This is a genomic window from Litchfieldella anticariensis FP35 = DSM 16096 (genome assembly GCF_000409775.1).
Taxonomy (GTDB): Bacteria; Pseudomonadota; Gammaproteobacteria; order Pseudomonadales; family Halomonadaceae; genus Litchfieldella; species Litchfieldella anticariensis.
On record NZ_KE332377.1, the window covers coordinates 459468 to 517138 of the forward strand.

Annotated in this window: 51 protein-coding genes and 1 pseudogene (2 of these 52 cut by a window edge); 47 read left to right on the plus strand and 5 right to left on the minus strand. The window is 51.7% G+C overall.

Annotation, left to right across the window (positions count from 1 at the left end; all coding sequences use genetic code 11):
• A protein-coding gene (locus L861_RS02155) for a phosphomannomutase/phosphoglucomutase (RefSeq protein WP_016414898.1) crosses the window boundary here: on the plus strand, positions 1–1087 show its 3' portion. Its footprint begins 335 nt before the window's first position; the window shows 1087 of its 1422 coding nt (coding positions 336–1422); its start codon lies beyond the left edge, outside the window; its stop codon occupies positions 1085–1087.
• Positions 1088–1158: 71 nt separating this feature from the next.
• Complete coding sequence (locus tag L861_RS02160) at positions 1159–2040, plus strand: UTP--glucose-1-phosphate uridylyltransferase (RefSeq protein WP_016414899.1); 882 nt, start codon at positions 1159–1161, stop codon at positions 2038–2040.
• Positions 2041–2204: 164 nt separating this feature from the next.
• Here L861_RS02160 and L861_RS02165 read toward each other — a convergent pair whose 3' ends face one another.
• The 3 genes from L861_RS02165 to L861_RS02175 all read right to left on the minus strand — a co-directional run bounded on the left by L861_RS02165 (position 2205) and on the right by L861_RS02175 (position 5236).
• Entirely contained in the window at positions 2205–3623 is a 1419-nt protein-coding gene (locus tag L861_RS02165) for an amidase (RefSeq protein ID WP_016414900.1), read from the minus strand.
• Positions 3624–3710: 87 nt separating this feature from the next.
• Positions 3711–5006, minus strand: a complete 1296-nt coding sequence (locus L861_RS02170) for a type II toxin-antitoxin system HipA family toxin (protein ID WP_016414901.1) — start codon at positions 5004–5006, stop codon at positions 3711–3713.
• Positions 5006–5236: a helix-turn-helix domain-containing protein gene (locus tag L861_RS02175; protein WP_016414902.1), complete on the minus strand. Its 231-nt coding sequence runs from the start codon at positions 5234–5236 to the stop codon at positions 5006–5008. The genes L861_RS02170 and L861_RS02175 overlap by 1 nt, the downstream gene beginning before the upstream one ends.
• Before the next feature lie 432 nt (positions 5237–5668).
• Here L861_RS02175 and L861_RS02180 point away from each other — a divergent pair, with 432 nt between their 5' ends.
• From L861_RS02180 to L861_RS02190, 3 genes are all read left to right on the plus strand, one after another.
• Entirely contained in the window at positions 5669–7360 is a 1692-nt protein-coding gene (locus L861_RS02180) for a C69 family dipeptidase (RefSeq protein ID WP_016414903.1), read from the plus strand.
• Positions 7361–7724: 364 nt separating this feature from the next.
• Positions 7725–8582: a motility protein A gene (locus tag L861_RS02185; protein ID WP_016414904.1), complete on the plus strand. Its 858-nt coding sequence runs from the start codon at positions 7725–7727 to the stop codon at positions 8580–8582.
• A complete protein-coding gene (locus L861_RS02190) occupies positions 8575–9525 on the plus strand; it encodes an OmpA family protein (RefSeq protein ID WP_016414905.1) in 951 nt (316 codons plus the stop codon). The genes L861_RS02185 and L861_RS02190 overlap by 8 nt, the downstream gene beginning before the upstream one ends.
• 1 nt (position 9526) lies before the next feature.
• On the opposite strand, the gene L861_RS02195 is transcribed toward L861_RS02190, so the two are convergent.
• Positions 9527–9964, minus strand: coding sequence for a hypothetical protein (locus tag L861_RS02195; RefSeq protein ID WP_016414906.1), 438 nt, complete (start codon positions 9962–9964; stop codon positions 9527–9529).
• A gap of 455 nt (positions 9965–10419) precedes the next feature.
• Between L861_RS02195 and L861_RS02200 the strand changes: the two genes are divergently transcribed.
• From L861_RS02200 to L861_RS23970, 42 genes are all read left to right on the plus strand, one after another.
• Complete coding sequence (locus L861_RS02200; RefSeq protein ID WP_016414907.1) at positions 10420–10980, plus strand: hypothetical protein; 561 nt, start codon at positions 10420–10422, stop codon at positions 10978–10980.
• Positions 10973–13288, plus strand: a complete 2316-nt coding sequence (locus L861_RS02205) for a polysaccharide biosynthesis tyrosine autokinase (RefSeq protein ID WP_021029085.1) — start codon at positions 10973–10975, stop codon at positions 13286–13288. The genes L861_RS02200 and L861_RS02205 overlap by 8 nt, the downstream gene beginning before the upstream one ends.
• Positions 13289–13403: 115 nt before the next feature.
• Positions 13404–14273 carry a glucose-1-phosphate thymidylyltransferase RfbA gene (gene rfbA / locus L861_RS02210; RefSeq protein ID WP_016414909.1) on the plus strand — a complete coding sequence of 290 codons (870 nt, stop codon included), beginning with the start codon at positions 13404–13406 and terminating at the stop codon, positions 14271–14273.
• Positions 14270–15361 (plus strand): DegT/DnrJ/EryC1/StrS family aminotransferase, encoded by a 1092-nt coding sequence (locus L861_RS02215; protein WP_016414910.1) that lies wholly within the window; start codon positions 14270–14272, stop codon positions 15359–15361. The genes rfbA and L861_RS02215 overlap by 4 nt, the downstream gene beginning before the upstream one ends.
• 11 nt (positions 15362–15372) lie before the next feature.
• Positions 15373–16050, plus strand: a complete 678-nt coding sequence (locus L861_RS02220) for a WbqC family protein (RefSeq protein WP_016414911.1) — start codon at positions 15373–15375, stop codon at positions 16048–16050.
• 43 nt (positions 16051–16093) lie between these two features.
• A complete protein-coding gene (locus L861_RS23465; protein WP_027947901.1) occupies positions 16094–16507 on the plus strand; it encodes a GNAT family N-acetyltransferase in 414 nt (137 codons plus the stop codon).
• A gap of 51 nt (positions 16508–16558) precedes the next feature.
• Positions 16559–17350 carry a phytanoyl-CoA dioxygenase family protein gene (locus L861_RS02230; RefSeq protein WP_016414913.1) on the plus strand — a complete coding sequence of 264 codons (792 nt, stop codon included), beginning with the start codon at positions 16559–16561 and terminating at the stop codon, positions 17348–17350.
• A 10-nt stretch (positions 17351–17360) separates the two neighbouring features.
• Positions 17361–19172, plus strand: coding sequence for an ABC transporter ATP-binding protein (locus L861_RS02235; RefSeq protein WP_016414914.1), 1812 nt, complete (start codon positions 17361–17363; stop codon positions 19170–19172).
• A gap of 169 nt (positions 19173–19341) precedes the next feature.
• Positions 19342–20352 (plus strand): NAD-dependent 4,6-dehydratase LegB, encoded by a 1011-nt coding sequence (locus tag L861_RS02240; protein ID WP_016414915.1) that lies wholly within the window; start codon positions 19342–19344, stop codon positions 20350–20352.
• A gap of 139 nt (positions 20353–20491) precedes the next feature.
• Positions 20492–21439 carry a glycosyltransferase family 2 protein gene (locus L861_RS23470; protein ID WP_016414916.1) on the plus strand — a complete coding sequence of 316 codons (948 nt, stop codon included), beginning with the start codon at positions 20492–20494 and terminating at the stop codon, positions 21437–21439.
• Positions 21440–21685: 246 nt separating this feature from the next.
• Complete coding sequence (locus L861_RS24415; protein ID WP_144062938.1) at positions 21686–22333, plus strand: hypothetical protein; 648 nt, start codon at positions 21686–21688, stop codon at positions 22331–22333.
• A gap of 140 nt (positions 22334–22473) precedes the next feature.
• Positions 22474–23646 (plus strand): ATP-grasp domain-containing protein, encoded by a 1173-nt coding sequence (locus L861_RS02250; RefSeq protein ID WP_016414918.1) that lies wholly within the window; start codon positions 22474–22476, stop codon positions 23644–23646.
• A 167-nt stretch (positions 23647–23813) separates the two neighbouring features.
• Entirely contained in the window at positions 23814–24956 is a 1143-nt protein-coding gene (locus L861_RS02255; RefSeq protein WP_016414919.1) for a hypothetical protein, read from the plus strand.
• Positions 24957–25028: 72 nt separating this feature from the next.
• The gene (locus L861_RS02260; protein WP_021029087.1) at positions 25029–25655 is read left to right on the plus strand and encodes an acetyltransferase; all 627 of its coding nucleotides are present in this window, start codon (positions 25029–25031) and stop codon (positions 25653–25655) included.
• Positions 25652–26671: an N-acetylneuraminate synthase gene (neuB, locus tag L861_RS02265; RefSeq protein ID WP_016414921.1), complete on the plus strand. Its 1020-nt coding sequence runs from the start codon at positions 25652–25654 to the stop codon at positions 26669–26671. Before L861_RS02260 ends, neuB begins: the two co-directional genes overlap by 4 nt.
• On the plus strand, positions 26668–27849 hold the full coding sequence (neuC, locus tag L861_RS02270; protein ID WP_016414922.1) for a UDP-N-acetylglucosamine 2-epimerase: 1182 nt from the start codon (positions 26668–26670) through the stop codon (positions 27847–27849). The genes neuB and neuC overlap by 4 nt, the downstream gene beginning before the upstream one ends.
• Before the next feature lie 25 nt (positions 27850–27874).
• Positions 27875–28945, plus strand: a complete 1071-nt coding sequence (locus L861_RS02275; protein WP_016414923.1) for a nucleotidyltransferase family protein — start codon at positions 27875–27877, stop codon at positions 28943–28945.
• A gap of 50 nt (positions 28946–28995) precedes the next feature.
• Complete coding sequence (locus tag L861_RS02280) at positions 28996–29712, plus strand: acylneuraminate cytidylyltransferase family protein (RefSeq protein WP_016414924.1); 717 nt, start codon at positions 28996–28998, stop codon at positions 29710–29712.
• Positions 29693–30490: an SDR family NAD(P)-dependent oxidoreductase gene (locus L861_RS02285; RefSeq protein ID WP_016414925.1), complete on the plus strand. Its 798-nt coding sequence runs from the start codon at positions 29693–29695 to the stop codon at positions 30488–30490. Before L861_RS02280 ends, L861_RS02285 begins: the two co-directional genes overlap by 20 nt.
• Complete coding sequence (locus L861_RS02290) at positions 30484–31401, plus strand: Gfo/Idh/MocA family oxidoreductase (RefSeq protein ID WP_016414926.1); 918 nt, start codon at positions 30484–30486, stop codon at positions 31399–31401. Before L861_RS02285 ends, L861_RS02290 begins: the two co-directional genes overlap by 7 nt.
• An 82-nt stretch (positions 31402–31483) precedes the next feature.
• A complete protein-coding gene (locus L861_RS02295) occupies positions 31484–32728 on the plus strand; it encodes a polysaccharide pyruvyl transferase family protein (RefSeq protein ID WP_161629068.1) in 1245 nt (414 codons plus the stop codon).
• Complete coding sequence (locus L861_RS02300; RefSeq protein WP_016414928.1) at positions 32725–33549, plus strand: SDR family oxidoreductase; 825 nt, start codon at positions 32725–32727, stop codon at positions 33547–33549. The genes L861_RS02295 and L861_RS02300 overlap by 4 nt, the downstream gene beginning before the upstream one ends.
• Positions 33550–33576: 27 nt before the next feature.
• Complete coding sequence (locus L861_RS02305) at positions 33577–34596, plus strand: polysaccharide deacetylase family protein (RefSeq protein WP_016414929.1); 1020 nt, start codon at positions 33577–33579, stop codon at positions 34594–34596.
• Complete coding sequence (locus L861_RS02310; RefSeq protein ID WP_016414930.1) at positions 34593–35900, plus strand: DUF4910 domain-containing protein; 1308 nt, start codon at positions 34593–34595, stop codon at positions 35898–35900. Before L861_RS02305 ends, L861_RS02310 begins: the two co-directional genes overlap by 4 nt.
• Entirely contained in the window at positions 35897–37093 is a 1197-nt protein-coding gene (locus L861_RS02315) for a hypothetical protein (RefSeq protein ID WP_016414931.1), read from the plus strand. Before L861_RS02310 ends, L861_RS02315 begins: the two co-directional genes overlap by 4 nt.
• Positions 37090–38220 (plus strand): glycosyltransferase family 4 protein, encoded by a 1131-nt coding sequence (locus L861_RS02320; protein WP_016414932.1) that lies wholly within the window; start codon positions 37090–37092, stop codon positions 38218–38220. The genes L861_RS02315 and L861_RS02320 overlap by 4 nt, the downstream gene beginning before the upstream one ends.
• The gene (locus L861_RS24420) at positions 38201–39325 is read left to right on the plus strand and encodes an ATP-grasp domain-containing protein (RefSeq protein ID WP_016414933.1); all 1125 of its coding nucleotides are present in this window, start codon (positions 38201–38203) and stop codon (positions 39323–39325) included. Before L861_RS02320 ends, L861_RS24420 begins: the two co-directional genes overlap by 20 nt.
• Complete coding sequence (locus L861_RS23955; RefSeq protein WP_161629069.1) at positions 39309–40346, plus strand: polysaccharide deacetylase family protein; 1038 nt, start codon at positions 39309–39311, stop codon at positions 40344–40346. The genes L861_RS24420 and L861_RS23955 overlap by 17 nt, the downstream gene beginning before the upstream one ends.
• Positions 40347–40355: 9 nt before the next feature.
• Complete coding sequence (locus L861_RS02335) at positions 40356–41582, plus strand: O-antigen ligase family protein (protein WP_016414935.1); 1227 nt, start codon at positions 40356–40358, stop codon at positions 41580–41582.
• 135 nt (positions 41583–41717) lie between these two features.
• Positions 41718–42956, plus strand: a complete 1239-nt coding sequence (locus L861_RS02340) for a glycosyltransferase family 4 protein (RefSeq protein ID WP_016414936.1) — start codon at positions 41718–41720, stop codon at positions 42954–42956.
• Positions 42919–44043, plus strand: a complete 1125-nt coding sequence (locus L861_RS02345) for a glycosyltransferase family 4 protein (RefSeq protein ID WP_016414937.1) — start codon at positions 42919–42921, stop codon at positions 44041–44043. The genes L861_RS02340 and L861_RS02345 overlap by 38 nt, the downstream gene beginning before the upstream one ends.
• A complete protein-coding gene (locus L861_RS02350) occupies positions 44043–45980 on the plus strand; it encodes an asparagine synthetase B family protein (protein ID WP_016414938.1) in 1938 nt (645 codons plus the stop codon). The genes L861_RS02345 and L861_RS02350 overlap by 1 nt, the downstream gene beginning before the upstream one ends.
• Positions 45981–46010: 30 nt before the next feature.
• Positions 46011–46907, plus strand: coding sequence for a hypothetical protein (locus tag L861_RS02355; protein WP_016414939.1), 897 nt, complete (start codon positions 46011–46013; stop codon positions 46905–46907).
• Positions 46908–46952: 45 nt separating this feature from the next.
• The gene (locus tag L861_RS02360; protein WP_016414940.1) at positions 46953–47558 is read left to right on the plus strand and encodes a sugar transferase; all 606 of its coding nucleotides are present in this window, start codon (positions 46953–46955) and stop codon (positions 47556–47558) included.
• 190 nt (positions 47559–47748) lie between these two features.
• Positions 47749–48963 carry a DegT/DnrJ/EryC1/StrS family aminotransferase gene (locus L861_RS02365; protein ID WP_016414941.1) on the plus strand — a complete coding sequence of 405 codons (1215 nt, stop codon included), beginning with the start codon at positions 47749–47751 and terminating at the stop codon, positions 48961–48963.
• Between the two features lie 532 nt (positions 48964–49495).
• Positions 49496–50626 (plus strand): polysaccharide export protein, encoded by a 1131-nt coding sequence (locus tag L861_RS02370; protein WP_016414942.1) that lies wholly within the window; start codon positions 49496–49498, stop codon positions 50624–50626.
• 6 nt (positions 50627–50632) lie between these two features.
• On the plus strand, positions 50633–51082 hold the full coding sequence (locus tag L861_RS23960; protein ID WP_081645751.1) for a low molecular weight protein-tyrosine-phosphatase: 450 nt from the start codon (positions 50633–50635) through the stop codon (positions 51080–51082).
• 8 nt (positions 51083–51090) lie between these two features.
• Positions 51091–53289: a polysaccharide biosynthesis tyrosine autokinase gene (locus L861_RS02380; protein WP_016414944.1), complete on the plus strand. Its 2199-nt coding sequence runs from the start codon at positions 51091–51093 to the stop codon at positions 53287–53289.
• Positions 53290–53343: 54 nt separating this feature from the next.
• The gene (gene rfbB, locus L861_RS02385) at positions 53344–54444 is read left to right on the plus strand and encodes a dTDP-glucose 4,6-dehydratase (protein ID WP_016414945.1); all 1101 of its coding nucleotides are present in this window, start codon (positions 53344–53346) and stop codon (positions 54442–54444) included.
• Between the two features lie 267 nt (positions 54445–54711).
• Complete coding sequence (locus L861_RS02390) at positions 54712–55350, plus strand: hypothetical protein (RefSeq protein WP_144062941.1); 639 nt, start codon at positions 54712–54714, stop codon at positions 55348–55350.
• Between the two features lie 100 nt (positions 55351–55450).
• On the plus strand, positions 55451–56290 hold the full coding sequence (locus tag L861_RS23965) for a sulfotransferase family protein (RefSeq protein ID WP_161629070.1): 840 nt from the start codon (positions 55451–55453) through the stop codon (positions 56288–56290).
• A 3-nt stretch (positions 56291–56293) separates the two neighbouring features.
• Positions 56294–57109: a glycosyltransferase gene (locus tag L861_RS23970; RefSeq protein WP_081645753.1), complete on the plus strand. Its 816-nt coding sequence runs from the start codon at positions 56294–56296 to the stop codon at positions 57107–57109.
• A 130-nt stretch (positions 57110–57239) separates the two neighbouring features.
• Here the strand turns inward: L861_RS23970 and L861_RS02395 are convergent.
• Positions 57240–57671 (minus strand): annotated as a pseudogene (locus L861_RS02395) (DDE-type integrase/transposase/recombinase) (it continues 564 nt past the right edge of the window).

Sequence of the window (57671 nt, forward strand, 5' to 3'; positions counted from 1 at the left end):
GGGTAGCCATAATCCGTCCGACTACAACGGTTTCAAGATCGTGCTCAAGGGAGAGTCTCTTTCGGGTAGTGCCATTACGGCACTGTATGAACGAATCGTAGATGGCGACTTCACATCGGCGACGGGGCAGGAAAACTACTGTGAGGTCGATATCAGTGATGTCTACTTGAACCGCATTCTCGATGATGTAAAGCCCGCGAAGCCGCTGCGCATCGTGGTGGATTGTGGCAACGGGGTAACGGGCAAACTGGGGCCATTGCTGTTCGAGCGTATGGGCTGTGATGTGGCGCCACTGTTTGCCGAGATAGATGGACACTTTCCGAACCACCATCCCGACCCTGGCAAGCCGGAGAATCTGCGCGAATTGATCCGCTGTGTAAAGGAGAGTGGTGCGGACCTCGGACTGGCGTTCGACGGCGATGGGGACCGTGTGGGCGTCGTGACGCCGAGCGGAGAATTGATTTATCCGGATCGTCTGATGATGGCCTTTGCCGAGGACATGCTATCGCGCAATCCAGGTGCCCGCGTGATCTTTGACGTGAAGTGCACGGGGAACCTGGCCCAAGTGATCGAAAGCGCCGGCGGCGTGCCGGAGATGTATCGCACCGGCCACTCGCTGATCAAGGCGCGTATGAAAGAAACCGGTGCACTGCTGGCCGGTGAGATGAGCGGCCATATCTTTTTTACCGAGAGGTGGCTGGGTTTCGATGATGGCTTGTATGCTGCAGCGCGATTGGTTGAAATCCTGGCTTCTCAGGAGCTCGATGCCGACGAGTTCTTTGCACGCTACCCCCAGGACGTCAGCACCCCCGAAGTCAATGTCTCGGTCAGTGACGAGAACAAGTTCGATATCGTGGCGCATGTCGCGCAACACGGATTCTTCGGTGATGGCGTGAAAAGCACCCTGGACGGGGTCAGAGTGGACTTTGATGACGGCTGGGGCTTGTGTCGTGCTTCCAATACCTCTCCGGTATTGGTGCTGCGTTTCGAAGGCAAGGACGAAGCTGCGATGACACGCATCCGCGAGTGTTTCATTGCCAATTTGACCGAGGCGTTGGGTAAGCCACCGGTTCTGTCGGCCCATTGAGGAAGCACTGAATAACTGGCAGCGCGGCACGATTACTGCGTTGCTGGAAAGCGTTTTAAAAGGAGTAATGAATGATGAAACCTCTTCGTAAGGTGATCATTCCTGTTGCCGGTTTTGGTACCCGGCTATTGCCGATCAGTAAGTCCATACCGAAGGAAATGGTACCGGTGGTCGATCGCCCGGTGATACAGCATGTGGTCGAAGAAGCATTGGCTGCCGGCTTGAACGAGGTGGTGCTGGTCACGCGCAGTGGCAAGTCCGCCGTTGAAGATCATTTCGATGCTCATTTCGAGCTCGAAGCCAGCCTCGAGGCCAAGGGCAAGGAACGTTTGCTGGACACCTTGCGGGCCATTGCGCCACCGGAACTGAAGATGACGGTCATCCGCCAGCCACAGGCGCTTGGGTTGGGGCATGCGGTGCACTGCGCGGCACATCTGCTCGATGAGGATGAGCCGTTTGCGGTCATTCTTCCCGATGTGTTGGTGAAGCCGAAGGTAAGCGAAATCGAGCAGGTCGTCGATCTGCATGAGATGGCAAGCAATTGGGAAGCAACGGAGCGTGCACAAATCATGGTCGAGGCCGTGCCACGCGAAGACGTGCACCGTTACGGCATTGTCGATTGCGGTGGTGATGAACCGCATGCCGGTGAGTCCATGCCGATGACCGGCGTGGTGGAAAAGCCGAAACCGGAAGTGGCGCCGTCACGCTTGTCGGTCATCGGTCGTTATATCCTTCCTTACCGCACCATGGCGTTGTTGGAGGATATGCCGCCGGGAGCGGGGGGCGAGATCCAACTGACCGATGCCATTGAGCAGCTGATTCAGGAAGAGTGGGGTGTCGACGCCTTCCGGATGCGTGGTCGCTCTTTTGACTGTGGGCATATCGGCGGCTGGCTCCAGGCCAATTATGTCTTGGCGCGTGAAGCCGGTTATGAGGAGTATTTGAGTGCCTGACCTGCAATGAGCGAGACCTTGTTTTTCTGTTCTTGAACTGGGGCGCCTGATGGCGCCCCAGTTCTTTCTATTCTGATTGCTGGCGCCGCGGGTGTCGTGAAAGTCACGTTTCACGACACCCGCGGCGTTTTTGGTTTTGGTCTGGAGACCGTCATTGCTCGAGCTCAGGCGTTGGAGGAGGATTCAGGCGGTGTCAGCCTGGGTAGATGGATTTCCAGCAGCCGGGCGGCATGCATGACCTTGTCGTCCTGGAACTTGGGGCCAACCAGATGCAGGCCAACGGGGAGATCATTGTCATCCAGCCCACAGGGCAATGAGGCGGCGGGTTGTTGGGTCAGGTTGAAGGGGTAGGTAAATGGTGACCAGTCCATCCATTGCTGGTAGTGGCTGTCTGGAGGAACATTGTGCCCTGCGGCGAAGGGGGCAATAGGTATGGTGGGGGTGACCAGCAAGTCGTAGCGTTGATGGAATTCCGCCATTTGGGTGGTGAGCTTCGCCCGTTCGGCACGGGCCACCATATAGTCGGAAAGCGAGATCTCGCATCCACGCTCGGCGATGGCGCGAAAGCCAGGATCGAGCTGTTGGCGTTGACTGGTATCCAGCTTGCGTAAAACCTGTGCGGCACCGGCAAACCACAACGTGTTGAAGCAAGGCTGAGGATCCTCGAAGCCGGGCTCAAGGCGTTCGACACTGGCACCGAGTTCTTGCATCAGGACCACGGCGTCTTCCACTTGGGCCGCGATATCGGGGGACACATCGACATACCCCAGGTTGGCACTGAAGGCGATGCGCCAGCCATGCAGACTGGTGGGAGGAGGGGCCTGCCAGTCGAAACGTCGGGGATTCCCTGCGTAGCCGTCGCGTGGGTCTGGCTGGGACAACACATTCAGCATGAGCGCGCTATCGGTAGCGGTACGAGTGATTGGCCCCAGGTGAGACAGATCGGACATGGTGCTGGGTGGCCATTGGGGTATCCAGCCAAAGGTAGGCTTGATGCCGAAGGTGCCAGTGAAGCTGCAGGGAATGCGGATCGATCCACCAGCATCGCTGCCCTGGTGCAGCATGCCTAGATTGAGAGCGGCTGCCGCAGCGGCACCGCCCGAAGACCCACCCGGAGTCAGCTCCGGGTTCCAGGGGTTGCGCGTGACGCCATGTATCGAGTTGTCGGTGACGCCCTTCCAGCCATATTCCGGTGAGACGGTTTTGGCGAGAATGATGGCACCGGCATTTCGCAAGTGTGAGGTAATAGGGGCGTCCTGATCCCACGGACCTTCGGCCGACGTGGTAGCGGATCCCATGCGAGTGGGCATGCCTCGTGTCAGTACCATGTCCTTGATGGTGACGGGGATACCATCCAGGGGGCCGCAGGGCGCTCCGGCCTGCCAGCGGGCTTCCGACTCGCGAGCGGCTCTGAGCGCGTCTTTGCCGTCCACGTGGGTGAAGGCGTTGATCGTCGGGTTGTAGTGTCCGATACGTTCCAGGCAATCGTTGATCACCTCGACAGGCGACAGGGCGTGGCGCCGGTAGAGCGCTAGGGTTTCACCGGCGGTGAGCGTTGCCAGGGATAACGGTGTGGTCGTCATGCGAAGCTCCTGATGGCGACGGTAATTCTCGACTTCAGTGTGGTCGATGTCGTCCGGTCGGGGGAGTTCGGCTAGCCTATCGTGGAGCTACCAGCGCTCGGCTTTGCGACATTGCTTGTGAATATGACGTCGCTGGTGCTGCAGACGAACCCAATTGCCATCGGTCATGCCTGCCTCTTGCAGTGCATCCTGCATCTGTGCTGAGTCGGCAAGATCGGCCAGGAGCGAGGCCATTTCGAGAATCTGTCGTTTGACGAAGGGGTAGCTGAATCGACACTCCTTGGCAAAGGCCTGCCAGTCGCGAGGCAGTAGCTGCATCGAGTTGAACGACTCGCCTATCGAGAAGGCCAGATCGGGGTGATAGCCAAGCACGATGGTACCCACGAGGTCATAAGCCGGCGCTACTTGCCATCGACCTTGCTCGTCCTGCAGCAGGGAGACGTTCTTGGCATGGCCGTCGCTGTTGCCGACCAGAACATTGAAGATCTGCCAACGCAGTAAATGTTGTATTGAGGCGGCTGAGGGCCTGCATGCTTCGCGTACCGTTTGCACTCCTTGTTCAAAGCGGGGGCCACCAAAGGCTTGGTACTTCTGGTTACGAGCCAATCCCATGGCCTGGCAAAGGTCTTCCTGGTGTATGCGTTCGAGGTGGTATGTGCCGATACCGCAGCGGTCATAACGCTCGACGATCAGATAGGGGTGACGACCAGCGTAATGCATGCTGGTGGGGGGGCAGGCCAATCCGGCCAGTCTTGCCAAGGTGTTCAGATACAACTCGTTGAGAATGACGTGTTCTCGTCCGTCAACGGCGAACTTCAGGATGTGCGATGAGGGAGCGTTACCTGAAGGGAGGTAGAGCATGTCATCCAGCATGAGTACCGGGATCTTGTCTTGGGCACCGGCCAGGGAGAGACGAGGGCGCTTGGAGGGATCCGTACCTGTCATCAAGGCGTAGCGCTCGCGATAGGCGGCCCATTCGTCGAGCCGTCCGGGTTCGAGGGGGCGGTAATGGTTGTCGTCATGGGGTGGTGATGCGGGTGATTGCGGTGCCTGTCCCGGTGGCAGGATCGTGAGGGCCCCGGCGCAGTCTCCGCCAATTGCTGCCAATAGCGAGAAATCGTCGTCGGGAAGGCCCAATCGTTTGAGCAAGGCGTCGCGCGCTTGTTCTTCTGGTAGTAGGTTGCCAAACCAGCGATGAGCACTCAGGTCTTCCGGAGCCCAGGTTTTCTGGCTCAGCGGCAGGCTGTGAGAAATGGCTTGTCCCGAGGTTTGCCATGCCTCCTCGTATTCGAAGCCCATCAAGCGGCCGTCGTCGCCGCGCCACAGGGTGCCGACCCGCTGTTGGTCCCGCCATACGCGTAGCTCATCCTGGCGCGTCACCATTAGCTCTCCCCGAGAGGTTGGGCGATGAGGTCGATCCCTAGGGCATCGAGCACTCTCATGACGCGGCCGAATCCGCAGGTTTCTCGGCCGTTTTCCAGTTCGCTCAGGAAGCGGATGCTCAGGCCGCATAACCCCGCCAGGGTTTCCAGGTTCAACCCTTGCTGCTTGCGCGTATCGCGTATCAGTTGGCCAAGCATCTTGCTATTGCGGATCGTGATGGACGTTTCCATGGCGCTTCCTGAAGAATTTTCCCGATAAGGATAATCCTACCAAGAAAAGGGCTGCACACACGATAAATTTCCCAATAGGGAAAATACCTCTAATGGCGTGCGAGATGCGGCGAATTTTTCCCCAAAGGGAAAATAAGCGTTCGTGACCGCTAATCATACGCTAAGGAAACGCTGAAGAAATCGACGAGCATGCTCAAGCGCAAGGCGCCCGGAGCACAGGAACCGGAGCATATGGGGTATATGTGAGGATTCCGCGCACCGCGCAACGAAGCGATTGAGTAGCGCAGGTATTTATTCAGTGTTTCCCTAATGCCAGTGGCTATCAGCACATCGGGCGCGCTTGTCGTCGGAATTATTGCCGTCGCTAATTTGACAATCCTTCCCCCCTTGCTAAGCGTTTGTATGGCCAAACACCACAAGAAGGAGGCCGTCATGAAGCACAAGCGCAATGCTGAGCGTTCGTGGCTGGTGCCTGTCGTACCGCTGCTGGCGTCGTTGGTGATTGGAGGACAGGCTCATGCCAACCCGCCATCGCCTGAACCGTTGGGTCATCCCAATGAAAAAAGTCTCGGCATCTATATCGGTAGCGACCTGACCGAGGATGGAGCGACATTTCTGGCCGGCTTCGGCCACGAGCCTTCGAGCCACTGGATCGAGATCGTACCGCGGCAGACGCATGCGCAAGGCGCCACCTGGGAGGTGGGAGTCACCGACCAGGCGCGCATTCCCGGTCGACGGATCGAGATTCCGCAGGCTGAAACCACATACAAGTACATCACTTCGAACTATTCGGAGTTCGCTGGTTTTCCCCCGCCCCTGACCAATGGCGGGCTCAACGAACATGGTGTCGCGGCGCGGGATATCTGGTCGCCTTCGCGTCCGGAATTGGTGGAAATGTCGGAAGCGGCTGCCGAGAAGACACCGCAAACCGGCCCTCAATACAGCGATTTGGCGCGGGCAGTGATGGAGCGGGCGACTACGGCGCGTGAGGCGGTGGAGATCATTGGTGGCCTGATCGATGAGCATGGCTTTTCGACTTACGGTGGCAATTCGCACCTGATCGCCGATGCCAACGAGGGCTGGGTGCTCATCAACTATGCCGGTGGCAAGGGACTGTGGGCGGCCGAACGGATTGGATCGAATGAGATTCGCGTGCTCTATCCGGGCTATATCCATGAGTTCCCGGTCGATCATGAAACCCGCGATGATTACATGGCTTCCGATAACTTCGTTGAATTTGCTCGTGAGCAGGGCTGGTGGGACGGCGAGGGAGATTCGTTCAACCCCCAGGAGGTCTATGGTCAGCCATTCCCGGCAGATGACCCGGGAGACACCTATCCGGCTTTCTACACCGAGGGGCGAAACCCGCCGGAGCGGGAAAAAGAACTTCACGAAATGGCGCCCTTGAGCCTGGAAGACATGATGGCCTATGTCCGTGATCCGCGCTGGTCGACTGATTTCTCGGGCTATGGCCAAGTCGCCCATCTGCGTCCCGACGTGCGCCCCGAATTGCAGACATTGTGGGTGGCCGTGACCAGTGCCATCACCACCCCCTTCGTGGGCATTCCCATCGGTGCCGAGGACGTCCCGCCGGAATTCAAGCAACATCGTTACATGACCAAGGATGCTGATTCTCATTTCATCGACCCCGACTATGGGCCGCTGGAAGCCACGCGCTACGCCACGCGAACCTTCAAGCGCCTGCTTTATCACACCTGCGAACACCCGAACGATTTCCTGCATCCAGTGACCGGTGAGATCGAAGCCTTCGAGCAGAAGCTGATCGAGGAACGAGAGAGTGTCGAGCAGTCGACCGTGAAGCATCTCGAAGCGGGAAGGGAAGAACAGGCGTGGACTCATCTGACCGACAATGTGGAGCAGCGCTTGCTGGAAAGCTTGGAGCTTGGCGAAAATCTGGTGCAAGCGGTGGAAGACCATACTCGCAAACAGTACGGCATACGCATGCCTGAAGGTGTAACGGTCGAGGGTCAGACGGCACCGGCCACCAGCCAGCATATGGCACGTGAAGGCTGGGGAGCGATGATCCATTGCTATGACGAGCAGTTGGATGAATACCCGCGCGAGCACGGGATTTACGACGAAGAGCGAGGATTGGTGCGCTGAGCTACTGTTCTATCGCGCAGCAAGCTGCGCTTGTATGTTGGAAGTGACCAGACAAGGGCCGGTGTTCGCACGGACGAGGTGGGAGCGAAGCTCCGCTTCGCGATGATGGTGGCTTGCCACCAATGCCGGCCTGCGGCCGGATCGCGCAGGAAACCTGCGCTCCCACGAGGGCTGCGGTTGGGATGGGTGAGGTGGGAGCGAAGCTGGCTTGCCACCAATGCCGGCCGCGAGGCCGGTATTTGCGAGGCAACATACTGCAGGTAAAGTTACGCCCACTCCCGGCGCCTATTCGTGCCTTTGACTGGCTTGTGCACCGTTATCATGAAGACTCCCGATATTGCCATTTTCCCATGCGGGCGTACTCATGAATCCTTCCACATTGATTGGTATCGTCGCCAGCGTCATGTTGCTGGCCAGCGTATTGCTGCTGAGTGCTGAATCGGCGGCGAGTTTCGTCAACCTGCCGGGCCTTGCCATCGTTCTGACCGGGACATTAGCGGCCACCTTCATCAGTTACCCCTTGAAAGAGGTGGTGCGGGTCGTGCGCCTGGTCGGGATCGTCTTCCGGCGCGAAAATTGTTATGCGCATGACGATATCCAGGAATTGGTTAGCATGGCGCGACTGTGGTTCAAGGGTAACGTGCGCGCCGTAGAGGCTGCATTGACCCAGGCCCGCAATCCTTTCCTGCGTACTGGCATCCAACTGGTGATCGACAATACCCGTGAGGAGGAAATTCTCGATCTGCTGCGTTGGCGCATTGCTCGGATGAAGGCACGCGAGCGGGCCGAAGCGCAGATTTTCCGCACCATGGCCCTCTATGCCCCGGCATTCGGCATGATTGGTACCCTGGTGGGTCTGGTGAACATGCTGGAGGTAATGGATAGCGCCGAGGTTGGCATCATCGGTGAGCGGATGGCGGTGGCGTTGCTGACTACCTTCTATGGCATCGTGCTGGCCAATCTGGTGTTCAAGCCAATTGCCGTGAAGCTGGAGCGACGCACCGAGGAGCGCCTGATTGCCATGAACATGGTGCTCGAAGGGGTGTCGCTGATGTCGAGACGTCGGCTGCCTTCCTTTATTGAGGAGACGCTGAAGTCGTTCATGGCTAATCATCATGATGAGATACGCGAAGCACTTCCTGGGGATGAGGTGCCCGACAAGGCCGGTGGATGGCGTTTTCGACTGCGCCGAAGGGTGACGCCGGGAGTCGCCGATGCTTGATGGCATGCTCCACCCTTCGCGTGGCGACTCTCGCCACGACGCCATTCTGGAGCTTGGGGTCCAGGATGATGGCAGTGGGGTCTGGATGGTCAGCTACATCGACATCATGACGTTGCTGGTAGCGACCTTTGTGCTGATGCTCTCGCTTTCCGCCCGGGTGGGCGGAAATGAAGAAGTGACGCAGCCCAAGCAAGTGACGCCGGCTGAAGCCATTGCCATCGCATCGGAAGTTCGCTTGGGTGTGCCGTTGCCACAGGAGGCCAAAGTGACCTCCGGGGAACCTCCACAATCCGAGCCGGACTTTTCTCGCCAGATTGATCCTCGGGCAGTGGTAGTGGCGCTAGGGGTGGCGCGGCATGCACATGCTGGACCCGTCAAGGTCGTGGCACCGGCAAGCCTAGAGCTCGATACCCCGCTGGACGATGTCGTGGTACTGGTGACTGAACGTGAGCCGTTGCATACGCAGCGGCTGGACCCACAAGCCATCAAGGTGGCCACGACGCTGGCCGAGACATTGGAACAACGACTGGCCGAGGCGCCCCGTTTGCCCAGTCTGGAGGGCGTGGTGGTCTCGCACGTGGCTGAGGGCATCAGCCTGCGTGTCGAAGATCATATGTTGTTCGAGTCGGGGACCGCGGAACTGATCGGTTCCGGTCGTAACGTGATCGACAGCTTGTTGGCTATCATCCAACGCTACGAAGGAGAGGTGTCGGTCGAAGGGCATACCGACAGCCAGCCAATCAATACCGAACGTTTCCCTTCCAATTGGGAGCTTTCCAGTGCCCGTGCCACCGCTGTATTGCGACATCTGCAAGCAGCGGGTATTGATGCTGCGCGCCTGAAGGCAGTGGGGTTTGGAGATACGCGCCCGATTGCTGATAACAAGAGTGCCGACGGAAGGGCGGAGAATAGGAGGGTGGAGGTGATTGTCCACCTCGACTAGCTCAACTCTGGTTTAGTCTTTTCTTCTTCTTGCTGCGCTTGACCGAAAACATGGCCTGCTTGGCGATCACGGTAAACGCAAACATCACCCATCCGGCACTGGCCAGTATGTTGAAAAGCAGCATCTTCTGCGGACCGCTCAAGGGCGAAAGCAGTGCCTCGATCGGGATGGCAAGGCACAAGGCCAGCAATAGTGGCAAGGCGAGAACGTGCATCCACATCTCCGTGCGCCGCTTGCGGATGCGATAGCGCGCCAAGGTCAGGCGCATGGGGCGATGCCCCCATGTGACGATGATGACGGTTCCTATCAGGCTCAAGGCACCCATGGTTGGCAGGGTGGTGCCTTGGGCGATCGAGAAGGTCACCGACCAAGCGAGTAACAGCCACATCAGGCCTTCCAGTATGGCGATGACATCGGCGGAAATGCGGGCGACACGCATGGAGAAGCCTCTTGATGAATACCCCCATAGAATACCGGATTGCTATCGGTAGTCACTAAATCTGTAACAAGCAACTTCAATTCTCTCATTCTCTTTTCCTCTGCTGCCCGATCAACAGGACTCCCTCATTTGCTGGTGCTCATCGCTGGTTTTGTCTCTCTCTAACCGCCGTAGCTCAGAAAAAGAATAAATCAATATTATTTTTACCATGCTCGGGTAAGAAGTCGGCTCAATCCCAATAAGTACCTTCTTATGATGTTTATCAGCAGGGCATGCGTATAAAAAATGAGCAGGTAAAAACCCTCATATTATGTAATCTTGTGTATCTAGGAGTATGTGCTTGTAATCGTAGATACCTAAAGACGAATATTGGCACCAAAATCACACAATAAAGCGCAGTACATGGCCTTGGGGATAGCCAAACAACAACCCTGGGGCGGTAGCGTGGGGAAAAAATGACTGAAATCTGGCTTCCCTTGCGGCAGCGGCTACACATAGTGCCATTGGTAGGTACCCAATGTGAATGCGCGGCGTCCGGTGGATACATCAATGATGACCCTGACGCTGCGGGTATCGGCCAATTGGACAATATCGAGCTGTTGACTCCTGAGTTGACGATGGCAGTAGGAGCCGAGCGTCGTGCGGCGGAAAGTGATAACGTCGCGCGTCGTGATGGCTCCTTTTTTTATCTCTACCTTCTTTATCTCTATATCGCTTTTTTACGGGGCGCTGGCAGAGCCATGATTGTATCCAAAAGCATACTAATGCTACATCAGGTCAAAGTTCCTTCTGTCGCTTTCCTTGAAGTCATTGTCGATTCTTACCGCTTTAATTACGTGAATGCTGTTTTCGTATCACGATGCATCTTGTCGATTATCTGTGTGCCGATGGCGGTGATTGCCACCATAGGTCAAGCACTACCCGATGCGCTAAAACATGTACATGTAGAAGCATTGATGAGAAAAAGTTTCACATTATATCGAATTTTCACTTGGAGGAGCGGTTTCTGTGAATAACTTTTCTCCGCATGATGGTATGCCTCCAAAGCCTGGCATTCCTGCCCTAATTTATAATCCTGTGATACCCAACGATAGCATTGATGTAGTCCGCTTGTTGGGCATGCTTCTTGACTATAAGTGGTTGATTGCCTGCATAGTGCTAGTGTTCACACTAACAGGTATCGTCTATGCATCACTGCAGACACCGATTTATCGAAGTGATGCCCTGGTACAGGTGGAAGGTAGGAGAACGGTTAGCCCTATAGGTGGGCCTGAAAATAACGGTGATGAGACGATTCAAGGAGCAAGCATCGCGGCGGAAGTCGAGATTCTCCGTTCACGCATGGTATTGGGTAAGGTCGTTGATCGACTAGGTCTTGATACTATTTTTTCCCCACAAAAGTTACCAGTGATCGGAGACTATGTGTTACGAAATAACATTGTCCGACCTGATGTTAGTGGACTACCGCTGGTCGGTGGATGGTTGAATAAAGCTAATCATCCTGCATTATGGGCTGGCGAGAATATTGAAATCACACACTTTGATGTGGTCGATGGTCTTCGTGGACAGCCTTTGATACTCAAGGTAATGGAGGAAGAAAAATATCATCTTTACATGAATGAAGAGTTTCTAGGTGAGGGGGATCTGGGTACGGAAGCATATTTTATTGATGGTGCTGTCCAAGTTCGTGTAAAAACACTGAATGCACACGCGGGTGCTGAATTCACACTGATAAAGTTATCTCAACTTGATGCTATCAATGCATTGGCATCGCGACTGTCGATATCCGAAGTAGGGGGAGGGAACCGAGGGCCGAGCACTGGTATGCTGCGGGTCACATTGACCGGAGCAGATCGTAACGAGATTCGTCAAACGCTGGATACTATCCTCGACACCTTTCTTATACAGAATGTCGAAAGAAAAGCGGAGGCTACACAGCGGAGTCTGGCTTTTCTTGAACAGCAGGCACCGGAGCTACGCTCTAAATTATCAAATGCTGAAGACAGATTGAGTGAATATCGTGCAAGTGTAGATAGTATTGATGTCGATGCCGAAGGGCAATCCATCATCCAACAATTTATTGATATTGAACGTCAAGTTAACGAAGTTAGCATTCAAGAGGCTGATTTGGCCCAGCGCTTTACTCGCAATCATCCTACCTATCAATCATTAGCACGGCAGAAAGCATACCTGATCTCCGAGCGTGATCGCCTCGAACAACGCGTTAGTACCATGCCTGCTGCTCAACAAGAAGTCATTCGACGTACTCGAGATGTGGAAGTTACGCAGGCCATCTACGTCAATGTACTCAATAAACTACAGGAACTGGAGTTGGTTCAGGCTGGTACCGTTGGCACACTTCGTATTATTGATACTGCTGCTGTTGGCCGAGTACCTATCTATCCAAACAAGGCCAGTATGGTAGGGATGTCATTCATATTAGGTTTGCTAGTTGCTATCATTGTTGTTGTGGTTCGTGGTTTATTCAATCGTGGGGTAGAAAGCCCTGAGCAACTTGAGAGCTTGGGGCTTCCTGTATACGCTACTGTTCCCTTGTCAGGCGATCAAGCTCAATTGGAGCGTGTCTTTCAGAAGCGACGCCGCAAAGCCGGAAATTCTGGAATTCTTGCCAATAGTCATCCTGCCGATACTGCTGTCGAAGCGCTTCGAGGGCTTCGCACTGCCCTGCATTTTGCCATGCTGGATGCTTCGAATAACTGCCTTATGATCTGTGGGCCAAGCCCCGGTATTGGCAAGAGCTTCGTAGCTTTGAATCTAAGCGCAGTATGTGTCCAAGGTGGGCACCGTGTTCTCGTCATAGATGCGGATTTGAGAAAAGGTAACTTGCATCGCGCTTTTGACCATGCATCTGAAAAAGGTCTCTCGGAAGTGTTGAGTGGCCGGTTAGAGCTCTCTTCCGCTATCCGTTCCAGCGGTTTTGACAGGTTTGATTATCTCTCTCGTGGTATGGCAGCACCCAATCCATCGGAACTATTGATGAATGTCCGTTTCACCGAACTGATGGATAAGGTTAGTAAAGAGTATGATCTAGTGATTCTGGATACTCCCCCGGTGCTAGCTGTGACCGACGCAGCAATCATTGGTAAGCAGGCAGGAACCTCGCTTATGGTGGCACGTTTTCAAATGAATCCTCCCAAGGAAATAAAACTTGCCATCAATCGTTTGGAAAATTCTGGTGTCGAAGTGCGTGGTTGCATTATTAATGGAATGCAGCGTAAGGCGTCGGCAGCCTATGGCTATGGATATTACCAATATTCATATACTCCTGATCGGCACAAGAAAGGTTTGGCTGAGCATGTTTAGCATGATTGGGTTAAATTTCTGAAAAATTCAATAGATAGATTAAATGGTATCAGCAAGTTCATTTGGGTAGTTGTCAGCGACGATATTTTTGGTGCATAGGCATTGGAGAAGTCGCATGAAGGGGATCGTTCTCGCCGGTGGTTCCGGTACACGTCTTTATCCTATAACCATGGGAATATCTAAGCAGCTGCTGCCCATCTATGACAAGCCGATGATTTACTATCCGCTTTCGGTTCTGATGTTGGCAGGAATTAGAGATATTCTGGTCATCACCACTCCTGATGAACAGTACTGCTTCAAGCGGCTTTTGGGTGATGGAAGACAGTTTGGATTGAATCTTGCCTATGCTGTGCAACCCAATCCTGACGGTCTAGCCCAGGCTTTTATCATTGGTGAATCATTTGTTGGAAATGATTCTGTATGTCTCGTGTTAGGAGACAATCTCTTCTATGGGCAGGGTTTTTCACCCATGCTTCAGAAAGCCGCTAGGCAAGACAACGGAGCAACAGTCTTCGGTTATCTGGTCAAGGATCCGGAACGCTTCGGTGTGGTGGAATTCAATGAAGAAAAGAGAGCAATCTCTATTGAGGAAAAGCCCGAACATCCCAAATCACGTTTTGCTGTGACTGGATTGTATTTCTATGATAATGACGTAATTGAATTAGCCAAGGAGGTTGTTCCCTCCGGTCGTGGCGAATTGGAAATTACCAGTATCAATCAGGCCTATCTTGCACGTGGGGATTTGAGGGTAGAGGTTCTGGGGCGTGGTTTCGCGTGGTTGGATACGGGGACTCATGAAAGCTTGTTGGAAGCTTCACAGTTTGTAGAGACGATTGAAAAACGCCAAGGTTTCAAGATCGCCTGCCTGGAAGAAATAGCTTTCAATAATGGATGGCTGACAGCCAACGATCTCTCTAAAGCAGGAAGTGACCTTTCCAAGAATGGATACGGACAGTACCTCATGGAGCTAGTGAGAGAATTATGATTCCGGTCACCAAGTCTTATTTGCCAGATCGTGAAAAACTATCTCGTTATATTGACGGTATCTATTCACGCCAGTGGTTGACTAATCATGGTCCACTCGTACGGGAATTGACTCAACGACTTGAAGAATATTTGGGGGTAGAAAACCTGCTGTTGGTGGCCAACGGTACCTTAGCTCTGCAGGTTGCCTATCGTGCTTTAGGGTTGGGTGGTGGAAAGAGTCGGGTTGCAGCCATTACCACTCCATTCAGTTTCGTTGCTACCACCAGTTCATTGAAATGGGAAGGTATTGAGCCGATCTTTTCTGACATCGATCCTCACAGCTGGTGCCTTGACCCCAAACAAGTGGAACGGAACTTGAGTGAAGGTGTGCGGGCATTGGTACCGGTACATGTTTTTGGAAATGCTTGTGACATTGAGGCATTGGAGCTCATTGCAGCCAACCATGGACTTAGTTTGATCTTCGATGGGGCACACGCTTTCGGCGTCAAGTATCGAGGAGGTAGTCTACTCCGTCATGGCGACGCCACCACCCTTAGCTTCCATGCCACCAAACTGTTCCACACTATTGAAGGCGGAGGCATTATCTTCCGCCGTAAGGAGCAGCTTGAGCGGGCGCGCCGGATAATCAACTTCGGAATGTCAACCATCGGCGAAATAGATGACTTAGGAATTAATGCAAAGATGAGTGAGTTCCAGGCTGCCATGGGGCTGTGTATCCTGGACGATATTGATGAAATCATGGAGAAGCGTGCGGAAATCTGGCACAACTACCACTCAAAATTAAATGGATTGGTGAAATTTCAATTGATCAATGAAAATTGCACTAAAAACTACTCCTATTTTCCGGTTGTATTTGAAAGTGAGGCTGTTTTATTGAGGGTTAAATCTTTCCTTGAGGAGCAAGATATCTATGCTAGACGTTATTTCTATCCCTCTTTAGACGAGCTAGCGTACACTACTCCTTGCGTTATCAACGAGAATTCAAAATTTATATCCAAGAGAGTTTTATGTCTTCCTCTCTATCCCGGCATGAGTATAGAAGATGTTCAGAAAGTCACTGATATCATCTATTGGGGGCTGGAATGAGAGTGGCAATCATGCAGCCATATATTTTTCCTTACATCGGTTATTATCAGCTTGTTGGCTGTGTAGATGAATTTGTCATATATGATGATGTGAATTATATAAAAAGAGGTTTTGTTAATAGAAATTATATCTTGGACCGTGGAAGCAAGAAGCGATTCACTGTCCCGGTTCCTGGTAGTTCAATCAATAAAAAGATCTTAGAGCTAAAGTTTTCAAGTGATGTTGAGGCTTTGCTGAAAAGTATACACCATGCCTATTCAAAGGCTCCTTACTATGAAGATGTCTTTCCGATGGTAAAAAAAGTGATTGAAGGTGAGAATAGGGATATATCAGCGGTTTGTTGTGATGGAATAAAAAGTGTTTTTGACTATATTGGAATCAGTGTATCTTTGTGTAGGTCCAGCCAGTTAGATTACGAAAAGAAACTTTGTGGGGCAGAGAAGTTGATGAATATCTGTGATTCATTGGGTTCTCAAAATTATGTGAATAGTTTTGGAGGTACAAAATTGTATGATAAGCAGCATTTTTTATCCAGAGGATTTAATCTCTCGTTTTTAAAAACAAAGAACATTGGCTATTCGCAGGGTGGCGTTGATGTCTTTATTTCTGATTTATCCATGATTGACACATTGATGTGGTGTTCCAAGGAAGAGGTTGCAAAATTTATTTTTGAATATGATTTAGTGTGACTGTTATTTATTAATATTCTAATATGTTCTATTATGTGGCCATATGATCCAAGAAGATATAAAAAACATGATTTGTTGTGAGATGAAGTCTCAGAAAGATGCTTTTTTTTCAATCCCTGATATTGATTCTTACATTGACAAGGTCATGGGTTCGGGTAATTTGGTAACCCACTACAATAATGGGAAGCTGATTGGGTTTGTTGCATTCTATTGTAACGACGAAACAATGAAGCATGCTTTTGTCAGCTTGATTGTTGTTTCCCCTGAAATGAGAAATACTGGAATTTCCTGTAGTCTGTTAGAGACTGTGGTATTCATGGCAAAAAGAAAAGGCATGGAAAAGGTTCGTCTCGAAGTAAAAAAAAATAATCATCGAGCTTTTGGATTTTATGAAAAGCATGGATTCAAGGTCAATAGTCAGACTGAAATAAGTTATATTATGGAATTGCCAATCTGAACCTCTTGTTCTTATAAAAAATACCGATGCGCAAAAATTGAGGAACTGGAGATGTATGACTTAATGGATGTCGAGTCATTTGATAAGGAAATGATCGAGAAAGGATGGGTGCTTTTCAGAAATGTGATTCCTGATAGTATGATCCATGACTTAAGAGAGGATTGTCTAAAATGGATTGCTATTTGCTCTGAATATCAGATCAAGAATAATATTAATGAAGCTGGTGATGGGACCGCGCATCAAGCCGTGGGAAGAGGAGACAGTATAGATACTTTTCTCGATATGCATTTTTTTCATGAGTATCTTTTACGATTTTTCGATGGCAAGCCTTACGCATTGAATGCATGTACTCCAGTTGGTGGCTTTCCTAATGTAAATATTTATATCCATAAAATTCATCGGGATGTTGGTACGTATATACCCGGTTATAGGCTGAGAGTTAATATGTTGGTCATGCTTGATGATTTTACGCTGGAGAATGGAGCTACCAAAGTATTGTCCGGTGCACACTTGAGAGCAGAGAAGCCGAGCGATCAAGATTTTGATAAGGAATGTGATACGATTCTCGGTCCGGCTGGTTCTGTAGCCTTGTTTGATTCTTACCTTTGGCACAAGGGGGGAGCCAATGCCTCGAGTAAGAATAGAGTTGCGCTTACTCTAAGTTTTGGTCGGCCTTTCATAAAACCACAACTCGACTATGCAAGAATGCTTGGAGAAGAATATGGCAAGGGCTTATCGGAACTCACCCGCCAGGTATTGGGATATAACTGCAGAGTGCCAACTAATCATGAAGAGTGGTACAAGCCCATTGAAAAAAGGCTGTATCATGCTAATCAAGGCTGATGTTTGATTCATGTATAAATCCATTAGGGCTCTTTACTTCCTCTTGACGCATGAGCAACGTAAAAAATTGCTTTGGCTTCAGGTATTAGTCCTCATTATGTCCTTTGCGCAGATTGCCAGCGTGATATCCATTGGTCCCTTCATGGCTATCGTCGGTGACATTAGCCGATTGGAAGGACAGGGGATGTTGGCTAGCCTTTACGAGGCCAGTGGGTTGAACTCATCTTTCGATTTTTTATTCTGGTTAGGTATCATCGTGTTAGTGGTTTTGATTATGGCAGCAATGGTTTCAATGTATACCACTTGGCGGATGTGTATGTACGGTGCCAAAGTTGGTGCTGATATAAGTACCCGTTTATTCAATTATTACATGCAACAGCCTTGGCTATTCCATGTTGGTGTAAACAGCAGCACCTTGACCAAGCAGATAGCTCAAGAATGTCAGAGAGTCAGTACTGGAATTATAAAGCCATTGATGGAGATGAACGCAAAACTGGTTATGTCTGCCATGATGGCTTTAGCCATATTTCTTTATAATCCTATGGTTGCAATAGCAGGATTGCTGGTATTTTCATTCTCATATTTTATTCTCTATATCAGTGTCCGTCGCAGGCTGATCAAAAATGGTAGATTAATGTCGAATATTCAGAAATTTCGATTCAATATAATGGCAGAAGGTTTTGGGGGGGTAAAGGATGCCTTAGTACTGGGAAGGCAAAAGAGTTTTATTTGTCGATTCACTAAGACAAGTGATGAATATGCGAATGCTTACGGAATCACACAGGCGTTAGGGCAAGTTCCGAGCTATGCAATGGAATTGATGGCCTTTGGGTCTATTATCTTTCTTGTTCTTTATTTATTGTCGATTCATGAAGGTGATTTTTCTAGTATCTTACCTATTCTTTCTGTATATGCGTTAGCAGGTTTCAAGCTGCTGCCAGCATTTCAGCAAGTCTATCGTAGCATCACGAGTATTCGAGGTAATATCGCTGCTTTTGAAGCTATTTATGAAGATTTGGAAGCGTCTTATAATCAACGGCTGGTAATGTCTGATAGCGATAATGATACTGAAAGCTCTCTACCTTTTACTATTAATCACGGTGTTTCATTAAGAGATGTAATATTTCAGTATCCTGGTAAGGACTCACCAGCGTTGAATGGCTTGTCTATTGATATACCAGCCAACAAGGTAGTGGGCTTGGTGGGATCTTCCGGGTCGGGAAAATCGACTGCTGTCGATATCCTCCTTGGATTGTTAAAGCCGGATTCAGGGCAGGTTCTTGTTGATGGAGTGCCACTTTATTCCCTTGGTGAACGGAGATGGAGGAACACGGTCGGGTATGTTCCTCAAAGTATCTTTCTGGCCGATGCCACTATTCGTGAAAATATTGCTTTTGGATTGCCTCCAGAGAAGATAAATGAAGATAGAGTAAAGAATGCAGCTAACTTGGCGCATCTAGACGAGCTTTTAGCAAGTCTTCCCTCTGGTTTAAATACAAGGGTGGGTGAACGAGGGGTTCAGCTTTCAGGAGGACAACGTCAGCGCATCGGCATAGCTCGGGCCTTATACTGTGATGCCAGTATTTTGATTCTAGATGAGGCGACTAGTGCGCTTGATGGCATTACGGAAAAGTTGATCATGGATGCTATCCATGGCCTCTCCGGAAATAAGACAATTATCATGATCGCTCATCGACTGGCAACAGTGAGTCAGTGCGACTGCATTTACTTGATGATTGACGGTAGAGTAGTTGACAATGGAAGTTATGAGGAATTAGTGAACAGGAACGAGATTTTCCAACGAATGGCTCAACATGTTTGATAAAAGAAGCTCTATTCTTAGGCATGGCTATCCTGCTGTGGCGACAGGTCTGTGAGAACCGTAGAATTTCCACATTTTAAATTCTGGTTGTTTAAAAGATTTACGGTTGATTTCTTTATCTTGCCAAATTAACGCTGTCTATCTGCTGTCTTATCGGGGAGTATGAACAATGGATTTGAGCAGAGCCAGAATTCTCGTCACTGGAGCGGATGGCTTTATTGGCTCACACCTCACGGAAGCGCTTGTCGAGCGTGGCCACGAGGTGAAGGCCTTGGTGATGTACAATGCCTTTAATAGCAGGGGGTGGCTGGATCAGGTGGCTCCAGCGGTACAGCGCCACCTTGAGGTTGCCGCCGGTGATATCCGTGATCCTCACTGGGTACGCCATGTCATGCGTGGCTGTGATGTCGTGTTTCACCTCGCGGCCCTAATCGCTATACCGTACTCATACTATTCCCCAGACACCTATATTGATACTAACATCAAGGGCACGCTGAATATCCTGCAGGCTGCACGCGACCTAGAAGTCTCTAGGGTGGTGCATACATCGACCAGTGAAGTCTACGGTACCGCTTGCTATGTTCCCATCACGGAGGACCATCCTCTGCAGGGTCAGTCGCCTTACTCGGCATCCAAAATCGGTGCCGACCAGCTTGCTCTCTCCTTTTATCGCTCGTTTGCTACACCAGTCGCACTGATTCGACCATTTAATACCTATGGACCTAGGCAATCCGCTCGTGCGGTCATTCCCACCATCATCACCCAGATAGCCTCAGGCGTACGGTGCTTACAGTTGGGAGCGCAGCATCCCACTCGTGATTTCAGCTTCGTATCCGATACCGTTGACGGCTTTATTCGTATGGCCGAATGTGATGACGCTGTGGGTGAGGTCATCAACGTTGGCAGCGGATTTGAGATCAGTATCGGGGATACGGCGCGCTTGATCGCCGAGCTGATGGAAAGCGAGATTGAAATCGATACCGATCCCCAGCGCCTGCGCCCTGTGGCGAGCGAGGTCGAGCGGTTGTGGGCGAGTACCGAAAAGGCTGAAAGATTGCTTGCACACAGACCTGTTCATGGTGAAATCACTGGACTGCGTTGTGGGCTAAGAAAAACTATCGACTGGTTTTGCGAGCCTGCTAATCTGGCTCGCTACAAGTCTCACTTTTATAATCTCTAGCATTTTTCCATTGATTGTGCATGACGTATCTATAGATAGTTTCACTAGACCGCTGCAGGCTCAGTCATAATATTGGTTGTGTCCTGATTTTCTATATATTATCTTGCTGATAAACTTGACTCGTATTGGGGATTCTCTGATGTTTGAAAAGGGTGATCCGGCTCCGAATCCACTTGAGCCTCTTTGCGAGGAAGAAATTGTTAGAAATTGGGCTAATGATGAGATATTGGTTAGTATTCTTTGCCCTACATTTCAACACGCTAATTATATCGAAGATTCCTTAAATGGTTTTCTAGGGCAAAAGACCACGTTTAGATATGAGATAATAATAAGGGATGATTGCTCTACGGATGGTACCAGGGGAATACTTGAAAAGTATCAAAGAAAATACCCCAACATAATGCTAGCTATTTTTGAAACTGTAAATCGCTGGCCAAATGTAAAAGCCCTACCGATACTTTTATCAGCAGCTCAAGGAAAATATATAGCCATTTGTGAAGGTGATGATTACTGGATTGATGAGTATAAGCTTCAAAAGCAAGTTGAATTCTTGGAGAATAACAACAGTGTTTCATTGTTGAAAACAAAAGACTTGGCGGTGGAGAATGGAATTGTTATATCTCCTTTGAGGCCTGGCGGTACAAGAACATTCATGTATCCGTCAAAGATAAAGATCCCTGAGAAATTTGCATGTCGCTGTTATTTCGGCGATATTTTTTTACAAGCAGTTCTTAGAACACATGGTGTATTTCATACTTTAGATGATGTTACTGCCGTATGGCGAAAACACTCTGGCGGTGTTTTTGGCGGCTTGGTTGATAAGGATATAGAGTACATTAACTTGCAGCGGTCGCAAACAAATTTCTGGATTGCGCAATACTTTTATGAGCAGGGAGATTCTCGTTCCGCCCGTCGGTACATCATTCGTAGTTTAAATAGCATCATGAATGCGAATCCTAAAGATAGAAAGGTAATTATGGTCGCTTTTTATTTCAACAATATTTTGCATTCCATCAAGGATTTTACGAAGAAGATAATTCTTAGAGGTTTTGATGGGAATATTAACAAACCGCATGATATAATTTGATACCTTGTTCTTGGAAACTCTTAACATAAAAAATTGAAGTCCGCTCTGCTGATCGAGCCCTTGAAAACAAAGATTGCTCATAAAGGTATAGCGGAATGCAATAACAAGCATACTCGTTAGTATTGTTGCCTAAGTGCACATATCTTGAATCTGTAATGGCTGGATTTTTATAGTGGTTTTAGAACTTTAGTTGGCGCTCATCGTCTATGTTTTATTTAAAATGCGTGGATATTGGAGAATAAAAATATGACTTATGAAGAGGTTCTCCAAACGACTAGCTATGATCTTTTCGAAGCAATGGATGAGTGCCGCATAAATTATGTTAAACATTCTTCTCTGCTTCCTTTAATGGTGCTTCCTTGGGGAAATGATATAGATATTATTATTGATCCTAGAGATAAAAATAAATTATTAAAATTGCTGAAGGGGTTTGAAAGTTGTAAGAGTGACAAAGACTATCCAGTGTATATGGATGTCTACCCGATTCGCTGTTCAGGGATGGTTGTTATAATTGATGTCTTGTGGGGAATGGTAACGGAGATGGCAGGAGGAGAAATCTGGAGCTTACCAATGGTATCGCGTGATAAGCGTGTTAAATTGGAACATGGAGGTTATCGAGCTGATTCGACTACTACTCTTATATTTTTGGCCGCTCGTTATTCTTCAGTTCACAAAGGTGTGTATAGTATAGAAGGTGGATGGTCCGACAAAAGTCGTGAGAAGTGGCGGCACTATTATGATGCGTTTTCAAAAGAGATCCAAGACGTAAATGCTATCAATCTAGTTAAAGATATTAATGAATATGCTAGGTCAGGTCGTGTAAATATAGGTGATGAGGCATGGCTCAAAGAGTTGAAAAGCTTTTTCCGAGTTAAGAACGTAGCCTCTGTGTGAGTGGGTGTTTGATGTAATGTGAAAGTTAGTAAGTAGGCTGTGTTGACAATTTTATTATATATTTTATTTAGGTTGCGTGGGAATGATTTCACCAAGTTTTGGAGTTTTAAATTAATGCATGACCTTTTGGAGGAGGCGATGTGGTCAAACAATTAGTTGTTTCTGTAGGCGCAGGATGTGCTCAAAAACCTTTTATTGAGAAGCTCAAAAGGAGAGGGTACAAGGTCGCGGCGTTTGGCCATGGGAAAAATGATCCAGATGCAATAACCTTGTGTGATTATTTCACGGCTATTGATACATCAAATTCTGAAGAAGCTATCAGCTGGCTTAAAACATTAAATGAAGAAATTATAGGTGCCGGTTCCTTTGCGGGAGGTAGGGCTATCAATACACTCCAGCATATTGATCGAGAATTTTCCTTGTGCACCAAAATTCCCAAGAAGCTCTCTGTTGGAATGAATAAATTTAGACAACAGCTTTTGTATAAAAAATTAGGTGCTGGCTATATTGAAACTTTCCCTGCAGACAACTTTGCGAAATATGTTGATCACATCCACTCCAACAAACACTACATTGTGAAACCAGCTGTAGGACGAGGGAGTGCAGGTGTCTATAAAATATCAGGACAGGACTTAATTGAAAAATTTTTTAGGAAAGAGTTAAAGGAAGACGAGGTTATCCAAGAATGCATTTCTGGGAACGAATATCGTGTCTTGGTTTTGGTTCATAAGAAAGTGATTAAAATACTGTCCCCAATAAAAAGAGAGTCCAGGTATGGAGGGTACCTGCTGGGACGTCTATCAGTTGATTTGAATGTGTTGAGTTTGCTGAAGAGGCATTTTGAAAATATATTGCCTAATATGGAAATAGATAATTCTATAATGAAAGCTGATGTGATGATAGATGAGGCGGGAATCAAATTGATTGAAGTTGATATTGGTGTTGGTGGTGGGGAATTTTTTAGTAATTATGTCTCGGTAATTGAAGGTGTTGATTTGAATGATTTGTATATTGATTTGATAACTGGAGGGGATGTTGAAGACAATATGGGGGTTGAAAAAAAAGCGCAATATGTGATGGACTATTTCTATTTGGATAAGGGGGGGGAGTTGATTGATCGTGAAAACCTGCAAGAAAAAATAAAATCTCTTTTTGGTGATTGCGTAATTCAGTTCAATTCGTCTCGTAATAGAGAGGAAACAGGTCGACTTGAAGTGAATTCTGATTTCGTTTTGAATGTTATTCATCAGAGAGAAGAGCTTTCCAGTGAAGACGTTGATAAATTGCTGACGGATTGTGTAATGCTGACATGATAACTTGAAGCTGTCATTTTCGTAGTCGTTGTAAATGCAGTGTGTGACGATTTATTTCTTTTGGTTTTTCTCTGATAGAGGAAGGTTTAATGAAATATCATCGGCCTCTCTTGGCTCCACCTTATGGAAAAAGAATTTATCCTATTTTTTGAATTTGGGGGCTAGGGATGATCCACAAGGCTGTCATTGTTTTTTCAGGGTTTAACCAAAGAGCCGTGATTTCTTTTTTAAGAACTCTTGAGGAAGTCAATGTCTCATATGGAGTGATTGCACATTCCACTCAAGACCCGATTTATCAGACAGGCTACAGAAGAAAAGTTTTGGCTATTAGGAGTTGTAAATATCTCGATTTTCAAGACATGGTGGAAAAAATAAAAATATTACAGAGTAGAATGCAGGCGGAGAAGTATGTGATTGCCCCTTCAACAGAGGCACTTAATAGAGTTTTGCTGGATAATAAAGACGCTCTTATAGAAGCCGGTTGTGAAATTCCTCTAGTCGACATTGATACATATAAGAAAATATCAGATAAATACTCTTTTGGAAATGTGTGCAGGAGTCATGGTATTGCGGTGCCGAATGAATATGGCGTGATAGCTCAAGCAAGATATCCTTTTGTGGCGAAACCCAAGACATATTTTTCCAAGGAGCGACATGTTTATTCTCCTGTGCTGATTTTTAATGCTTCAGATAAGGCAGATTTTTTGTTGATGCATGATGAGGGTGATTTTTATTATCAGGAGTTCATTGAGGGGGGAAGTTACTATTTGCTTTATTACTTCATGAGAGATGGTGGTGTAATTAAGTTTTCGCAAAAAAATTATGTGCAACAACCAGGTGGGAAATCAATCATTGCAGCAGAGTGTTCTGATCTTCATAAGTCTGATGAGTCCTTGAAATACGAAGCATTATTTAATTTTCTTCATTTCCATGGGTTGGTCATGGTGGAAGTTAAAAAAAGCAAGCAAAAACTATACATGATAGAGGCAAATCCTCGTTTTTGGGGACCTTCTCAGCTTTTTGTGGATGCTGGCATTAACTTGTTCAAGCATTTTATGCATGACTGTGAGTTGATGAGGTCAGATCCAGGTCCACAAAATTCAATAAAAAAAGTTAAGTATTTCTGGTTCGGTGGCCTTTTAGAGTCCTTAGGTAAAGGACATGTCGTGTTTTATGAAAAGAATGAGGATGACTTTTTAAATGAACTGTCTGAGTGGTTAAAATATGACATACATAATAGAAGAGATACCCGTGAAATATTTAAGAAAGAGCTAGGTGCTATTTCGTTGAATAACCTCGTACAACATTAAATTGCAAGGCTGCCGCCGGAGCTATGTTCAGGGCTTTGCTGATCAACGATTTTTTCAGCGGAAGAAAATAATGTGAGCGATTTCTTCGTGTTGGGGGGAGGCGGGCATGCCCGTGTGTTGATTCATGCTCTTAAGCGACTTGGTCATGACGTGCACGGATATACGGCGCTGAGTGATGGAGGGGAATGCGTGCCGACGCCTTATCTGGGCACCGATGACGCCTTCGAGCAACTTCGAGAATCTCTGCCTTCCTGTGCGGCCTTGGGGATCGGCAAGATTGGCGTTCAGACCCCGCGCCTCGACTTGCTCGACAGACTTCAATCTCTGGGATTTCGTGTGCCAGTCGTTCTTGCCCCGGGGGCGATCTGCCACGAAGGGGTCCAGACGGGTGACGGTACTGTTGTGTTGGACGGTGCGGTAGTCGTGATCGGTAGCCGCTTGGGGCGTGCTTGTATCGTGAATACCAATGCCACCGTCGATCATGACTGCGTGCTGGGCGATGACGTACATATCGCACCGGGCGCGACGCTCAGCGGGGGGGTCGAAGTTGGAGATCACTGCATGATCGGTACTGGTGCCAACCTCATCCAGATGGTTCGAATTTGTGCCGATTGCATGATAGGTGCTGGAGCTACCGTGGTTAGTGACATCAGTATGCCTGGAATTTATGTGGGTACTCCTGCCAGGAGAATCGCATGATCAATACTGCTAGCTGTTTCGTGATCGCTGAAGCTGGCGTCAATCACAATGGCTCACTGGATCTCGCACTTGAATTGGTCACTCGTGCCCGTGAGTGTGGTGCCGATGCCGTCAAGTTTCAGACTTTCAAGACCGAACGTCTAGTGACCCAATACGCTGTTAGCGCGGCCTATCAAAAGCGGGCGGTGCCACAAGCGTCTTCACAGCACGCCATGCTGAAAGAACTGGAGTTGTCGGAAGACGACTTCGCGAGGATTCAGGAGCACTGCCGAGCCTGTGATATCGAATTTCTCTCGAGTCCCTTCGATGAGGATAGCGCAGCTTTTCTCGATCGGCTTGGCATGCGCCTCTTCAAGATCCCGTCTGGAGAAATTACCAATGGCCCTCTGCTGGAGACCATTGGCCGCTTTGGAAAACCGGTCATCCTGTCGACAGGAATGAGTTGGTTGGCAGAGATAGAAACTGCCGTAAAGACACTGGATGCGGCGGGCGCCGGTGAAATTATACTCTTGCACTGCGTCACCGAGTATCCCGCACCTTATGCCGAGATCAATCTGTCAGCCATGCAGACCCTTGCCAGCGCCTTCGGCGTGAAGGTGGGGTACTCCGATCATACCGCGGGCATCGAGATCCCCATCGCGGCGGTGGCCATGGGGGCGGTGTTGATCGAAAAGCACTTCACTTTGGATACCGGTATGCCTGGCCCCGATCACTCCGCCTCTCTGCCACCGATAGATTTTCGAAGCATGGTGCAAGCAATCCGGCACGTGGAGAGTGCTAGGGGGGACGGGCGAAAACGACCAGCGCCCTGTGAATTGGGCAACCTCGAGGCGGTGCGTAAAAGCATCGCTGCCGAGCGAGATATCGCTGCCGGGAAAATCATCACTCGTGAGGATCTGACACTCAAGCGACCGGGTTCGGGGCTCTCGCCGCTATGGCTTGACGCCGTGGTGGGGCGCCGTGCCGGGCGTGCCATTGGCACTGATGAACTCATCAATTGGCAGGATCTGACATGACCAGGCGACGGCTGTGCGTGGTGACCACCACGCGGGCCGACTATGGCCTGTTGTACTGGCTATTACGCGAGATCGACGATGACCCTGAGCTGGAATTGATGCTGGTGGTCACTGGTATGCATCTATCCACGGAGTTTGGCCTGTCCGTTCGCGAAATCGAGTGCGACGGCTTTCGCATTCACCGTCGGATAGAGATCTTGCTGGCCTCGGATAGCCGGAGCGCCATGACTCGCGCCATGGGGCTGGCCATGCTCTCCTTTGGTGATGCCTTGTCCGAGGATCGTCCCGACCTGGTGGTGCTCCTGGGGGACCGCTTTGAGATCGTACCGGTGGCGTTGGCTGCTGTGGTCGAGGGGATTCCAGTGGCGCACTTGCATGGGGGCGAAACCAGCCGTGGCGCCTTGGACGAGTACTTTCGACATGCCGTGACCAAGCTGGCCAGTATCCACTTCCCGGCTACTGAACCATATCGCCAGCGAATTCTGCAAATGGGAGAGGAGCCGGACCGGGTCTTCAACTTCGGCGCCCCCGGGTTGGATCACCTACAGCGTACCGAACTCCTGAGCCGAGAAGCGCTGGCCGAAGCATTGGGAATTCCCCTTCAGCGGCCGGTGGCCATCGTGACCTATCATCCCGTCACCAGCGAGGCGGATGAGACCGCGGAAAGTCAGGTCAAGGCTTTGCTGAAAGCACTGGAATCCTTTCCTGACTTGTTCGTGGTGTTTTCCAAGGCCAATGCCGATGCCCAAGGTCGCACGATCAATGCTTTGTTGGCTAGCTGGTGCGTGCGGCACCCAGAGCGAGGACGGTTGTTCGACAATCTAGGACATCGCCTATATCTGAGCTGCCTTCGCCACCTGGACCTGATGATTGGTAATTCCTCCAGTGGTCTAATTGAGGCCCCCTCTTTTCATCTCCCGGTAGTCAATATAGGCAGTCGCCAGGAAGGGCGGATACAAGCCAGAAATGTCATCCAGGTAGGCAACGATACCAATGCCATCCGTCAAGGCATTAGCCGGGCCTTGAGTCCAGGGTTTCGCGCCGAGCTGGTCGATATGCATAACCCCTATGATGGCTTCGGCGATGGCGGCGTCTCGCGAAGAATCAAGGAAACCTTGAAGCTCATTCCGCTCGATGCGGACCTGATGAAGAAGCGATTTCACGTTCCTGAGTTCTGATGGCTCGGGGCGGAAAGGGGAGGCAATGATGCTCGACTCATTATTGATCGGTGAAGAACGCAAGGTCCTTGAGGCGCTGTACCAGTTGGAAGAAACCCAACGCAAAATTCTGTTCGTCACTAGTGAGGACCGTCGCCTGCTCGGAACCCTGACCGACGGTGATGTCCGCAGGTGGATCCTTGGCGGCGGCAACCTGGATGGTGTGGTAGGGGAGGTATGCAATCGCTCGCCTCATGTCGTTCATGAGTGCCACGATGCGGCCGAATTGAAAAACACGATGCTCAATCGGCACATCTCATCGGTACCGGTGCTGGATGCCGAAGGGCGTATCGTAGATGTCTTGTTCTGGGAGGAAGTCTTTCAACCGAGCGTATCCCGCACGCGCGCAGTCCCCTTGGGATTGCCCGTGGTGGTCATGGCTGGGGGCAAAGGGTCGCGGCTTGCCCCTTTCACCAATGTACTGCCCAAGCCACTGATTCCTGTGGGAGACAAGACAGCCATAGAAGTGATCATCGATTCCTTTGTCGAGTCTGGTGTCGGTGAATTCTATCTGTCTGTCAACTACAAATCGAAACTGATCAAGGCCTTCTTCGACGAACTCGCACCGTCCTACCGTCTTCACTATGTCTACGAGGATCAGCCGCTGGGAACAGGCGGCGGCCTGCATGCCCTTGCCGGCAAGCTGGAAGGCGATTTGATCGTCACCAATTGCGATGTGATCATCAAGGCAGACTATCACGCCCTCGTAGATCATCATCGTCAGGAAAACAACGATATCACCATGGTTGTGTCGTTACGCAACTACGATATTCCCTATGGTATCTGCGATATCGTTGACAATGGTCAGCTCTGCGCAATGCGGGAAAAGCCGCATTACAATTTCCTGGTCAACACAGGGCTCTATGTTCTTCGTACGACTGTATTGGACTTGATTCCCGAGAATAAATTCTATCATCTCACCGAACTGATCGAGGATGTCAGGCAGCGCGGCGGGCGAGTCGGTGTTTTCCCTATCAGTGACAAGGCTTGGCTCGATACCGGAGAGTGGCAGCAATATTGCGAGAGTATTGCTCAGCTGAGGGCGGCATCAGTCTGAATCTTCACTATGTCAGATTGACTTCGCCTAATCTTCCAAGGATTCGATAAATGATCGACAATCAAAGGGTCATTGCCATAATTCCGGCCAGGGGCGGGAGCAAGAATGTTCTGGGGAAGAATATTCGTCCCATTCTGGGAAAGCCATTGATTGCCTGGACACTGGATTTGGCCAAGCGGATCGATGTCATCGACCGGGTCATTGTCTCGACAGATTGTGCCGATATTGCCAGGGTCGCACGAAAATACGGTGCTGAAGTATATGAGCGGTGCGCTGAACTGGCCACCGATACGGCACTGGTAATCGATACCATCCACGATCTCTCCCAACGCCTGGACCGAGAAGGTGAGCGAGCCATATACGGTCTGCTGCTTGAGCCGACCGCTCCGCTGCGTCGGGAGGCGGATGTGCTCTCTTGTGTGCAGCAGCTGCATTTCCAAGGATTCGACTCGGTAGCGACCTTCAAGCTTGCCGACCTGAATCCCCACCGTGCCTGGTGCATCGATGGAGGGGAGCCTCGAGCCTTCATCGAGGGCAGCGTACCCTGGTTACCCCGCCAGCAACTGCCCGAAGCTTTCCAACTCAGTGGTGATGTTTATGCATTCCGTCGTGATCGGCTTGCGCTGGCGACTCACGGCATGTTGTTCGGTCGAGTGGGTGCGGTGATCGTTAGTGGTGACTACTCCCTCGATATCGATAGCGAACGAGATTTTCTCATGGCAGAACTCATTGCGCGGGAGCTTCAGGATGAAAAAGTCACTGCATGAGTTGCTGGATCTCAGCGGTCGTGTCGCGCTGGTCAGTGGTGGGGGTGGTTACCTTGGCGGCAGCATCTGCGAGGCGCTCGCAGAGCTGGGGGCCAGCGTGGTGGTCGCCAGCCGTGACAGGCAGCGTTGCGAGTCCCAGGCTGAAGCGCTGTATGACGTAGGGCCGCATGGGCATCACTGGGGGATTGAGCTGGATGTTACCAGCAGGGCTTCGGTGGAACGTGGAGTGGAAGCGCTTCGGGAACAATATGGTGGCCTGGATATCCTGATCAACAATGCCTGGTCCGGACGCAAGAATAGTTGGGAGAGCATTGATGAGGATGACTGGTACTACGATGTCGATATCAGCTTGAATTCGGTCTTCCGTATGGTCAAGCGCTGTTATCCGTTACTCAAGGAGCGTTCGGGCTGCATCGTCAACATCGCCTCCATGTATGGACATGTGGCGCCGGACTATCGTCTCTATGTAGATACCGACCATGCCAACCCTCCGAGTTACGGCGCAGCCAAGGCTGGGGTGCTGCAGTTTACACGCTATCTGGCCAGTTTCCTGTCTCCCGATGCCATTCGCGTCAATGCCATCAGTCCCGGTGCATTCCCGCATGCCATTACCCAGGATAATCGGGCATTCATGCAGCGTCTGAAGGACAAGGTCCCGCTGGGACGTCTGGGAGAGCCTCATGAACTGAAAGGGGCGATTGCCCTGCTATGTAGTGATGCCGGGTCCTATATGACGGGCCAGAACATCTGTGTCGATGGAGGTTGGGCGACATGGTGACTCGCGTCGGGATGATTGGGCACAGTGAAGGCAACGGGCATCCCTTTTCCTTCTCCGCCATCATCAATGGCTATTCCGAAGCTGGGCTCCGGGAAGCCGGATGGCCGGTTATTCATGCCTATGTAAGCCGTCGTCACCCAGCCGACTTCGGTGTCGGCGACTTGAGCGTGACCCATGCCTGGACCCAGGACCCTGACGTTACACGCGCCCTTTGCCGAGCGGCCAATATCGCTCATGGTGTAGCCCATCCCGACGACATGCTGGGCGAAGTGGATGCGCTGATCATCGCCCGAGACGATGCCGAAAGTCACTGGTCGCTTGCACGCCCATTCCTTGAGGCGGGGATTCCTGTCTTTATCGACAAGCCGCTGACGCTAGACAGGGGAGTGCTCGAATATTTCGTGCCTTATCTGGAACAAGGGCGACTGATGTCCTGCTCGGCGATGCGCTATGCCATGGAACTGGATGAGCTACGTAAGGGGCTTGCCAACTATGGTGAGCTGAAACTTATCCGCGGCACGATTCTCAATGATTGGCCGAAATACGGCATTCACCTGCTCGAGGCGATTCTGTCGTTGGCACCGTCTCGCCCCGTCAGCGTGAATGCCTTGCCAGCGAGGCATGAGTCACTACTGATAATGCTCGAGGATGGCACCCAGGTGATCATCGATGCACTGGGAAAGGCACCTGGTGTCTTCGACCTGGAACTGCTCGGCAGCGAACATATCAGCCGCCATAGCATTCGCGATAATTTCACCATGTTTCGGCGTGCCCTTTGGGCTTTCGCGACCATGACCCGTGACGCTCGGCCACCCATCAAGCCGGTATCCACCCTGGATGTCATCGAGACCTTGATTGCGGGACAAGACGCCATACGACTGCACCGGGAGGTCGTCATCCATGCGGCATGAACGAGTTTCCACGCAGCCCACCCATGATACATATGCGGCTTCTGCACCACGCACTCGAGTGCCAAGTGTGAAGGTCTGCTTCGTGAATGATAACTCGGACACCCGCAACTGGGGGGCACAAGCGACATCGATGGCATTGTGCGAGCTAGTTCACAGCGCGGGCGGTAACGTCGAGCGGACACTATCAGCCTCACGTCTGGATGAAAAGCAGGGCAAAGATTACCCGGCTATCGCTTATCTAGCCGGCTATTTCGACCGGAGGCTTCCTGCATGGTCGATGCCCAGGCGTTTGAATCACGCCATTTTTAACCGCCTGGCGCGGCAGTTGCCGGACGTGGTGCCCGACTCCTGGGAGGATTTCGACCGTCAAGCCCTTCGTGTCCTGCAGCATAAGACGTTGGGAGACATTCGTGAGGCCCTCGAGAACAGTGACTTGGTCGTTATCAATGGCGAGGGTTGCATCTACGGCAACATACGTCACAGTCGCATGTTGTTCTTCATCGCCTATCTGGCCAAGCGCTATCTGGGCAGGGAAACGGTGATGGTCAACCACAGTGCCGATCTTCGTCACCCGACCCTCAATCGTATCGCCCGTCATGTCTATCCCTTGTTGGATGAAGTGGTCTTTCGCGAAACCGACTCGGCTCTGGCTTGTTCCGGGTTCTGTTCCTCGACGATCGGGGCCGATGCCGCCTACCTCTATACCCCTGCACCTGTCGAGAATTGGTCGTTGCGTATGGATGGGTTCGACCCCGGTCGTCCTTATGTCTGTGTCGGTGGCAGTTCGAGCTACCTGCGCCGTGGTGATGAGCAAGTCAAGCCCGTGGCAGGATACGTGGAGCTATGTCGGCACTTGCAAGCCGAGTGTGACCAGGTCGTTCTGGTTGCTGCTTCCTGGCAGGACGAACGTATCTTTCAGGCCGTAAAAAACGAACTCGGTATTCCCCTTATCGGGGTATCTTCCCCATTCCGGCAGGCCATTGATGTCATCGGCAACGCCAGAGTATATATCGGCGGTCGCTGGCACTCGGCCATCTTTGCCCACGCGGGTGGCACCCCCGTCGTCGCGCTGGGTGCCTACACGCCCAAGATGCAAGCCTTCCTGCATGACAGCGGCCAGCCCGGCACGCCCTTCGATCCTTTTGAACTGGCGACTCAGGCACCAAAGATAGCTGCCGGGGTAAGGGACTGTCTCGAACAGGGTGATCGACTGCGCGCCGTGCTGAGTGATGGGGCGCGCGAATGCGCCCGACGCGCACGACTCAATGTCAACTGTGTCGAGAAAATGGTCGTGTCGCGATCAACACCAGGCCCGGAGTTCTCATGAGTCGTGACTATCGCAATCTCTTCGATCTCACCGGCCGAGTCGCTATCGTCACCGGTGGGCTCGGCATTCTGGGACGTACCTTCTGCGAGGCATTGGCAGCGTTTGGTGCCCATGTCGTCGTGGCGGATCTGGATGGCGAAGGGGCTCGGCACTTTGCCAGGGAGATCTCCGAGATGTCAGGCATGACCTGTGAAGGGTGGGGGTGTGATGTCGCCAGTGAGGACTCCGTGGAAGCTCTCGTCGACAGGACCTTGGAGCATTTCGGATCCATCGATGTGCTGCATAACAATGCCGCCAGCAAGTCCGATGACCTGGCGGCGTTCTTCGCGCCGGCGGAGGGCTATTCGCTCGCTGAATGGCGCAAGATCATGGCGGTCAACCTTGATGGCGTGTTCCTTGTCTCGCGTGCGGTGGGACGTCGAATGATCGAGCAAGGTAGGGGAGGCAGCATCATTCATACCGGTTCGATCTATGGCCATTTGGGTGCGGATCCGCGCATTTATCAGGACTCGGAATACTTTGGGCTGGCGATTAATACCCCCCCGGTCTATGCCGCCTCCAAGGCTGGCGTGGCGGGTTTGGCGCGCTACCTGGCAACCCTGTGGGCGGAACATGGCATTCGCGTCAATACGCTGGTGCCGGGTGGAGTGCAGAGCGGTCAGAACCGTGAGTTCGTGGATCGTTATTCGCAGCGAGTGCCCTTGGGGCGCATGGGCAATGCCGATGACCTGGTCGGTGCCTTGATCTATCTGGCATCGGATGCCTCGCGCTATGTCACGGGACAGAACCTGTACGTCGATGGTGGTTTGAGTGCCTGGTAACGAACACCTGAGCGTAAGGAATAAATGATGCCCATCCCTCTTACCATTGTCATGTACCACTATGTGCGCCCTCTGGAAGCGTCCCGGTATCCCCGTCTGAAGGCAATGGACCTGGAACGCTTTCGTGGACAGCTCGACTATATCCAGCGCCACTATCAGGTCGTCAGCATGGAGCAGGTGATCGCTGCCTCGCGGGGCGAAAGGGATGTCTTGCCTGCACATCCCTTGCTGCTGACGTTCGATGATGGCTATCGGGATCATCATGACCATGTGCTGCCTTTGCTGTCGCAGCGAAGCATGCAGGGCAGCTTTTTTCCACCGGCCTGTGCGGTGCTCGAGCGACGGGTTCTGGACGTCAACAAGATTCAGTTCATCTTGGCGAGCGTCGAGGATCCTGGTGTCCTGGTGGATTGCATCTTCTCTGCCATGGATGAAGCCAGAGCTCATTATGGTCTTGAGCCCAACCACGTCTATTTTTCGAGACTTTCCAGTGATAGTCGTTATGACGATCCGCCCACCACTTTCGTCAAGCGGGCACTGCAAAGAGAACTGCCCGAGGATTTCCGCCAGCAACTGACCGAGGGTCTGTTCAGCCAATATGTCACCAGTGACGAGAAAGCCTTTGCCGAAGAACTGTACATGAGCGAGGGACAACTGCGTCATCTGCTGGAGGCCGGTATGTTCATTGGCAGTCATGGCGATCAGCACTATTGGCTGAACAGCCTGGATCATGCGCATCAGGTCAAGGAGGTCGATCGGGGACTGCGTTTTCTCGAGGCGCTCGGGGCATACCGAGATGACTGGGTCATGTGTTACCCCTACGGCGGCTATGATGATTCGCTGCTGAGTATTCTACGGGCGCGAGGGTGTGCCCTTGGACTGACTACCGAAGTGGCACTGGCGGACCTGACAGTGAATGATCCCTTGACCTTGCCGCGTATCGATACCAATGACCTGCCGACAGATGTGGAGGCGCCCACGCCTATGGGCTTCGAGGGACGGGGCCGTGAGCGATTGTCGGCAGCGGGGTCCAAGGAGACGTCATGACGCGAGATACTGCCACCAACGACATGATGGAGATCCTGGCCGATCTGACTCCGCTGAACCGGGTAGTCTGCTCGAGCGACTACGACCATACCATTGAGTACATGATGTCGCGGTTGCCGTTCAGGGCGCTGAGCTATTCGTCGGAGGATCACTACAACGGATGGGTGATTCCACCAAAGTGGGATGTCAAGACGGCCGGCATTTTTCAAGGCGGACGCAGGATTTACGACGGTCGATGCCACCCCTTGGCGGTCATGGCGCTTTCCGCTCCCTTTCGGGGCACAGTGAACCGCGAAGAGCTACGCCGTCACCTGCACTACGATCATCGCGATCCCGATATCATTCCCTTCCACTTTCGTCAGATGTTTCGTAGCTGGCGGCGCGACTGGGGATTTTGTGTGCCGCAAACCTTTTACGACTCTCTTGAGGAGGGCGACTACGAGGTGGTGATCGAGACCGAAGAAGCGCCGGGTATGCTGCGTGTGCTCGACTACTCACTTCAAGGGCGCTCGTCTGACACCATCGTTTTCGGTGCCAATCTGGATCACCCAGGCGTGGCGAATGACGGTCTCTCGGGAGTGGCGGTGGGAGTTGCCCTGTTCAAGGCGCTGCAGAACCGGCCGCAGACCCACTTCAGTTATCGGTTGGTGCTGGCGCCGGGGATCATTGGCAACGAATATTACCTTGGTCACCTGCCGCAGCAGGAAAGGGAATGCTTGCTGGAAGGTGTCATGCTCGAAATGCTGGGTTCACCCACCGAACTAGCTCTCCAGTTCTCGCGCCAGCAGCAGTCGAATATCGAACTGGCCCTGGTCGATGCGTTGCAACAAGGTGGTTGTCAGCATCACACCGGCGAATTTGCCAGTGCCCTGATCAATGATGAATACATCTGGGAGGCTTACGGCATTCCGATGGCGTCGCTGTCACGCTATCCCTATCCGGAATATCACAGCGATCGCGACAACGTTGCCTTGATGCGTCCCGAACGCCTCGATGAGGCGCTGCAGGTCTTGTTGCAGGCCATCGAGACCCTCGAGTCGAGTGCCATCGTCAGTAAGCGATTCATCGGCAACATCTGTCTATCGCACCCGGACTACGATCTCTACATCGACCCGGGGCAGGTGGCCTTTGGCGATATCCCCGACGACCAGCGCCGTCGCATGCGACAACTGATGGAACTCATGCCTACGCTTTCCAGGCCGACGAGTGTCGCTCTGCTGGCGAGTCGTGTTGGGCTGCCGATCTCCGTGGTCGAGGGTTACCTGGGAAAGTGGGCCGCCAGGGGCTTGGTGACACTGTCATGACGCGTGAGGCACGGCTTGCTGTCGGCAACCATACCTGCCCCGCTGATCTCCATGGACGGCGTTGCCATGTCATGGTGTCGACACCGCTGCAGTATCTCAACGCCAAGGAACTGGTTGAGCTGCTGGGCAGCCGGGAACGTTATTTGGTGATCCTCGAACAGCATTATCGGCACCGGGACTTCGTTGACCTGCCTGGTATTGCGAACTGGACCCGTATCGATACCGTAAAGGCCGGTAGATTGCTGCCCCATGTGCGGCTGAGCCCGTTGCTACGTTGCTTGGCCGATGTGCTGGCCGATGTCGCGACTCATCGTCGAATAGCGCAGATGTTGATACGGTGGCCTACGTCAGAGCTCTTGGTCATCGGCAACCCCAACGAGGTCTTGCACCTGGACTTTGCCTCACAGGGAGGTGGGCAGGAGCTGCTGATCTGTGACGATGGCACGTCCACGCTCTCGGGATTTGCAGATCGCTCACGAAGCAAATGGCTACGCCGACGTTTGCTGGGCATTCGTCGAACCCTTCTCGATAACGCCTGGCAGTTCACGGCTTATGCTGATGTGCGACCAGGAACAAGAACTCTGCACAATACTTATGATTATCTGCGCTCGTATGTGATGAAGCGTTCACCGGGGGGAGGTGCCGCACGAGATATCTGGTTTCTTGGTCAGCCCCTGGTCGAGTTTGGCGTGACATCGTTATCCGCCTACCTGGAACTCGTGCAAAGCATACGGAGCGGCGCTTATGCCGAGCAGCGCGTACTGTACTGGCCCCACCCTCGTGAGTGCCGGGATAACCTTGCCAGGCTGGCCAGTGCTACGGGAATGGAGGTCGTCAGTCGCTCGGGGCCGATCGAGTTGGAACTGGTCCGCCAACCGCTACCTCCGGCCAGGGTGGCGACACTGTATTCCAGTGCCTATCAGAGTTGCTACGCCATCTTTGGGGACGCGGTAGCGTTCGATGTCTTTGAGCCCCATCAAGATTACTGGCAATCGGGTCATAGCGAAGTACGCATCATGCGAGACTGCTATGCCTATTTCCGCTCCCATGTCCGGCCGCCGCATCGATTCTTTCGCCAGGAGAACACGCATGACTGGCAGTGCTGCGCGCCCTTCCTGGGGATGTCAGGAGAGTCCGATGCGACTCCTGTACTTGACGATGCGGGATATCCTCCTGCGCGAGGTGAGACATGAAAGTCGGGCTGCTGATCGGCGGGCTTTGCCAGGGAGGTGCGGAGCGTCAACTCATGCGCCTGGCCGGAGGACTGGTGCAGGGAGGACACCAGGTGGAGGTATTCTGCTACGACGGTGGGTCACCCCATGACACGGCCCTCGAGGCTCAGGGAGTGGTCGTACGCCATCATGTTTCACGTGGCAGGTTGGCCAAGATCGGCGTGGTTCGTCGCTGGCTTAGGGACTTCGAGCCGGACATCGCCCATGGTTTCATGAAGCGCGCGTCCGGTGTCGCCGTGCTGGCCCGACTGGTTGGTCCGGCTTGCAGAGTGCTGGCCAGTGATTTCTCGACGGCGACCTATGGCCGTCACAAGCCTTCTCTGTGGGCTGCTCTATGCCTGTTCGCTCTGGCCGACCGAGTCGTCACCCAAACTGACCTCAACCGCCGCAGTCTGGAGGCGCTGGCCCCATGGCTGCGTGGCCGGGTGGCGGTGGTGCGCAATGGTCTCGACGTCACTCAGTTCCGCCCGGCCCTTTCATCTCCCTGTGAATCTCCGTTTCGCTTCTGTGTCGTCGGTAGCGTATATGGCGTGAAGAATCCCGAACGCGTCGTACGGGCCGTTGCTGAGTTATACCGGCGTCAGGGGGAGGGATTCCATCTCGACTGGTTCGGGCGTCGTGGCCTGGGAGGTGATCACGCTCCATCGGCTGATTACCGCCGTGCGGTGGCCTTAGCCGATCAATTGGGGGTGCAGGAGCTGATCAGCTTCCACGGTGAGACCCGGGATATCGAACGCGCTTACCAGCAGGCCCATGCGCTGGTCCATGTTTCGCTACAGGAAGGCTTTCCCAATGCAGTGGTGGAGGGCATGGCCTGTGGCTTGCCCATCGTGGTCAGCCGCGTCTCCGATCTGCCCTTGGTAGTCAAGGAAGCACGCAATGGTTTTCTTTGCGATGAAACCGACTCCTTGTCGATTGCCAGTGCCATGGAACGGATGCTGCTGACATCGGCAGAGCAGCGTCTGCAAATGGGACAGCGGTCGCGTCGACTCGCCATGGAGTGGTTCCATCAGGAACGCTTCATCGATGATTACCTGAACCTGTATGCCGAGATGTTGAGGGATGACAATGTCCACCGACTGGGTTGACCTGGCGCGTCGCTGGGTACCGCGCGACCTTAGATACGCGATACAGCGCCATGTGTCATTTTCTGAAGTCAAGCGCCGCTATTTTGCCCGCTGTGATCCCTTGTCCGAGGTGACTGAAAGCGACATCAACCGCTATGGCAGTCCCGTAAAAGTCGGCATTCTCAAGAGCCGGGTCCAGCGTCATACCCACTACGTGCGCGCTTGCCAGGAAATGGGGGTGCCGTTCCAAGTGGTCGATATTGCGCACCCGAATTGGCTGGAATATGTCATCGACAGCGGCTGCCAGCTGTTCCTGGTCTGGCCTGATGCCAGCTTGGGGCCCTATGCCAGGCTCTTCAAGGATCGTTGCAAGTTGCTGGAGCACGACCTTGGGCTAGCCGTGTTCCCCAGCTTCGTCGAGAGCTGGATGTATGAAGACAAGATCCGCACCTGCGATTGGCTCAGGGCGCACCATATTCCCCATCCCCGTACCTGGGTGTTCTTCGAGGTACATCAGGCCAAAGACTTTGCTCGTCAGTGCGCATTGCCTATCGTCTTCAAGACTCGCTTCGGTGCCGCTGCTACCGGTGTGCAGATCATACGCACTCGTCGGGCTCTGCAGCGTATCGTCAAGCAGTCCTTTGGTAATGGTCATGTGCCGGCGGGGCATGATAAGCGCGATCGCGAGTGGGGCAGTCTATTGCTCCAGGAATATCTCCCGGAGATTCGCGAATGGCGCATGGTGCGTATTGGTGACTCCTATTTCGGCCATCTTAAGGGCCGTGCCGGTGACTTCCACAGCGGCTCTGGCCAGGTGGACTGGGAGCCGCCAGGCCGTCGACAACTGGAAATGTTGCATCACATTACCGAGGCGGCGGGGTTTCGCAGTATGGATGTCGATATGTTCGAGACCGCCGATGGAACCCTGTTGGTCAACGAATTGCAGACTGTCTTTGGTGCCAGTGTCTCCATCGACCAACTGCGCTTGGATGGAACGCCCGGGCGTATGGCACGTGATCCAGAAGGTGAATGGCACTTTGATCCAGGTGATTTCGCACGCAACGCCTGCGCCAATGAGCGCCTTCGCTATGCCTTGGAGCATTTCTCCCATGAAAGAATTTGTTAGGGACCTGGCTAGTCGTGCGGTAGTGAGTTGTGGCCTCAGCTCCATGGGGCGAGGCTTGAGGCGACACGAAGGGGCATTCATCCTCTATGGGCACCGATTCAGCGATGATGACGATGGCTACCTTCAAGGGCTTCGCCCGGCGTGGTTCGATGACCAGGTCGCCTATCTGACTCGCCATTACGAGGTCATCCCGCTCAAGACATTGATAGATTGCCTGGAACAGAGAAGGGCAGTGCCGGCACGATCGGTCGTGCTGACCTTCGATGATGGTTTTCGCGACAATTTGGAAAATGCCGTTCCTATACTGGAACGCTACCGGGTGCCGGCGACCATTTTCGTGGTGACGCGTTCTCTGACCAATGGCGAGCTGCCTTGGTCACAGCGTCTCGGCGTCATCTTTCAGCAAACGTGTAACCATCAGGTGTCTCATCCACAGTTGGGCGAGCAGCCAGCGCCGCTGAACGATTCCCACCAGCGCCGGGCTGCCTACCAGCGGATCAAGCTCGGGATTGCTCCTCTTCAACGAGAAGCGCGTGATTCCATCATTACCGGCTTGGCAAACCAGCTAGGGGTCGAACCACCACTAGACCAAATGCTGAGTTGGGAGGACGCCCGCCTGCTGCAGGCAAGCGGGGTCGAGATCGGTGGACATAGTTATTCCCACGCTCTGCTGGGTCAAGTACCCATTGCAGAGGCCTGCCACGAGATTAGACGCTGCCGGGAAGAACTGCGTGATCATCTGGGCCTGGAGGCTGCGCCGTTCTGTCTGCCTGGGGGGAGTTATAGCGACGACGTGATTCGTTGCATAAAGCAAACTGGCTTCCGTTCCTGTTTCATCCCCAACCAACAGAAGCGCTATAACACGGTGGTCAATACCACCCTCTTCACACTATCCCGGCTAGGCTTGCCCAATGCACCTAGCCATCACTTGGAAGCCGAACTCGATGGCCCCTTCCACCCACTGCGTGAGTGTTGTCACTGGTTACAAGGTGGCTATCGTTCCTTATCACCAAGTCCGTGAGAGATTGCCATGCCATGGGTTTCCTACCTCGGGTATGAGCGCAAGCCGCTGATACTGTTGATATTTGCTGGTCTTTTTTTGTTCTTGTCGATGTTTGACTACCTGACATTGACCAGCTTGCCATTGTTGCGCACACCTTCCGCGGCCATGGGGATGATCCTGGCACTGGCCTTTGCGATGCATGGGGTTTCCCACTATCGAATTTACAAAGGGCCAACGGTATGGCTGTTACTGCTTTTCGGTGCCACTATGGTCGTGGAGCTGTTGCGCTGGATTGCTGGCGACACCACGCAACTCATATTCTATCTGCAGTGGTTTCAGGTCTTTATTCTTGCCATTATTCTTCTTGACTTGTCCCGTGATCCCAGAGCATTGCCCATTCTTTTGGGCAGTGTAGTGGCTGCAGTGTTACTCATCGCCATGATGGGCTTGTTACTAGGGAGTGCTGAATTTTCAAAAGGCCGCAGTGGTTTTGAAGAGATCAATCTCAACCAGCAAGCATACTTCTATACCCTAGGGCTGATCACTTTATTGTGGTTGCTGATAGAAAGGGTTCGAACCATGCAACTGTGGCAAGTCATGGCACTGTTATTGGGATGCGCAATCTTGATGCTGGCTATCCTTAAATCAGGCAGCCGTGGGGGCTTCCTCTCCATGATGGTTGGCATCACCATGTTGCTGATGCTGGAAGCGAGGAGTCGAAACACTTCAGCCTATATATATGTTCTCCCCCCTGTGCTATTTGCCGGCCTCGGGTTTGTCCTCAGCACTGATCTGGTCATTGAAAGGCTGCAAAATACCGTGGTAGGTCAAGAGGATATGAGTCGCTTCAAAATCTGGTATTGGTCATGGCAACTTATCACTGAGAAACCCTTGATGGGACAAGGTCCCGACTTCATGGAATTACTGGGTGGCTACTTGAGTGGTGTAGCACTCACCACTCACAATGCTTATCTGCATGTAGCTATCTCTTTCGGCATACCAGCACTCATACTATGGTTGGGCTTTCTGGGGTCGATACTCCTTCGTTGCTGGCAAGTTCGACATACGCCAAGTGGTGCATTGTTGATCAGTTTAGTGGTCACTGGGCTGTGGTTTGGTCTAACTGGAACCATGGCGTTCAATCGGTACTTCTGGGTGACGCTAGCCCTAGCCGCTAATGTGGGTGCCTATCAATTGATCCCTTTATCGTATCCCACTTCACTCGTTTCAACACAGGCCAATCGAGGGCTCTGATCATCATTGATAGCGACAAACTTCAGGGTACTTGCCGTCGGAGTTTGACTGCTGGTGGCTCGAGTCTTTCATGGATCCGAAAGAAATCAGCGATCAGTTCTTGGCTTTGTCTGAAATCCGAGGAAGGAGAAATATGTGGAGATCATCTATCTGCACCAGTACTTCAATACTCCTGGCATGAACGGTAGTACTCGATCCTATGAACTTGCCAGGCGCCTGGTGAGTCGTGGGCATCGGGTTCGCATGCTGACTTCCTGGCGTGAGGATGACGGGCGACGTGATTGGTTCGTCACCGACGAAGAGGGAATCGAGGTGCACTGGTTACCCGTACCTTATGACAATGTCATGAGTTACGCGCAACGTCTACGCTCCTTCTTTCGTTTTGCCATCGGAGCTGCACGCCGTGCGACAAAGCTGTCCGGGGATCTGGTGTTTGCTACCAGCACGCCGCTTACCATAGCCCTTCCTGCGGTATTTGCGTCTCGGCGGCAGCGGTGCCCGATGGTGTTTGAAGTGCGTGATCTCTGGCCTGAGATGCCGATCGCCGTAGGTGCTCTGCGTCATCCCATGTTGATTCGCATGGCTCGTGAACTTGAGCGCTTCGCCTACCGTAATGCTGCTCGAGTGGTAGCGTTGTCGCCAGGGATGCGTGATGGGGTGGTGGCAGCAGGTTATGAACCCAGTCGCATCCGTGTCATTCCCAATAGTTGTGATCTTGAGCTATTCACTTCGGATCCATCTGCTATCGAGCGGTTTCGACTAACTCATCCTGAGCTCGCAGGCGGCAAGATCCTGCTATACGCCGGCACCCTGGGCAGGATTAATGGCGTTGAATACCTAGCGCATCTGGCAGCGGTGTGCCGTGAAACGATTCCCTCGCTGAGAGTTGTCATCATCGGTGGTGGTGCCGAAGTAGAAAAGGTGCGGCAATTGTCCAGAAAGCTAGGGGTTCTGGGCCAGCATCTGTTCATGTATCCACATATGACCAAGCAGGGCATTGTCGATGCCTTTGCTGCGGCGGATCTTGCGATTTCGTGTTTTATCGAGCTGCCGGAAATGGAGAAAAATTCCGCCAACAAGTTTTTCGATGCTCTGGCCTCAGGGACACCTGTTGCCATCAATTACGGGGGGTGGCAGGCGGAACTGATTGAACAGAGTGGTGCCGGGCTGGTGCTCTCCCGTGATCCGCCGCAGGCAGCCTTGCAATTGCGCGAGTGGTTTGCCGACTCGGCAGGTCAGAAGCGTGCCGCTGCCAAAGCCCTGGAGCTGGCCAGAACGCGTTTTTCTCGTGACCGTCTGACCGATGAGTTGGAAGCGCTGTTGAAGGAGACGCTGCATGAAAGTGATATCGGCGAACGACAGCATCAGGCGTGAGTCGGCCTCTGATGTGCGGATATGCCTGATTGGCAACCTGGGGGGAGATAGTGCCGGTCAAAATGGTCAGATCCTGAGAACTCGATTGGTGGTCGCCGAGCTTCAGAAGCATTTGGGGGACGAACGGGTGCGTTGTATCGATACACACGACTTCAATACTCAACCCCTGGCTAAGCTTCGTGACATCCAGCGCGGTTTCCGGGATGCCGAGCAGGTCATCATCATGCCCGCCGAGAGGGGGCTCAAGCATCTATTGCCTTTCTACCTTTATTGGCGGTGGTGCTATTCGGTGCCAGTGCACTATCTGGTGATTGGGGGCTGGCTCCCCGAATTCATCCATCACCACCCTTGGCTAATACGCGGGCTACGCAAGCTTGACAGTGTGCATGTCCAGAGCTTCCGTATGATCGAATGCTTGGCAGGCCTGGGGTTTGATAATCTTCGCTGGCTTCCGAATTTTCGTGATTTTCCCCGGGAACGACCGCTATCCAGTGGGGTAGGCGATCCGCTCAGGCTAGTCTTTCTGTCGCGCATGATTCCTGAGAAGGGGGCAGATTTTGCCATTGAGGCTGTGGATTCGCTAAATGCGGACAACAAGCGGACTTGTTGTTCACTCGATCTCTATGGGCCAGTGTCCGAGGACAACGCCACCTGGCTTGATGGATTGCTGCAGGGTAGGGGGGAGGCGATCGCCTACCGGGGAGCTCTGACACCAGAATCTGTCCTTGAGGTATTGAGTCGTTACGATGCCCTGATTTTTCCGACCCGCTATGAGGGAGAGGGATTTCCAGGGGTTGTAGTGGAAGCTTATGCCGCCGGAATTCCTGTTATTGCCTCAGACTGGCAGGACAATGGTGAAGTCGTCACCGACGGTGTCACGGGGTTGCTGTTTTCCAGCGGTGATGTGAATTCCCTCAAGAAGCGTTTGGACTGGCTCATCCATCATGGTGATGCCCTGCTGGCCATGAAGACCGCGGCCAGGGAGGCTGCCGCTAGCTATCATGTTGATGTTGTTCTGCCATCGCTTCTGGCAGCCATGTCGATAAACGTTGTAACCGCCGATAGCCGTGTCAGGGAGCTGCATTAATGGGTGGCATCTTGGGTGGTGCGCACCTCAATGCCCCGCGCCACCGGCTCGATGCCGCAGCCGCAAGCCTGCTGCATTCATCAAGTGCCATGGCACGATGGCTACCAACAAGAGGAAGTATCGACCTTGGCGGTCTTTACTCAGCCGCTCACACAGGTGAACTGTCCTGGCATGATGATGGTGACGGGGTGCTGCTGGTGCTGCACGGCAGCGTAATGTTGGATGGCTGGCATCTCGATGCGCGAGCGTTAGCCCACCGATATCGTGAGCGAGGGCTGGACAGCCTGCTGAGAGGAGAAGGCAGCCATGCCATTGCCCTATGGGACTGGCGCCGAGGCAGTTTGTGGCTGTTTACCGACCCCATTGGCACCATTCCATTGTGCTACGCCATGCAACAAGGGGCACTGGCGTTCGCTCCCGAAGCCAAGGCGGTACTGAGATTGCTGGCTGCTCCGGCGCGACTCGATCGACGCAGCACCCTGCAGTTTTTGATGAGCCGCTACCTGATTGGTAATCGCACGATGTTCGAGGGCGTGGCTCGTCTCGGGCCGGGAGAGCTACTTCACTACCAGCCCGCAACTCAGCAGTTGCAGCGTAGGCGTTACTGGGATTTGCACTTCGAGTCACGAATCCATTCGCGGGCGGAGGCGGTGGATACCTTGTACCAGACCCTGTACTGCTCTCATCACACCATGCTTGCCGAACTGGACGAAACCGATGGCTATCAGTTGTTTCTTACCGGAGGACTCGACTCGCGAGGCATACTGGCTTACACCCACCGTCTCGGTCGATTGCCTAATAAGGCGCTGACCTGGGCAGCCCGAGATGATTTGCCACATTCGGATCCGGACCTCAGCCGTCGCCTGGCCGCCGCTCATGGGGTTAGTTTCGATGTCTGTCAGCTCGACGGGAGTGACTGGGTCGAATATGCCAAGCCGTGGTGCCGTATCAGTGAATTACTGACTGATAATGCAAGCAGCTTTGCAAGCTCTCTGCAGACATTCGATGCGTGGCAGACACATGATGCACGATTCGTGGTGCTGGGCGACCAGGCTTTTGGTGCCGGGCCATTGCCCGCCACTCGTGACGAGGCCGTTGAGAACATTCTGCACGATGCCTTGCGCACGGCCCTAGGGCCATTGGTTCGTTTGTTGAGCGACTCGGCGGTTCGAGAGACTCGACAGTGCTTTGTCGACGAGATCGATGGCTTGATTGATGCGGGCCCTAACGATTCGCCCAAGGATATTCAGGACTATCTCTACTTCCATACCTATATCTCTCGCTGGATCCTGGCGCCAGGCAATTTCAAGTCCCCCATGCTGGCAGTACGCCGCCCACTGATGACGGCTGAGGTGATGGACGTGGTCACTCAGCTTTCACCATTGTTGCGAGTCGACAAGGCAGCCTACGTGGCGTTGCTGAAACAACGGTTTCCCGCACTTGGAGAGATTCCGGTCACTGCTGTGGAAGCTGGTATCGACTGGCCTTGCCTCATGCGGCAGCAGGGACGGCTTAGGAAAGCGCTGCTGCCTCGCTTGATGCCTGAACGCTTCGAAGCCCTGCCATTGGGAGATGATATCGACCCGGATGGCATGCGTGCCTTCGTGGCCGAGTTCTTCACCAGCCAGCCGACTAGTAGTGGACGCGGAAGCCTTTTGCATCGGCGCTTGTATGATCTTCGCCGTCAGGTCAGCCGCTCGCAGTGGCTCGGGAGTGCTGCCAGACGAGTGCAACCTTTCGTCATGCGACTGACTGGCCTGCAGGCACAACAGGTGGCGACTTCCCATCATCAGGTGCTGTTCCGATTGGCCTTACTGACGTTGCTGCAGGAATGTCTGGATGCAGGGGATTTCGATGGACGTCATGGCGACAATGAACTGAAGAGCCTCGTACAGGGCGGACGCGTGCAGTGTCTAGCGCCTCAACACAGCACTTGATGTGACTTCAGCGCAGCGCAGGGGAAAGATATGGTCGAGGAGAACGAATATGCCGGTTTTCTCGAGGCAGCCGGCCACCAGGTGGTTCGCATGGATGGTGTTGAGTGGTATGCCTACCAGGGATTCATGATGCCGGCTTACCTGCCGCATGTCGTGCCCAAGATCAGCACCGAGCAGGCCCGACGGCTGCTGAAGGCTTCTCGTCACCCTTTCGTTCGTTGGACGTGCGGCTTCGACAGGACTGAATCGAGCCCCTGGTGGTTCGTAGTTCGGGAAGGTCCCTATTCACTTGAGCAGTGCAGCACCAACACTCGCAGCAAGATACGTCGCGGGTTGAAGCGTTTGACGGTGCGGCGGGCCAGCTTGGACGAAATGCGAGAACAGGGACATAGCGTTTGTGTGCAGGCGGCGGCACGCTACGACACCGCTGGAGCCGCTAGCCTACCACGACATGATGATTTTCAGCGGCGTCTCGAGGCTGCAGCAAGCTATCCCGATGTTGTGGAATATTATGCAGTCTTTCAAGGTGAACGCATGGTTGCCTTCTCTGAAAATCATCTTCAGTCAAAGGCCGCATTCTGGGAGAATATCTGGTATGTACCTGATTCACTACGTGATTACTCCAGCTATGCACTGACTCATGTAATGCTTGATGATTATCTCAATGCTCGTGGACTTGATTATGTAACTGATGGCAGTCGATCGATTTATCATCAAACTCAGGTGCAGAACTTTTTCATAGGAACTTTCGGTTTTACACGTCAATTCGCCAAGCTGGAGGTGGCTTATACACCACTATTTGGCGGGCTAATTACAAGTGCCTATTTTCTCCGTCACCTTCTTGGATCCCGTACCAGAGGACGTTTCCCAATACTTGATAAGGTCGGAGCTCTCCTGACCCAAGAATCAATACGTCGAGGCTGTTGATTTTCATCTTCTGGTCAAGATATATCGTTCTTACAAGGGGACGTTATGAAAACACTGAACCGAGTTCAGGGAATTCAAAAGCGGGGACTCGATATCTCACTAGCGCTTCTGGGGCTTATCCTTACTGGATGGCTAATCGCGCTAGCCTATCTTATTTCTAGCTTTGATACACGGAGCCATGGTCTTTTCACTCAACAGCGGGTCGGAATGGGGGGACGCATTTTCACCCTTTATAAAATCAAGACCATGCGCCCCAGTCAACATATCCAGACCACGGTGACGACAGCAAACGATCCCCGTATTACTTGTATCGGCCACTTTCTTCGCAAGAGTAAGATCGACGAGCTTCCCCAGCTATGGAATGTGCTTATTGGTGACATGAGTTTCGTTGGCCCCCGGCCCGATGTTCCTGGTTTTGCCGATAGACTGAATGGCGAGGCCTTGGTAATCCTCAGCGTACGTCCCGGTATTACCGGACCGGCAACATTGCATTTTCGCTACGAAGAAGATCTTCTTGCCACACAATCGGATCCGGATACCTACAATCGCTTTGTGCTTTATCCTGAGAAAGTCCGCCTGAATATTGAATATCTCCGGGATTGGTGCCTCAAAAAAGACATACAGCTGATCTGGAAAACCCTGGTGGGCTAGATTGGTTCTATTCAAACTTAAAATAATATACAGTTTAAGTACTAGTTAATCGCTAGATCCCCCGACGCTTGAAAATCAAAAGCCGGTAGAAATCGGCTGCAATCTTACTCCATTGCGATGGAGTTGATTGCTTCTTGGCGGGCTACTTCCCGCTACATGTTTTCTTTCCAACCAGAGCAGGGTGACTGTCATGATTAATGGTCCATTTTCCCCTTGGCCGTCCTACAGCAAAGCCGAGGCCGAGGCCGTCTCTCAGGTTCTATTATCCAACCGGGTCAATTATTGGACGGGAGATGAAGTACAACAATTCGAACGCGAATTTGCCCGATTCGCCGACTCCGAATATGCCATCGCGGTCAGCAATGGCACTACCGCTCTTGAACTGGCACTCAAAGGGCTAGGGATTGGTCATGGTGATGAGGTCATCGTCACATCTCGCACCTTCCTGGCATCGGTATCCTCGATCGTGACAGCAGGGGCGGTACCTGTCTTTGCCGATGTGGATCGCGATTCGCAGAATATCACGGTCGACTCGGTATGCCGGGTGATGTCGTCGCGCACTAAGGCGATCATCGCTGTGCATCTGGCTGGTTGGCCTTGTGAAATGGAGGGGCTCATGGCGCTGGCCGAGGAACATGGCCTGTATGTCATCGAGGATTGTGCTCAGGCCCATGGTGCTATCTACAAAGGGTGTTCGGTGGGGTCGATCGGCCATGTCGGTGCTTGGTCGTTCTGTCAGGACAAGATCATCACCACCGGTGGGGAAGGGGGCATGGTCACCACCAATGACTTTGATCTGTGGGAGCGCATGTGGGCTTATAAGGATCATGGCAAGAGCTGGAATGCCTTTTACAAACGTGAGCACCCGCCGGGATTTCGTTGGTTGCACGAGAGCTTCGGCACCAACTGGCGTCTTACCGCGATGCAAGCGGCTATCGGGCGTATTCAGCTTGCGCGGATGCCCGAGTGGAAGTCCATTCGCCGGGCCAATGCCGAACGTATCTGGGAGACGGCCCGCGAGTGCCCGGGGATTCGTGTGCCGACGCTTCCGAAGTATATCGAACACGCTGCCTACAAGTGCTATGTGTTTGTCGAACCCGAATATCTGGCTGCTGGCTGGCATCGCGACCGCATACTGAGTGAAATCATTGCCCGTGGTGTGCCGTGCTTCGCTGGTTCCTGCTCTGAAGTCTATCTCGAGAGGGCTTTCGATGGCACCGGATGGCGTCCCAAGCAACCCTTGCCGGTGGCCAAGGAGCTAGGCGAGACCAGCCTGATGTTTCTCTGCCACCCCACCCTTACCGAGGTTGAAATCGATAAGACTTGCCAAGTGCTGAGGGAGGTAACGTCGGAGGCATTCGCTTGGCACCAATCAATGTCGTATTCGGCCAGTGTCAGGTGCTAAACGGAGACGACTAAAAACGAAATGCGATGGTAAACGTGCGGTCTGCAATGCTTCCCTGCCGCCATTGAGCAGGGTTTGCTTCGGCAATGTGGTCGCGCTTGTCGTCTTTTTGTCCGGCATTCGGCTTGGATAAGAGAGGGCTGCTTCAACATCACCGTGCATAGGATCGTAGTAAACCCTGAGTTTTATCCCGCGGGGAGGCATGCACCAGCCAAATCGCGGGATTTTTCGTTTATGTAGCCTAGAAATCATAAAAGTCAAGATGACTTTCACAATACTAATTGCGGGTCACTCTCTCAGTATCGCCAAGCTTTGGTTAGTGGCATTCCTAATATAGGAAGAAATAAAAAAATCAGCATGTGAAAAACTGAATGATATGTAAGCTTGTGTAATGGGGGAGGTGTCTATCAATTCAAACCTCTTGGTTACTACATACGATGTAAGTGCGAACACTTTGTAACAGTCAGTTAATTTCGACAGCTTCAGGGATGATCGCAACAGCAACCCTGGGGCGGTAGCGTGGGGAACAAAAATGGATACTACCGGAACCAGACGCTCTGTGGTGACATGGCTGTTCATCGTGTTGTTGGCCGGTGCTCTGTCCGGATGCGCCTGGGCCCCCGGTGGGCATATGGACTATGACACCGAGGGGCCAGATATCAGCCACTTGGTGGATATCGAGCCAATTACCCCAGAGCTAGTAGCAACTTACCGTCGTAAGTTAAACGGTGATACCGCAAGCTTGATGCCGCCACAACTGCAAGAAGAAATTGATAACTATCTGTATCTGATTGAACCTGGCGATATCCTCAGTATTATCGTCTATGACCATCCCGAACTGACGATTCCCGCTGGCGCCGAGCGCAGTGCGGCGGAAAGCGGTAATACCGTGCATCCTGATGGCACCATCTTTTATCCCTATATCGGCCGAGTGCAGGTCGCTGGCAGAACCGTTGACGAAATCCGCGTCATACTGACGCGGCGCCTGGCCACCTATATTACCGACCCTCAGATTGAGGTAAGCGTCGCTGCCTATCGCTCCAAGAAAGTCTATGTCAGTGGTGCCGTTAATACGCCTGGCACCCTGCCGATCACCAACGAACCGCTGACCGTACTCGATGCTATCAGCGAGGTTGGTGGTCCCTCGGGCGAGGCGAATTGGCACAATGTGATTCTAAATCGTGATGGTCGGAAAGAAGAGTTATCTCTTTATGCACTACTGAGGCAAGGGGATCAGACCCAGAATCGTCTATTGCGTGATGGTGATGCCTTGCATGTAACGACCCTGGAGAACCAGAACGTGGCGGTCCTCGGAGAGGTGCGTAGCCCTGGTAACCTGACCTTGGGTAATGAGCGCATCACACTGACCGATGCTCTAGCTAGAGCTGGTGGAGTGGTGCAGACACGGGCAGAACCTTCGGGCATCTTCGTGATTCGCGTCCAGCCGGAAGAGAGTGACAAGCTAGCTACCGTTTATCAACTCGATATCAGCGATGCCACTGCATTGACCATGGGGACTCACTTCCCCCTGGAACCGCAGGATGTGGTCTATGTGACCACTGCGCCGCTGGCTCGCTGGAACACTGTGATCAGCTTGCTGCTTCCGTCGGTGGTACTACCGGGCACATTCGCCGAAACCTCGGCTGATCTCAACGACTTGTAAGTTTCAATGTTCGATTCACTCCTGGTCGTCTGTCGAGCCAATATCTGCCGTAGCCCAGTGGCGGCAGCCATGCTTCGGCAGCGACTCCCGGACCACCGGATACAATCTGCAGGGGTGGCAGCACTTGTTGGCCATGGTGTCGAGCCCACCGCCCGCCAGCTCGGCGAAGCCGATGGGCTTGATCTCAGCCTGCATCACGCGCGCCAGCTCGACGCTACCCTGCTCGGGGAAGCAGACCTGGTGCTGGTCATGAGCGAAAGCCAACGAGGTGAGATAGGCAGCCGTTGGCCAGCCGCTCTTGGAAAGACCATGCGCCTGGGGCATTGGTTGGAAGACGGCCGCGGCCAGGACATTCCCGATCCTTATCGCAAGAGCCGAGAGGCCTATGTCCACGTCCACCGCCTGTTGGCAACAGCCGTTGACGAATGGCAGCGCAGGCTAGCTCAAGTTCATTAGGATACCCAATGACGCAAATGCCCTCGATCCCAAGCGCTTCCAAGGAGAGTGATGAAATTGAGCTTGGGCGCATTTTCGGCGTGCTGCTCGATCATAAGTGGTGGATCATTTTCATCACGATTTTTTCCGCGTTGCTTGGCATCGTCTATTCCACACTGTCGACTCCCATCTACCAAGGTGATGCCTTGGTGCAGATCGAACGTCGCTCCACTCTCAGCCCACTGGGAGACCTGAGCAATGTGCTGGGTGTCGAGGATTTCAACACGTCGGCTGAGATTCAGATCCTGCAGTCGAGAATGGTGCTGGGCCAAGCTGTTGATAGACTGGGCCAGGATACGTTAATCATGCCTGTATCCCTTCCCTACATCGGTGACTACATCATGCGTCGTGGTATTCCACGACCAAGTTTCATGGAAGGACAGCCGCATATCTGGGGAGGGGAGAGCATCGAGGTGGCACGCTTCCAACTGGCGGCGGGGCGACGTGGGCAAGTCATCGTCGTGGAACGCGCCAACAACGAGAGCTATCGTGTTCTGATCAACGACCAGCCTGTAGGAATCGGTGATATTGGCCGAGTGGTCGTCTTCCTCGATGGTGAGCTCGAGTTACGCATCGACGAGTTCAATGCCCCACCGGGTGCGCAATTCCGCCTGTTCAAAATGCCTCGCAGTTCGGCGATCAGTTCGTTAGGCAGTAGGTTGCTAATATTGGAAGCTGGTGGGCGTGGAACATCGACCGGTGTGTTGCGGCTCTCTATGACAGGCACCGACAGGCAAGAGATCGAGAACTCATTGAATGCCGTTGTCGAAACCTTCCTGACTCAGAACATCGAAAGGCAGTCGGCGCAAGCCGAACAGAGTCTGGCCTTTCTGGAAGAGCAGGCGCCGGAGCTGCGCAGCCAGCTCAAACTGGCGGAAGAGCGACTCAATGAATACCGAGTCAAGTTGGATAGCATCGATGTCTCCAGTGAGGCACAGACCGCCATACAGCGATACATCGCGATCGAAGGGCGGCTAAACGAGCTGGAATTCGAAGAAGCCGAATTGGCTCAGCTCTTCCAGCCCAGCCACCCTAGCTATCAGGCCTTGATGCGCCAGAAACAGCATCTGGCGGATGAAAAAGCCGAGCTCAATGCACGGGTGAACGAACTACCGGCTGCCCAGCAGGAAGTGTTGCGGCTGACGCGCGATGTAGAGGTCACCCAGGCAATTTACGTCAACGTGCTGAATAAAATCCAGGAACTGCAGGTAGCCAAGGCAGGTTCTATCGGTAACGTGCGTATCATCGACCGAGCACAAGTTGGATACTGGCCCATCGCTCCCAACAAGACACGGATCGTGATCCTGGCAACCTTGATCGGTTGCATGTTGGCGGTAGGTGGTGTGCTGCTGCGTGCTTTATTGCGCCGCGGGGTGGAAACACCTGAACAAATCGAGGCAACGGGGGTGCCGGTTTATGCCACGATTCCCTTGTCCGATGGCCAATCGAAGCTGGTAACGCGAGTCAAGCATCGCCGGGATCGTACTGGGAAACAGGTGATCAGCGGTATCTTGGCGAGCCTCAATCCTACTGACCCGGCTGTCGAGGCCTTACGTAGCCTTCGTACCAGCTTGCATTTTGTCATGTTGGAAGCCAAGAACAACCTTATCATGGTCACCGGCTCAAGTCCTGGGGCTGGAAAAAGCTTTGTGACGATCAACTTGGGGGTGACTTGCGCCCAAGCAGGCCAAAAAGTACTGATTATCGATGCTGACATGCGCAAGGGCCAAGTGCATAACGCCTTCGCTGAAACTTCAAAAGGTGGACTTTCTGAACTGTTAGCTGGAAAGGTGGAATGGCAAGAGGTCATTCGCCCTACTAGAGTGCCTGGCTTGTTTTATATATCGCGCGGAGAAGCGCCTCCTAATCCATCCGAGCTGTTGGTGCATGAGAATTTTAACTGGTTTCTGGATGGATTTAGTCCTGAATATGATTTGGTCATTATCGATACTCCCCCGGCCTTGGCGGTGACCGATGCTGCAATCGTTGGCAAACGGGTAGGTACTACGCTGCTGGTTGCACGCTTTCGGATGAATACACCACGCGAAATCAGTGCTGCTCTTCGTCGTCTGGAAACGGCGGGTGTCACGGTCAAGGGCTGTATTCTCAATGCCATGGAGAATAAAGCGGCTGTCGGATATGGCTACCATCACTATGTATACAAGTAATATTGGCTGAATGTGTTTCCCTTAATCTATTTTAATCACATTGTAGTTTAAATTATGAAACTACTTATTACCGGTGGGGCAGGTTTTATCGGGTCAGCCGTTATTCGATACATCATCGGCAATACCATTGACGAGGTCGTCAATGTCGATAAGCTCACCTACGCTGGTAACCTTGAATCGCTTGACGGAGTGGCCAACAGTCGCCGCTATGCTTTCGAGCTAGTGGACATCTGTGATCGTGCCGCGTTGGAACGCGTCTTCGAAAAACATCAGCCGGATGCCGTAATGCACCTGGCGGCGGAAAGTCATGTCGACCGTTCGATCGATGGCCCTTCCACCTTCATTGAGACCAATATCGTCGGCACTTATACGATGCTGGAAGTGGCGCGAAGCTACTGGCAAAGATTGGGCGGAATGCGCAGGGCTGCATTTCGCTTCCATCATATATCTACCGACGAGGTCTATGGCGATCTGGGAAGGTCTGACGGGCTTTTCACTGAGCAAACACATTATGCCCCCAGCTCACCCTATTCGGCCAGCAAAGCTAGCTCGGATCATCTGGTGCGGGCTTGGCAGCGGACCTACGGCATGCCGACGCTTATTACCAACTGTTCCAACAACTACGGTCCCTATCATTTCCCCGAAAAGCTGATACCTCTGGTGATTCTCAATGCATTGGAGGGCAAGCCTCTGCCAGTTTACGGCAAGGGTGAGCAGATTCGAGACTGGCTCTACGTGGAAGATCATGCTCGCGCACTGTATAGGGTGGTGACCAAAGGAGTGGTCGGTGAGACGTACAACATCGGTGGCCATAGCGAAAAAAACAATATCGAAGTCGTCAATACGCTTTGTGCACTGCTCGACGAACTTGCCCCGGTATCCAAGAACGCCAACTTGCGACCTGCCCGATCCTCCTTACGACTCTACCGCGAACTGATCACCTTCGTGGAGGACCGACCAGGGCATGACAGGCGCTATGCCATCGATGCTGGCAAGATCGAGCGTGAACTGGGTTGGACACCTAAAGAGACTTTCGAAAGTGGCATCCGCAAGACGGTGCAGTGGTATCTCGATAATCAGACATGGTGCCGGCGTGTACAGGATGGAAGTTATCAGCGTGAGAGATTGGGTGTGATACGTAGGGAGGCAGTATGAAAGATGTCATTCCTGCTGATGGCGAAGATGGTAACAATGTTTGGCTATCTAAATGACAAACCCAGCGCTTGATAAAGTTGATAGGGAATAGTTATGAAGGGAGTCGGTTTATTTAAATATGCCGAGACGCTACACAGGGATGGAAATCTAATATTAAACACATACTCATTGCAACGATCGGGGCAACATTTGATATTAGATTGGATTTGTCGTGGCCTAGGCGGAAACTCTGCGCATTTCAATCACTGTCGATTCCACAGAAATGGAATGAATTTTTCTTTGATGCCTGTTGCTGGAAGAGTTATTATTTACAATAGCGGAGAGAGAAAAGTAGATTCGGGAAAGCAGGGAAAAGAAAATGTCTTTGATTTTGTCAAAAAATTCATTTTTTGCAAGGAAGTATATTCGATGGAGGATGTTGACTTCAAGAAGTTGTCATACAGGCTTTTAAACGGTATTGCTGATAAAAATTTAATTATTTTAAGAGATCCATGCAATTGGCTGGCAAGTAGCATGAAACATGGGAAGTCAACTCCGGAAAAGCTAGTAAAGAAAAAGGAAATTTTAAAAAAATATTTGCGTGAGTTTTATTATCACGGAGAAAATGGGAAGCTTATCTTCATTGATTACAATAAATTTGTTTTGAGCTGTGAATATCGGAAAGAGTTATTTGTAAAGCTGTCATTGGACAATTTCATTGAAGCAGAACAGGCGATGTATAGCATTCCTGAGTTTGGGGGAGGGAGTAGTTTTTCAGGAATCAATAGTACCATATCACAAGAAGATGTTTTTGAAAGATGGATGGTATATAGAAATGATAAGATCTTTTCAGACATATTGAGAGACGATGAATTGATATTTTTGGCAAACGAGTTTTTCGTAGAAAACTATTTTGACAGAATTTAATTCTGACTGAGAACTGTATTCTTCAATCTTGGGTTGATACGATAATAAAAGCAAGCTCTAGTTTTGTGGTGGGCGCATGAAGAGGAAAAGATTATCCCTAATGAAACGTCGCATCAAGAGCGAGATGATAAAATTTAACCATAGGCGAGATCTAAAGAGTCTTGAGGAGATCACAAGTTTCCAAACTGTGTTTATATTGGGCACTCAGAAATCAGGAACGACCGCAATAGCAGCATTATTATCGAAAGCAACAAAAATGCCAGCGACTTTAGATTTATTAGACTCTGTGGAAGATAGTAGTTGGCCTTTAAGAATTTCTTACGGATGTCAAAGCTTTTCATCTTTTGCAGTAAAGCATAAAAATGACTTTTCCCGTCCAATCGTTAAGGAACCGTGGCTGACTTACTTTTATGATGACTTGGTAAAACTGTTTCCTGATTCAAAATATATAATGGTGATGCGACATCCTCTTGATACCATAAGAAGTGTTTTGAGCAGATTGAGAATTCCAGGAAATCTTGAGTCCATAAATTATGATGATTACAGGGTACTTAACGACAGAAAAATATGGAGGTTGGCTTTAAATAGTAGTTGGAATGGAAGGTTAAGTAGAAACTACATTGAGGCTTTAGCACACAGATGGGATGTATCGGCGAAACTCTATTTGAATAACAAGGAATGCTTTCGTCTCGTGCGATACGAAGATTTTTTGCTCGACAAAAAACATGTAATTGATATCTTGGCTCAAGATATGGGTCTATCTGTGAAATATGATATAAGTGGAGATGTGGATATTCAATATCAGAGAAAAGGAAATAATGAGATATCGTTCATTGATTTTTTTGGTGAAAAAAATTATGAAGCAATAAAAAATATATGCGAGGATAGCGCAGTAAAATTTGACTATGATTTTCAACTCAATCCTCATTGTTTGAAATAATTTATGGTTATTATTTCATTGACAACCACATATTCTAGATCTGAAATGTGCTTGTATAGCGTTTTATCCCTTTGTAGGCAAAGCATTGCACCAGATAAGATTATATTATCGATTTCAAAAGAAAAATACTTGGAAGATGACGGGTTTAGCCAGTTTCCTTCGTGGGTTGAATCATTTCCTGAACTATGTAATATACTAGATATTCGCTGGGTTGAAAACACTGGATCATACAGAAAGTTATTGCCAATCATATTTGAAGTAGATGAGAATGATCTGGTAATCACTGTTGATGATGATGTTATTTATCACAAGGAGTGGTTGAAAACTATTGTTGAAGTAAGTAAGGAGTATCCTAATCATGCCATATCGTCTAGAGTAAGGAGGAAAAGGCGAAATTTTTTTGGAAAGCATACATCATATATATTATGGCCAGTAGTAAGAGAAAAGATGGAGTTTCATGATGACTTTGTTGTTATAGGTTGTGGAGGGGTTGCTTATAGGCGGAGTTTTTTTAATACGGAACTTTTACAGATGGAGGATTTTCTTAACTGTGCACCAACATCAGACGACCTTTGGTTTAGCAAGTTGCTAGAAGTGTCAAGGACGCCGGTCCTTTCACTCCCTAGTGCGATTTCCCTAACCTCTGACATTACTCATAAATACAATCTTTCAGCCATTAATGCTTTACAAGGTGGTAGTTTTTATAGAAAAGTTTTTGTGAGACTGAAAGCGATGACCCTAGGCTGGCTAGGTTTTTTAATTTGTGCAAATGATCTGTCGCATAAAGATATTGAAAATAAATTCAAATTAATGAAATAAAATTACAAGCTATTTTTCAGCTACGAAAACTAAGCTGGTTTGACACGTGGAAACAGACAGATGGCTTGCAAGAACGTCGTTATCAATAGGGTGCTATAGCGTGGGAACTTGGCTAGCGGGTAATGAAAAATTAATCATATATGTCGGGTCCCGGGTGATTGATTACCCGTTTGTGAAATAACTCTGGCCGCTTGGTTTGCCAGTCTTTCATCGCGGCGATAGGCGGCTGGTGATGCAGTGCCTTCTGCGGGATGTGGTGATTGTACAGCCAACAGTAGCGCTTCAGGGTCTGCTCCAAGTCTTCTCCTGACGCATACCGCCGTGTCGTCAGGACATTGCTGATACGACCATTGAAGCGCTCGACCATGCCGTTGGTCTGTGGCCGTCCCGGTTTGATCAGACGATGCTGGATGCCGTGCTGCTGGCACTCCTGATCGAAGGGATGGTGGCCACTGGGCGTCCGCTCCCCCGCCCGAGTGAAGCGGTCGGTGAAGGACTTGCCGTTGTCGGTCAGCACCTTCTGGACCTTGAACGGCGCCTTCTCGACTACATGCTTCATGAA

Excerpts from the sequence above, each read along its gene's own strand:
- L861_RS02160 (WP_016414899.1), top strand. The coding sequence starts at position 1,159 with ATGATGAAACCTCTTCGTAAGGTGATCATTCCTGTTGCCGGTTTTGGT.
- L861_RS02165 (WP_016414900.1), bottom strand. The coding sequence starts at position 3,623 with ATGACGACCACACCGTTATCCCTGGCAACGCTCACCGCCGGTGAAACC.
- L861_RS02170 (WP_016414901.1), bottom strand. The coding sequence starts at position 5,006 with ATGGTGACGCGCCAGGATGAGCTACGCGTATGGCGGGACCAACAGCGG.
- L861_RS02175 (WP_016414902.1), bottom strand. The coding sequence starts at position 5,236 with ATGGAAACGTCCATCACGATCCGCAATAGCAAGATGCTTGGCCAACTG.
- L861_RS02180 (WP_016414903.1), top strand. The coding sequence starts at position 5,669 with ATGAAGCACAAGCGCAATGCTGAGCGTTCGTGGCTGGTGCCTGTCGTA.
- L861_RS02185 (WP_016414904.1), top strand. The coding sequence starts at position 7,725 with ATGAATCCTTCCACATTGATTGGTATCGTCGCCAGCGTCATGTTGCTG.
- L861_RS02190 (WP_016414905.1), top strand. The coding sequence starts at position 8,575 with ATGCTTGATGGCATGCTCCACCCTTCGCGTGGCGACTCTCGCCACGAC.
- L861_RS02195 (WP_016414906.1), bottom strand. The coding sequence starts at position 9,964 with ATGCGTGTCGCCCGCATTTCCGCCGATGTCATCGCCATACTGGAAGGC.
- L861_RS02200 (WP_016414907.1), top strand. The coding sequence starts at position 10,420 with ATGACTGAAATCTGGCTTCCCTTGCGGCAGCGGCTACACATAGTGCCA.
- rfbA (WP_016414909.1), top strand. The coding sequence starts at position 13,404 with ATGAAGGGGATCGTTCTCGCCGGTGGTTCCGGTACACGTCTTTATCCT.
- L861_RS02215 (WP_016414910.1), top strand. The coding sequence starts at position 14,270 with ATGATTCCGGTCACCAAGTCTTATTTGCCAGATCGTGAAAAACTATCT.
- L861_RS02220 (WP_016414911.1), top strand. The coding sequence starts at position 15,373 with ATGCAGCCATATATTTTTCCTTACATCGGTTATTATCAGCTTGTTGGC.
- L861_RS23465 (WP_027947901.1), top strand. The coding sequence starts at position 16,094 with ATGATCCAAGAAGATATAAAAAACATGATTTGTTGTGAGATGAAGTCT.
- L861_RS02230 (WP_016414913.1), top strand. The coding sequence starts at position 16,559 with ATGTATGACTTAATGGATGTCGAGTCATTTGATAAGGAAATGATCGAG.
- L861_RS02235 (WP_016414914.1), top strand. The coding sequence starts at position 17,361 with ATGTATAAATCCATTAGGGCTCTTTACTTCCTCTTGACGCATGAGCAA.
- L861_RS02240 (WP_016414915.1), top strand. The coding sequence starts at position 19,342 with ATGGATTTGAGCAGAGCCAGAATTCTCGTCACTGGAGCGGATGGCTTT.
- L861_RS23470 (WP_016414916.1), top strand. The coding sequence starts at position 20,492 with ATGTTTGAAAAGGGTGATCCGGCTCCGAATCCACTTGAGCCTCTTTGC.
- L861_RS24415 (WP_144062938.1), top strand. The coding sequence starts at position 21,686 with ATGACTTATGAAGAGGTTCTCCAAACGACTAGCTATGATCTTTTCGAA.
- L861_RS02255 (WP_016414919.1), top strand. The coding sequence starts at position 23,814 with ATGATCCACAAGGCTGTCATTGTTTTTTCAGGGTTTAACCAAAGAGCC.
- neuB (WP_016414921.1), top strand. The coding sequence starts at position 25,652 with ATGATCAATACTGCTAGCTGTTTCGTGATCGCTGAAGCTGGCGTCAAT.
- neuC (WP_016414922.1), top strand. The coding sequence starts at position 26,668 with ATGACCAGGCGACGGCTGTGCGTGGTGACCACCACGCGGGCCGACTAT.
- L861_RS02275 (WP_016414923.1), top strand. The coding sequence starts at position 27,875 with ATGATGCTCGACTCATTATTGATCGGTGAAGAACGCAAGGTCCTTGAG.
- L861_RS02280 (WP_016414924.1), top strand. The coding sequence starts at position 28,996 with ATGATCGACAATCAAAGGGTCATTGCCATAATTCCGGCCAGGGGCGGG.
- L861_RS02285 (WP_016414925.1), top strand. The coding sequence starts at position 29,693 with ATGAAAAAGTCACTGCATGAGTTGCTGGATCTCAGCGGTCGTGTCGCG.
- L861_RS02290 (WP_016414926.1), top strand. The coding sequence starts at position 30,484 with ATGGTGACTCGCGTCGGGATGATTGGGCACAGTGAAGGCAACGGGCAT.
- L861_RS02300 (WP_016414928.1), top strand. The coding sequence starts at position 32,725 with ATGAGTCGTGACTATCGCAATCTCTTCGATCTCACCGGCCGAGTCGCT.
- L861_RS02305 (WP_016414929.1), top strand. The coding sequence starts at position 33,577 with ATGCCCATCCCTCTTACCATTGTCATGTACCACTATGTGCGCCCTCTG.
- L861_RS02310 (WP_016414930.1), top strand. The coding sequence starts at position 34,593 with ATGACGCGAGATACTGCCACCAACGACATGATGGAGATCCTGGCCGAT.
- L861_RS02315 (WP_016414931.1), top strand. The coding sequence starts at position 35,897 with ATGACGCGTGAGGCACGGCTTGCTGTCGGCAACCATACCTGCCCCGCT.
- L861_RS02320 (WP_016414932.1), top strand. The coding sequence starts at position 37,090 with ATGAAAGTCGGGCTGCTGATCGGCGGGCTTTGCCAGGGAGGTGCGGAG.
- L861_RS24420 (WP_016414933.1), top strand. The coding sequence starts at position 38,201 with ATGTCCACCGACTGGGTTGACCTGGCGCGTCGCTGGGTACCGCGCGAC.
- L861_RS23955 (WP_161629069.1), top strand. The coding sequence starts at position 39,309 with ATGAAAGAATTTGTTAGGGACCTGGCTAGTCGTGCGGTAGTGAGTTGT.
- L861_RS02335 (WP_016414935.1), top strand. The coding sequence starts at position 40,356 with ATGCCATGGGTTTCCTACCTCGGGTATGAGCGCAAGCCGCTGATACTG.
- L861_RS02345 (WP_016414937.1), top strand. The coding sequence starts at position 42,919 with ATGAAAGTGATATCGGCGAACGACAGCATCAGGCGTGAGTCGGCCTCT.
- L861_RS02350 (WP_016414938.1), top strand. The coding sequence starts at position 44,043 with ATGGGTGGCATCTTGGGTGGTGCGCACCTCAATGCCCCGCGCCACCGG.
- L861_RS02355 (WP_016414939.1), top strand. The coding sequence starts at position 46,011 with ATGGTCGAGGAGAACGAATATGCCGGTTTTCTCGAGGCAGCCGGCCAC.
- L861_RS02360 (WP_016414940.1), top strand. The coding sequence starts at position 46,953 with ATGAAAACACTGAACCGAGTTCAGGGAATTCAAAAGCGGGGACTCGAT.
- L861_RS02365 (WP_016414941.1), top strand. The coding sequence starts at position 47,749 with ATGATTAATGGTCCATTTTCCCCTTGGCCGTCCTACAGCAAAGCCGAG.
- L861_RS02370 (WP_016414942.1), top strand. The coding sequence starts at position 49,496 with ATGGATACTACCGGAACCAGACGCTCTGTGGTGACATGGCTGTTCATC.
- L861_RS23960 (WP_081645751.1), top strand. The coding sequence starts at position 50,633 with ATGTTCGATTCACTCCTGGTCGTCTGTCGAGCCAATATCTGCCGTAGC.
- L861_RS02380 (WP_016414944.1), top strand. The coding sequence starts at position 51,091 with ATGACGCAAATGCCCTCGATCCCAAGCGCTTCCAAGGAGAGTGATGAA.
- rfbB (WP_016414945.1), top strand. The coding sequence starts at position 53,344 with ATGAAACTACTTATTACCGGTGGGGCAGGTTTTATCGGGTCAGCCGTT.
- L861_RS02390 (WP_144062941.1), top strand. The coding sequence starts at position 54,712 with ATGAATTTTTCTTTGATGCCTGTTGCTGGAAGAGTTATTATTTACAAT.
- L861_RS23965 (WP_161629070.1), top strand. The coding sequence starts at position 55,451 with ATGAAACGTCGCATCAAGAGCGAGATGATAAAATTTAACCATAGGCGA.
- L861_RS23970 (WP_081645753.1), top strand. The coding sequence starts at position 56,294 with ATGGTTATTATTTCATTGACAACCACATATTCTAGATCTGAAATGTGC.